Source organism: Streptomyces sp. NPDC020731, from assembly GCF_044334705.1.
In the GTDB taxonomy this organism is placed as follows: Bacteria; Actinomycetota; Actinomycetes; order Streptomycetales; family Streptomycetaceae; genus Streptomyces.
In genome coordinates this window covers 1-57,671 of record NZ_JBIRTN010000023.1, presented here as the reverse complement: position 1 = coordinate 57,671, position 57,671 = coordinate 1, and the positions used below count along the sequence as shown (strand labels likewise).

Genomic DNA, 57,671 nt, shown 5'->3' with positions numbered 1-57,671 from the left:
CACCGGAACCACGGCGCGGGACGTCCCGGCCCACAGCGCACCGGGCACGGCCCACAGCGCGCCCGGCACCGCCCACAGCGCGCCCGGCACCGCCGACGCCGCACAGGGCCGGCCCGGCACCGGAGTGGAGGCGCGACCGCCCGCCCGGATCCCCGGCCTCGGTCCCCGGACCCGGGCGTGGATTCCCGCGAACGCCCGCCAGGTGGTCGTCGTCACCGGCCGCGACAAGGACGCCAACCGCTCCCGGGCCGTGCTGTACGAGCACACCGGCTCCGGATGGGAGGGCGGTCCGGTATGGCCCGCACACAACGCCCTCAAGGGCTGGACCGACGACCACTGGGCGGGCGACCTCCGCTCACCCATCGGCGTGTTCACCCTCACCGACGCCGGAGGGCTGCTGCCCGATCCCGGCACCCGGCTGCCGTACGACCGGTCGGAAGGGTTCGCCGTCGGCGGCACCGGCTTCGAGGGCGAACCGCTGGAAGGCTCCTTCGACTACGTCATCGCCATCGACTACAACCGTGAGCCGGGCACGTCCCCGCTGGACCGGACCCGTCCGCTCGGTGCCGACCGGGGCGGCGGCATCTGGCTGCACGTCGACCACCAGGGACCCACCCAGGGCTGTGTCAGCCTCTCGGAGCGCCACATGGAGGAACTCCTGCGCACCCTCGACCCGGACCGGCACCCGGTGATCGTCATGGGCGACGCCGACTCCCTGCGCGAGTGAGAGGCGCCGCCCGGTCGTGCGGGTCAGGGCGTGATGCCGACTCCTTCGACACGGCTCCAGGACTTCTCCCGCGCGGCCGTCATGGCCGGCCATGACGTACCACCCGGGCGCGGCTCGACGCGTGAGGCGTACGACGCCGGCCGGTACGCCGGCTCGTAGAAGCATCCGGTGGCATACGTCCGGTCGCCGGTGCGCACCCAACGGTCCAGGGCCGCGATGGAGTTGGCGTACTCGGAGGTGCTCAGCGCGCTGTGCTCGTGCTCGACGAACGCGGTGGGTCGTCGACGGCGGCAGCGGCGAGAGCCGGGCTCACCGCGGGACGGGATCTGTTCATGGGCCGGGATGCCAGGAAAACCCGGCCCGGGAGGACCATGGCCTCGCCCTTTGCGTTCACACTGTTCGCCCCCACGAGGAGAATCAGCCCTCGTCCCGCGGCCGGTCGCCCTCGTCCCGCGGAGGGCGGCCGGCCGCGGATTCACCCGCCGTCAGATGCTCCAGCACCTCCACCAACTCCTGACACGCCCGCTCCACGGAGCGCCGCGTATTGCGCTGCTCCGTGATCACCGCCGACAGCAGCAGCGCGGTCAGTGCCAACGCCCCGTTGAAGGCCTGCAGGTTGGCCATGACCTCGATCTCGCTCAGGTATCTGAACGGTCCCGCACGGTCGGTCGCCGAGATGGTCGCCATGACGGACGCGAACAGCGCGCACACCATGCTGCCCGCGAGCTGGAACCGCAGGGCCGTCCAGATCAGCAGCGGGTAGATGACGAACAGCAGACTGGCCCGGTTGTGCGTCGCCAGCGGTACGAGACCACCCGCGATCACCGCCAGCACCACCGCCTCCCTCCACCTCGACCAGCGCACCGGCGCGCGCAGGCGGTACAGCATGAGCAGCACCGGGGCGACGAGCAGTACACCCATCGCGTCGCCCACCCACCACGCCAGCCACACCACCCAGACGTTCCGCGCCGGGAGGTCGCCCGTGGCCACGAGGAGGGCGGCGCCGGTGGTCGAGCTGATCAGCATGGCCGCGAAGGCGCCGAGGAACACCAGGTAGAGGCAGTCCCGTAGTCGGGTGAGATCCATGCGGAAGCCCACCCTGCGCAGCAGCAGATACCCGCACACCGGCGCGGCGGTGCTGCCGACGAGGACGCCCAGCGAGGACAGTCGCAGCGAGGTGAGGTGCATGAGGATCAACAGGGCGCCGAGCGTGATGCCCACCCAGCAGCGCAGCCCGAAGACCAGCAGACAGACGACGGCCACTCCCGTCGGCGACCAGATGGGCGAGACCACCGCACCGCTGATGTGGAGCTCGCGCAGCAGCCCCAGCCGTCCCCCCGCGTAATAGCAGGCGGCGACGGTCAGCGTCTCCAGCACGAAGACGGCCGGTGCACGAAGATCCTGGCGAGCCACCACACAAGCCATCAGACACCGAGGCCGCCGCGTCGGCGAGGTGAGAGGCGCGGGCCTGCGGCCCTATGGCTGAGCGGCCGGTCCGTCGTGTCCGAGCACCATGACGGCCGCGTCGTCGTCGTGCCCCACCCGTTCGGCCTGCTTGATCACGGCGGCGGCGAGCGCGTCCGTGTCCAGGCGTGCGACCGCGGCGATGCCCGCGAGCCGCACCACCTGGTCCAGTCCTTCGTCGAGGTGCATGGACGGGCCCTCCACGACCCCGTCGGTGAGCATCACGAAGACACCGCCGGTGTCGAGCCGGTAGCGGGTGACGGGGTAGACCGCCCCGTGCTGGATGCCCAGCGGAGGACCTCCCTCGTCCTCGGTCACCCCTGACCGGCCGTCCGCGGTGGCCCACACACACGGCAGATGCCCCGCCCGTGCGCTCTCCAGCAGCCGGGCGGCCGGATCGAGCCGCATGAAGGTGCAGGTGGCGAAGAGGTCCGAGCTCAGGGACAGCAGCAGTTCATTGGTCCGGGCGAGGAGCTCGCCCGGTTCGCCGTCGACGGAGGCGAGCGCCCGGAGCCCGACCCGGACCTGCCCCATGAAGGCGGCCGCCTCGATGTTGTGCCCCTGGACGTCGCCGATCGACAGACCGATCCGGCCGTCGGGCATGGTGAAGGCGTCGTACCAGTCACCACCGACATTGAGACCCTGGTACGCGGGCGCGTACCGTACGGACAGCCGCACCCCGGCGGCGACCGGCAGTCCCCTCGGCAGCATGCCGCGCTGCAGCGCGACGGCCAGTTCGACCCGGGAGCGCTGCACCTCCGCCTGCGCACGCGCCTGTGCCGTCAGCGTCCCGAGCCTGACCAGAAGCTCGTCGCCGTCGTCCGTGGAGCCGGTGCGGGACATGGATCACTCACTCGGGCGAGGGCATCCGCACGTCGGCAGGCGCCTTCGATGGACAAAGCTCTCATTCATATATGTAAAGGATGATAGTCAGAAGCGGTTCGGCCGGGCCAGTCCATGTCTACGCTGTGCCCATGGAGCAGCGGGAGATCATGCAGCGGGGTGTGGGGATCCTGACCGAGGCCCTCGAGATGCGGCGGCGGCTCCGGGCGGACCCGGACGCCGGGATGACGGGGAGCGGGGCCGTCGCCCAGCTCCTGGAGGAGATGCTGCCGCGGATCCAGCTGCCGGCCGACGCGAGCGCGCGCGAGATGGCGGAGATCGTCACCGAGAAGCTGGGCCCCGCCATCGTGCAGATCACCTCCGCCCTCACCTTCGCCTTCGTCCAGCTCGCCGAGATCCACGACGAGGGCCGCACCGACGTGTCGTCCGCCGACGTCCTGCGCTCCATCTCCCTGCACTACGAGACGGGCGGCAAGGAGTAGTCCCGGCCGGCCGTCCCGTGCCAGGAGGCACCGCTCGGGCGGGCGCCCCGCCGAAGCCGAACCCGTTCCCGCCGAGGTCCCGGTACGGGGCCTTGCGGGCGTCGTTCGCGTAGGTCTCCCGCCGTACGGGTCCGGGTCCTCGTGCGCGGATCCGGGCGACCCGGTCGTCGAGGTCGTCGACGAAGACGGTGTGCGGGGCGTGTCCCGCGTGCTCGGGGCGGTGCTCCACGGCGACCGGCCGGTGTTCCGCGAGCTCCCGCACGGCCTCGGTGTCACTCGCCACATGGGCCGGGGGAGAGCCGGGAAGTCGTTCGTACCACGCCAGGGCCCCGGGGTGGTCGTCGACCGGAATGCCGGCGAAGAGGCCGGGAGCCATGGGGTGATGCCCCGGTCCGCGACTTCCCGTGAGGGGCACAAAGCGGACGGGTGGCGCGCGAGCACTTGACGTCGTACGCGTCAGTAGCGATTCTCACCCCATGCCTTTGCTCCGGTCATGACAACTCTGCGACGGAGGGACGTGCGTAATGACCACGTATCGCACCCGACGACACCTCGGGGTCCTCACGCTGCTCCTCCTCGTGCTGGCCGCGGCCCTCGTGCCCACGCCCAGTTCCGCCGCCGGCGGCGACTGGTGGGATCCGGTCGCCCGGCCCGCGCCCGACTCCGGGATCGGCGTCACCGGGGAGCCGTTCAAGGGCACGAACACCGCGGGCGAGGTGCGCGGGTTCGTCGACGCACACAACCACATCATGGCCAACGAGGCCTTCGGCGGCCGGCTCATCTGCGGCAAGGCCTTCTCCACGAAGGGGATCGCCGACGCGCTCAAGGACTGCCCCGAGCACTACCCCGACGGCTCGCTCGCCCTCTTCGACTTCATCACCAACGGCGGTGACGGCAAGCACGATCCGGTCGGCTGGCCCACCTTCCGGGACTGGCCCGCGCACGACTCCCTGACCCACCAGCAGAACTACTACGCCTGGATCGAACGCGCCTGGCGCGGCGGCCAGCGGGTGCTGGTCAACGACCTCGTCACCAACGGCGTGATCTGCTCCGTGTACTTCTTCAAGGACCGCGGCTGCGACGAGATGACGTCCATCCGGCTCCAGGCGAAGCTGACGTACGACATGCAGGCATACATCGACGGCATGTACGGCGGACCGGGCAAGGGCTGGTTCCGGATCGTCACCGACAGCGCGCAGGCCCGCGACGTCATCGCGCAGGGCAAGCTCGCGGTCGTCCTCGGCGTCGAGACCTCCGAACCGTTCGGGTGCAAGCAGGTCCTGGACATCGCGCAGTGCGACAGGGCCGACATCGACGCCGGACTGGACGAGCTGTACGCACTCGGCGTGCGCAGCATGTTCCTGTGCCACAAGTTCGACAACGCGCTGTGCGGGGTGCGCTTCGACGAGGGCGCCCTCGGTACCGCCATCAACGTCGGGCAGTTCCTGTCCACCGGCACCTTCTGGCAGACCGAGCGGTGCACCGGCCCGCAGGCCGACAACCCCATCGGGCTCGCCTCCGCGCCCGGCGCCGAGAAGGAGCTCCCCGCGGGCGTCGAGGTCCCGTCGTACGACGAGGACGCGCGGTGCAACGTCCGCGGGCTCACCGAACTCGGCGAGTACGCCGTGCGCGGCATGATGAAGCGCAACATGATGCTCGAGATCGACCACATGAGCGTCAAGGCCACCGGCCGGGTGCTCGACGTCTTCGAGTCCGCGTCCTACCCCGGTGTGATCTCGTCGCACAGCTGGATGGACCTGGACTGGACCGAGCGGGTCTACGGCCTCGGCGGGTTCGTCGCCCAGTACATGCACGGCTCGGAGGGCTTCGTCGCGGAGGCGGACCGCACCGAGGCGCTGCGCGACGAGTACGGCGTCGGCTACGGCTACGGCACGGACATGAACGGCGTCGGCGGCTGGCCGGCCCCGCGCGGCGCGGACGCGCCCGACGCCGTCACCTATCCCTTCCGCAGCGTCGACGGCGGCTCCGTCCTCGACCGGCAGACCACCGGCGAACGCACCTGGGACCTGAACACCGACGGGGCCGCGCACTACGGCCTTGTCCCCGACTGGATCGAGGACATCCGGCGCGTCGGCGGACAGCACGTGGTGGACGACCTCTTCAAGGGCGCCGAGTCCTACCTCGACACCTGGGGCGCCTCCGAACAGCACCGGGCCGGGGTGAACCTCGCCGACGGCGCACCGGCCACGGCCAGTTCGGCGGAATGGAACCCGTTCACCAGTTACGCGCCCGGCCGGGCCGTGGACGGCGACCGGGGCACCCGCTGGGCCAGCGACTGGAGCGACGACCAGTGGCTCCGCGTCGACCTCGGCGCCACCCACCAGGTCGGGCGCGTCACCCTGGACTGGGAACGCGCGTACGGCACGTCGTACCGCATCGAGCTGTCCGCCGACGGCACCAACTGGCGCACCGCCTGGTCCACCACCTCCGGCGACGGCGGCCTGGACACGGCCGTGTTCACCCCCGCACCGGCCCGTCACCTGCGCGTGCAGTTCCTGGACCGGGGGACCGAGTGGGGGTACTCGCTCCGTGAGGTCGGTGTCCACGGCCGCTGACCTCCTGCTCAACCGCCCTGTGAAAACGCCCCGTTCATGAGCGCGCGCACCGCGTCGAGCGCCGTGGCCCGGTCGGCGGGGACGAGCCCGATGCGGGTACGGCGGTCGAGCACGTCCTCCTCGTCGAGCGCTCCCTCGTGGCGCAGGGACCACAGCAGCTCGGCACCGGTGACCGGGTACCCGGGCAGCACCGGCTCGCCCAGCCGGGGGTCCCGCGCGCCGAGCGCGTGCACGGCCGGTGCCTCGGTGCCGTACCGCCGGACGAGGCGGCGGGGCACGGGCAGTTCGGCGAGGACGTGCGGCGGGGCGGCGCCCACCAGGGGCAGGGACGCGGTGGGCGACGGGCCGGCCGGCAGCCCTCGGACGCGGACGGCGGTGTCGACGGCGTCCTCGGCCATGCGCCGGTAGGTGGTGAGCTTGCCGCCGACGACGGTGATCACGCCCTCGGAGGAGGTGAGCACCGCATGCCGCCGGGAGAGGTCGGCGGTCCTCGGTGCCGGGTCCGAGTGCTCCGCCGTGGTGTCCAGCAGGGGACGCAGCCCGGCGAACGCGCCGACCACATCGGCACGGTGGACCGGGACGTGCAGAACCGAGCAGAGGACGTCGAGCAGGAAGCCGATGTCCGTCTCCGGTGCCTGGGGGACGTCGGGGATGTCGCCCTCCACGGGTTCGTCGGTGAGGCCGACGTAGACCCGGCCGTCGTCCTGGGGCAGCACGAGGACGAAGCGGTTGCCCTCCCCGGGGATCGGGATGTGCAGGCCCGTGGTCAGGGGGCCGAGGCTCTCGGGGCGCAGGACGAGGTGGGTGCCCCGGGAGGGCCGTATCCGGACGCCGTCGACGAGACCGCCCGCCCAGACACCGGACGCGTTGATCACCGCGCGGGCGCGGATCCCGCCCTCCTCGCCGGTGAGTTCGTCACGGACGCGGGCGCCCGTCGAGGTCAGCTCCAGGGCCCGGACCCGGGTCAGGATCCGCGCCCCGCGCGCCGCGGCCGTACGGGCGAGGGCGGTCACCAGACGGGCGTCGTCGGTGAGCCGGCCGTCCCAGGACAGCAGGCCGCCGCGCAGACCGTCGCGCCGCAGCGCGGGGACGAGATGACGGGTCTCCACCGCGCCGATCCGGCGCGGCGGGGGCAGGGTGGCCCGGGCCGTGCGGGCGGCCAGGCGCAGCGTGTCGCCGGCCCGGAACCCGGCCCGCGCCAGGGCGGCCCGACCGCGCGAGACCAGCGGGGTGAGGGGCAGCACGAACGGCTGGGCCCCTACGAGGTGGGGTGCGGTGCGCTCCATCAGCACCCCGCGTTCGAGCGCGCTCTCGTGGGCGACGTCGAGCCGTCCGGAGGCGAGATAGCGCAGTCCGCCGTGGATGAGCTTGCTGCTGAACCGGGACGTGCCGAAGGCCAGGTCGTGGGCGTCGACGGCGACCACGTCCAGCCCGCGCGCCGCGGCGTCCAGCGCCACCCCGGCGCCCGTGGCACCGAGACCGACGACCAGCACGTCGACGACGGGGCCGCCGACGGAATCGGCCAGTTCGCGCGCACGCCGGCCGGCGGACAGGGACGAGGCGGAGGCGGGGCCACCGGGGGGGTTCATGGCGTGAGGGTCCTCTCCAGGATGTCGCGCAGCTCGCCGAGGAACGCCTCGGAGGCGAGTTCGGGGTCGTCCTCGTCGGTCATGGTCCGCAGGGACAGGGTGAAGGACTGCACGATCAGCAGCACCGACCGCGCCTGCCGCTCGGGATGGGCGGCGCGCACCGAGCCGTCGGCGTGCCCCTCGCGCAGGGAGCCGGCCAGCAGTTCCAGCAGGGCCTCCTGGCTCGCCCCGCGGCGGTCCAGCACATAGGGGAGGAGCAGTTCGGGGTCCACGTCGAGGATCTTCCGGAAGAGCGGATGGACGCCGAAGGCGCGCACCGCCGCCACCAGCCCCTCGGTGATCACGTCGCGCGTGGGCACCCCGGGCTCGCGCGCGGGGATCGCCCCGGTGGCCACCGCGATCCACTCCCGGGTCATCAGGTCGCCGACCAGCGACCGCACATCGGGCCACCGCCGGTACAGCGTCATCCGGGAGACCCCGGCGCGGCGGGCCACGTCGGTGAGCGTGGTGCGACGGACCCCGACGGCCAGGACGCAGTCCCGCACCGCGTCGAGCACCGCGTCGTTGTCCGAACCACCGGAACTGTTGTGACGAATAGGCGTCATGTGTCACAGTGTAACGCCACGGCGGCCGTCGGGCGACCTCGGCGGCCCCGCTCATTCCGAACGACCGGTGAGGACGACAGCCATGGACATGCTGTGGAGCGGCTGGGGGGACCCGGCCGAGGCGACGCCGCTGCCCGACACGGTGATCGGGCTGTTGCACGACCTGCTCGGCGTCAAGCCGCGCGAGGCAGGGCCCCTCGCCATCGAGGACCTGACCGTCCCGGACAGCCCGCTGCGGCCGGCCGCGCACCGCGCCCTGGTCGCCGCCCTGGGCGGTGAGGCCCATGTGCGCACCGACGCGGAGACCCGCATCCGGCACACGCGCGGCAAGTCCACCCCCGACCTGCTGCGCATCCGCGAGGGCGACATCACCGCCGTCCCGGCCGCCGTACTCCTGCCCGGCGGTCACGAGGAGGTGCTCGCCGTCCTGCGGGTGTGCGCCGGACACGGCCTGCCGCTGGTGCCGTTCGGCGGCGGCACCTCCGTCGTCGGCGGCCTCGCCCCCGAACGGCGCGGCCCCTTCGTCGCCCTCGACCTGCGGCGCATGGACGGCCTGCTCGACCTCGACCCGGTCTCCCGCACCGCCACCCTGCAACCCGGCCTGCGCGCCCCGCAGGCCGAGGCGCTGCTCGCCGAACGGGGTTTCACCCTCGGCCACTTCCCCCAGTCCTACGAGTGGGCCACCATCGGCGGCTTCGCCGCCACCCGCTCCAGCGGCCAGGCGTCCGCCGGCTACGGCCGCTTCGACGAGATGGTGCTCTCCCTCACCCTCGCCACCCCCGAGGGCACCCTCGACACCGGCCGCGCCCCCCGCTCGGCCGCCGGACCCGACCTGCGCCAGCTGGTCCTCGGATCGGAGGGCGCGTTCGGCGTCATCACGTCGGTGACCGTACGCATCCGCCCCGTCCCGCAGACCCGCGTCCACGAAGGCTGGCATTTCGCCTCCTTCGAGGAGGGGACCACCGCCCTGCGCCGGCTCGCCCAGGACGGACCGCGGCCCACCGTGCTGCGCCTGTCCGACGAGACCGAGACGCTGATCGGCCTGGCGAACCCCGCCGCGATCGGCTCAGGCGCACAGCAGGCCGCCGGCTGCACGGCCGTCGCCGGTTACGAGGGCACGGCCGAGGACACCGCCCACCGCAGGGAGCGCGCGGCGGCCGTCCTGCGCGAGTGCGGCGGCACGCCCCTGGGCGAGGAGCCGGGCCGGCGCTGGGCACACGGCCGTTACTCGGCCCCGTACCTGCGCGACGCGCTCCTCGACGCCGGGGCCTTCGCGGAGACGCTGGAGACCGCGACGTTCTGGTCCCGGGTCCCCGGGCTGTACGCCTCCGTGCGCGACGCGCTCACCGCCACCCTCACCGGGGCCGGCACCCCGCCTCTGGTCATGTGCCACATCTCGCACGTCTACGAGAACGGCGCCTCGCTCTACTTCACCGTGGTCTCCGCCCAGGGCGAGGACCCCGTGGCGCACTGGACGCGTGCCAAACACGCCGCCAACGAGGCGATCCTCGCCGCCGGCGGCACGATCAGCCACCACCACGGGGTGGGCACCGACCACCGGGACTGGTACGTCCGCGAGGCGGGCCCGCTGGGCATCGACGCCCTGCGCGCCGTGAAGCGGCGACTGGACCCGGCGGGGTTGCTCAACCCCGGCGTCCTGCTGCCCGCCGACTGACCCGGAACCCCGTTGGTCCCCCTGCCCGTCCCCATCCCGTCGGCCCGCCCCGAAAGGCACCCCGATGCGACAGTTCACCGCCGTCGTCAACCCCACCGCGGGCGCGGCCACCGGAGCGGCCGCGCTGCTCACCCTGGCCCGGCATCTCCGCGAGGAGGGCGCCGACCTGCGGACCGAGTACAGCCGCAGCCTGGCCCACGCGCGCGAACTGGCCCGCGAGGCCGGGCAGCGGGGGCGCGTGGTCCTCGCCGTCGGCGGGGACGGCATCGCGGGCGGGATCGGCGGCGCGCTCAGCGGGACCGGCGCGACACTCGGCCTGGTCCCCGCGGGCCGCGGCAACGACTTCGCCCGCGCGCTCGGGCTGCCCGAGGACCCGGCGGCCCTGGCCCGCACCCTGCTCCACGCCGAACCGCGGCCGGTCGACACCATCGAGGTCAGCTCGGCGGTCCACGACCGCACCGTCGTCCTCGGCAGCGTGTACGCCGGGGTGGACGCGCTCGCCAACCGCCACGCCAACCGGTCCAGGCTGCTGCGGGGCTCCGCGTCCTACTACGCGGGCGGCCTGCGGGCCGTCACGACCTGGCGGCCGGCCCGCTACCGGGTCACCGTCGACGGCGAGGAGCACCCGCACACCGGGTACACGGTGGTGGCCGCCAACTCCGGCTTCTACGGCTCCGGCCGCGTCATCGCCCCCGACGCCCGCGTGGACGACGGCCTGCTGGACGTCGTCATGATCCGTCAGGCGCCCCGGCGGCTGTTCTTCGCCCTGATGAACGAGCTCAGGACCGGCGCCCACGTCCGCCGGCCCCAGGTGCGGATCCTGCGGGGCAGCGAGATCCGTATCGAGGCCGACCGGGACCTCCCCTACGGCACCGACGGGGAGGTCGACGCCACCCTCCCCGTCACGGTCAGGGTCCTGCCCGGAGCACTGCGCGTCCTGTACTGACCGTCCGTCAGGACCGGGTGCCGTGGTAGCGCCGGGCCAGCCGCGCGAGCGCCACCGCGCCCAGCAGCAGTCCGAAGTCGCGCAGCGCGACGTCGTAGTAGCCGGACAGCGTGAGCAGGTTGACGATGATCCCCGCGAGCCAGCCGGCGACCAGCCAGCCCCCGAAGCGCGGCGCGATGCCCACGACGACACCGGCCACGATCTCGATCACCCCCACCGCGTACATCACCGCCTGCGCGCTGCCCGGGACGATGTCGTCGATCCACGGTGCGAGGTAGGCGGGCCAGTCGACGAGGAGGTTCGTGAACTTGTCCAGTCCGAACAGGACCGGCGCCACGGTGAAGCCGGTGCGCAGGATGACGTACGCCTGGTAGCCGGGGTCGGTGAGTGCGGCCCGCCGGGACGTGGCCGACGTGCCGCTCGTGGTTGTGGAGGCCATGGCCTGCACCTTTCTTCTATTGACAACTCTCATTAACGATAGAAGCGCGGTTCCGCTCTTTAGTCAATGGGTATTGCTTTTACACTGGTGTTCGTGGACGACACGGAAGAAGTACGCGACAGGGACAGCGCGGCGATCTCGGCCATTGCCGCGCTCGACGAGCCCACCCGTCGGCGGCTGTACGACTATGTGGTGGGCCGAAGTCACCCGGTCGGCCGGGACGAGGCGGCCGAGGCGCTCGGGCTGGCCCGGCAGACCGCGGCCTTCCACCTGGACCGTCTGGCCGCGGAGAACCTGCTCGACGTGCTCCACGTCCGGCGCAGCGGACGCAGCGGACCGGGCGCGGGCCGCCCGGCCAAGCTCTACCGCCGCTCGGCCGCGCAGATCGCCGTCAGCCTCCCGGACCGGCGCTACGAACTCGCCGGCCGGCTGCTCGCCAGGGCCGTGGAGGAATCCGCGGCCGGCGGGGAACCCGTGCGCGAGGTGCTGCACCGCAGGGCGCGGGAACTGGGCGTACAACTGGGGGCGGACGGCGACGAAACGGAGGTTTTCGGTGTACTGGAGCGGTACGGTTTCGAGCCGCGGCGCGACGGCGGGTCCGTCGTCCTGGGCAACTGCCCCTTCCACGCGCTGGCCCGCGCGCACACGCGGACGGTGTGCGGCATGAACCTGCACCTGATGCGCGGAGTCCTCGAAGGGCTCGGCGAAACCGGGTTCGAGGCCTGTCCGGCACCGGAACCGGGCCGGTGCTGCGTCCGCCTGGAGCCCGTCGTCTGACCCGGCCGCGAGGAGGTGCGCCATGACCCCGCGAGAGCTGTCGACCTTCGGCCACGGCACCGCGGACCGGGAAGCGCTGACCGCACTGCTGCACGACGCGGGGATCGCCGCCGTCGTGGACGTCCGGATCGGCCCCGGCAGCCGCCGCGATCCCGACCTGGCGCGAACCCGGCTGGCCGAATGGCTGCCCGAGGCGGGCATCGCCTACCGCTGGGAACGGGACCTGGGCGGCTTCCGCAGACCGCCGCCCGACTCGCCCGACATCGTCTGGCGCAACGACTCCTTCCGCGGCTACGCCGCCCACACCCGTACCCCCGAGTTCGTCACCGCGATGGACACCCTGCTGGAACAGGTGGCCCGCGAGCCGACCGCGGTGATGTGCGCGGAGGCCGTGTGGTGGCGGTGCCACCGGCGGCTCATCGCCGACTTCGTCGTGCTGGCCCGCGACGTCCCCGTACGTCACCTGATGCACGACGGACGCCACACACCGCACGGCCCCACACCGGGCGCACGCCTGCGCGACGACGGGCTGCTGGTCTACGACGACACCGAAGCCGCGTCACGCTGAACGGCGGAGGGACGCAACCCGGGAGCCACCCGCCGTTACCGGACGCGACCCAAGGCTGGACCTGTTCGTTCTCTGGAATTATTCGTGTCTTGGGCGATAGGTTCGGCGCATGACCGCACCCCGGCCGCCGACCACCGCCGAGGAGCTCCGCGGGGCGGGCCTGCGCGCGACGGCCGCCCGCGTCGCCCTCCTCGACACCGTCCGCGAGGGCGGCCACCTCGGAGTCGAGGCGATCGCCTCCGAAGTGCGCCGGCGCATAGGGCAGGTCTCCCTGCAGGCGGTGTACGAGGCGCTGAACGCGCTCGCCGGGGCGGGCCTCGTGCGCCGTGTCGAGCCGGCCGGCAGCCCCGCCCGCTACGAGGGCCGGGTCGGGGACAACCACCACCATGTGGTGTGCCGTTCCTGTGGCGTTGTCGCCGACGTCGACTGCGCGGTCGGTGACGCGCCCTGTCTGACCGCGTCCGACGGCCACGGTTTCGCGATCGACGAGGCCGAGATCGTCTTCTGGGGCCTGTGCCCCGGCTGTTCCACCTCCCGCAGTAACTGAACTGCGCGAACCTTTTCGTCCGGAGGGACCCCCATGACCGAGAACCATGACGCGATCGTCACCGAACCCAAGACGGAGGGGACGGGTGGCTGCCCGGTCGCGCACGGGCGCGCCCCGCACCCCACCCAGGGCGGCGGAAACCACCGGTGGTGGCCCGAGCGCCTCAACCTGAAGATCCTCGCCAAGAACCCGGCCGTGGCGAACCCGCTCGGCGGGGACTTCGACTACGCCGAGGCGTTCCAGGCCCTCGACCTCCCGGCGGTGAAGCGGGACATCGCCGAGGTGCTGACCACCTCGCAGGACTGGTGGCCGGCCGACTTCGGCCACTACGGCCCGCTCATCGTCCGGATGGCGTGGCACAGCGCGGGCACCTACCGCATCAGTGACGGCCGCGGCGGTGCCGGGGCCGGCCAGCAGCGCTTCGCCCCGCTCAACAGCTGGCCGGACAACGCCAACCTCGACAAGGCCCGCCGCCTGCTGTGGCCCGTGAAGAAGAAGTACGGCAAGAGCCTGTCCTGGGCCGACCTGCTGATCCTCTCCGGCAATGTCGCCCTGGAGTCGATGGGCTTCACGACCTTCGGCTTCGCCGGCGGCCGCGCCGACGTCTGGGAGCCGGAGGAGGACGTCTACTGGGGCCCCGAGTCCACCTGGCTCGGCGACGAGCGCTACACCGGCGACCGGGAGCTGGAGAACCCGCTCGGCGCGGTCCAGATGGGCCTCATCTACGTCAACCCGGAGGGCCCGAACGGCAACCCGGACCCGATCGCCTCGGCCCGCGACATCCGCGAGACGTTCCGCCGCATGGCGATGAACGACGAGGAGACCGTCGCCCTGATCGCCGGTGGCCACACCTTCGGCAAGACCCACGGCGCGGGCCCGGCCGACCACGTCGGCGACGATCCGGAGGCCGCCGGCTTCGAGGAGCAGGGCCTGGGCTGGAAGAGCACCTTCGGCACCGGCAAGGGCGGTGACACGATCACCAGCGGTCTCGAGGTGACGTGGACCAACACGCCGACCACCTGGGACAACAGCTTCTTCGAGATCCTCTTCGGCTACGAGTGGGAGCTGTTCGAGAGCCCCGCAGGCGCCCACCAGTGGCGGCCGAAGGACGGCGCGGGGGCGGGCACCGTGCCCGACGCCCACGACCCGTCGAAGAGCCACCAGCCGACGATGCTGACGACGGACCTCGCGCTCCGCTTCGACCCGGTCTACGGTCCGATCTCGCGGCGCTTCCTGGAGAACCCGGACGAGTTCGCGGACGCCTTCGCCCGCGCCTGGTTCAAGCTCACCCACCGCGACATGGGTCCCAAGTCGCTGTACCTCGGCCCGGAGGTGCCCTCCGAGACCCTGGTGTGGCAGGACCCGCTGCCGGAGCGCACGTACGAGCTGATCGACGCCGCGGACATCGCCGCCCTCAAGGAGCGGATCCTCGCCTCGGGCCTGTCGGTGTCGGAGCTGGTGTCGACGGCGTGGGCGTCGGCCTCGTCCTTCCGCGGCAGCGACAAGCGCGGCGGCGCCAACGGAGCGCGCATCCGCCTGGAGCCGCAGCGCGGCTGGGAGGCCAACGACCCCGACCGGCTGGCGACGGTGCTGCGCACCCTGGAGGGTGTCCAGGAGTCCTTCGGCTCCGCGCAGACCGGCGGCAAGCGGGTCTCGCTCGCCGACCTGATCGTGCTGGCCGGCGCCGTGGGCGTCGAGAAGGCCGCCAAGGACGCCGGCTTCGACATCGAGGTCCCGTTCACGCCGGGCCGCGTGGACGCCTCGCAGGAGGAGACGGACACGGAGTCGTTCGCCGCGCTCGACCCGGCCGCCGACGGTTTCCGCAACTACCTGGGCAAGGGCAACCGCCTGCCGGCCGAGTTCCTGCTGTTGGACAAGGCCAACCTGCTGACGCTGAGCGCCCCCGAGACGACCGTCCTCGTCGGCGGCCTGCGGGTGCTGGGCGCGACCTACCAGCAGTCCTCGCTCGGCGTGTTCACCACGGCCCCCGGGACCCTGACCAACGACTTCTTCGTCAACCTGCTCGACCTGGGCACGACGTGGAAGTCGACGTCCGAGGACCAGACCACGTTCGAGGGCCGCGACGCGGCCACCGGCGAGGTCAAGTGGACCGGCACCCGCGCCGACCTCGTGTTCGGATCGAACTCCGAGCTGCGCGCGCTCGCGGAGGTCTACGCGAGCGACGACGCCAAGGAGAAGTTCGTGCAGGACTTCGTCAAGGCGTGGGACAAGGTCATGAACCTCGACCGGTTCGACCTCGTCTGAGCCGTCCGTTCCGCCGATCCGCACCGTCCGGGCTGGCCCGCAGGGGCCGGCCCGCACGGTCGCCGCCTCCGAGGAGGAACCGCGGTACGGGGTGCGCGGCGACACGTCGGGCGGACCGGCGGTCCACAAGCCCCCCGCGCCCGGGAGGACACGACCCGCTCGGCGACCCGTGCACGACGGACACCGTGGCACCGAGGGGGACGCGTGAGCGCACAGGCACAGGAACAGGCGACGGAGCGGGCGTGGAACCGCGTCAGGGACGCGATCTCCCGTACTCCGGACGCGTACCCGCCGCTGCGGCCCCCGGCTCCGGAAACGGCGCTCCGTGCCTTCGAGGAGGACGTGGAGGTACGGGTGCCGGAGGCGCTGCGGACGCTGTGGGGACTGCACGAAGACGCCTACGACGTCCGTGCCGAGGGCATGCGGTGGGACTTCATGGACGGTCACGGCTTCATCGGCCTGGACGAGGCCCGGCAGATGTGCACCATGTCCACCGAGCCCGTCCACCACGGTCTTCCCGCCGGCAGATGGGGGCGCGCCTGGGACCCGGCGTGGATACCCGTCACCTCCCGCGACGGCAGCACGATGTACACGTCCGGGTACTTCGTGGACCCCGGGGGCCGGGTGGGGTCGTGGAACGACGACACCCTCACGGAATCGGTGCACCCGTCCCTCGCCCACTGCCTGCGCCACATCGCCGACCGCATGTGAACCAGAGGTGTGACCGGGGAGAAACGGGCCATCAATGAGTGGTGCAGAGCCACTCGATGTGAGGAGCGTCCGCGTATGGGAACCGTCGTCCACGTCCCGCAGACCCGGGACATGATGGGAGAGGAACTCTCCGGAGACGAGGCGTTCGCCGCGCTGCGGCACTACGGGGGCCTGCGGTTGCTGACCGACTCCTTCGCCCGCTTCCGCTACGCGGACGGCTTCTCCAACGCGCGGGCGCTCGCCTTCCAAGTCGTCCTCGGCCTGGTGCCGTTCACCGTGGCACTGGTCGGCCTGGCGACCTCCGTGCACACCGACAGCGTGGGCCGCGTCATCGAACTCACCCTCGGCCGGATCGTGCCCGGTGCCAGTGCCGACATCGTCGCGGACGCCTTCGAGGGGACCCGGCGCAGCGCCCACGACGACTTCGGGAGCGCGCTGGCGCTCTGGCTCGGCCTGGGCTTCGCCCTGCTGAACCTCGCCTCCGCGATGGGCCAGATCGAGCGGGGCGCCAACCGTATCTACGGGATCGAACGCGACCGTCCCTTCCCCCGCAAGTACGGCAGGGCCGTCCTCCTCGCGCTCACCGCGGGCCTGCCGCTGGTCCTCGGGTTCGTCGTGCTCGTCGCCGGCGACGCGGTGAGCGACGCGGTGGTCCGGGCGGCCGGCGGATCCGGCGGCGCGGGGTGGTGGACCGTGCTGGAGCTGCCGGTGGGGCTGGCGCTGGCGTGGGTCGCCTCGGCGGTGATCTTCCGCTGGTCGCCCCGGCGTGCCCAGCCCGGCTACACCTGGCTGGCCTTCGGCTCGGCCGTGCATCTGCTGCTGTGGGTCGCGGCGACCTGGCTGCTCGCGCTGTACGTCGAGGGCAGCGGCGCGTTCGGCGCCCTGTACGGGCCGCTCACCGCCTTCATCGCGCTGCTGCTGTGGGCCTACCTCACCGCCGTCGCGCTCTTCCTCGGCATCGCGTTCGCGGCCCAACTCGAAGCGGCGCGCGCCGGTGTCGACGCGGCGGTCCGCCCGGATCCGGGACCGGGCGCCTGACCGGCCGAGGCGAACATGTCCGTCCGGAACCGGGCGTGGCGCCTGCGCGTTGTCAGTGTGAGGTTGCACAATGATCGGAAAAGGAGATCAACTCCGGCGCCGTGCTGGGTAGACGGTCTCGTGTCCCGGCTCCGGAAAGGTTCTGCTGATGCTCGCCACCGTCGACCGTCCGAACACCCTCGTCGCCCTGCCGACCGCGCGCCGCCGACCGGATCACCGTCGCGGCGGACCGATAACGACCGAGTTCCCGGCCGTCCCTTCCCGGCCGCGCACCCCGGTCGACACCACCCGCACCGACGTACTGCGCATCATCTCCGACCCCCGCACTCCCACGTACGTCACCGAGTACGCCAACGGCCGCCGCAGGTACAGCTACTGGCGCCCGCTCGACTCGACCACCGGCGCAGGGGGCTGTTACGCCGCCCTGCCCACCGCCGAATGCGACGCGTTGCACGCGGCCGGGCGGATCACCCTCGGCGAGCCCGTAGTGGACCCCAACCGCACGACGTACCGCGTCCGCCCCGCCACCCGCGCCCAGTCGGCCACCCGCCCCGAGCCGGCCACCCGCGCCCGGCCCGAGCCGGTGCGTCCGGTACGGGAACGCGCCCGGGTGGCCTGACCGGGGCGGGGCGGCGGTGCCGTGGTTCGGCTGTGCCGCGGGTGTGCGCCCGTGACCGAATTCGTGTCCTGCTGCCGACCGGGGCGGCAGCACGGTCGCAAGACGCGCGAAAGTTTCGCTCACGGCACCCTGGGCGGACATGGTGTTTTGGGGTGATCTCTTCGGCATCAGGGCAGATCACATGCGGCTTCCGACTTTCGACAGGGGTCCGAAAGAGTCAATCTCGAACAGTCCTGTCGGTGTTGTTGTCATGCCCCTGAAGGAGTTTCTAGCCTGGGAGCGCTCCCACCCCTCTGGAGGTACTGATGCGCTTCCCCCGACGCCGGGCCTGGGCCTGGGCAGCCGCGGTTTTCGCGGTGGTCGTGAGCCTGGCCGTCACCGCTCTCCTTCCGCGGCCGGACACCGCCGACACCCTCGTCCCCGTCGCGGCGGAGCCCGGCGTCGAAGACGACGGCGTCGACTGCGCCGTCCCCGACACCGGGCCCCTCACCTCCCGCTCCAGGCTCCCCGACCCCTTCCGGAAGCTGGACGGCACGCGTGTCTCCACCCGGTCCGACTGGCGCTGCCGGCGTGCGGAGATCCGGGAGCTGGCGGAGAGACACCTCTACGGGCAGAAGCCCGCCAGGCCCGAGAGCGTCACGGGAACGGTGTCGCGCACCGGCATCACGGTGCGGGTGACGCACCAGGGCAGGAGCGCGAGCTTCTCCGCGAGCGTCGATCCGCCGAGCGGTACCGGTCCGTTCCCCGCCGTCGTGGTGCTCGGAGGACTGGGCGCGGACACCGCCACCATCAAGAGCTCCGGTGCGGCCGTCATCTCCCTCGATCCCTACACGTTGGGGAAGGAGGGCACACCCCGTGACAACAAACAGGGCGCGTTCTACGGCCTCTACGGCTCCTCCAGCAGCACCGGTCTGCTCATGGCCTGGTCATGGGGGGTGAGCCGGGTCATCGACGTCATCGAGCAGTCCGACGGCAGCGTGCTCCGCGCGGACGCCACCGGCGTCACCGGTTGCTCGCGGTTCGGCAAGGGCGCCTTCGTGGCCGGCGCGTTCGACCAGCGCATCGCGCTCACCATGCCGATCGAGTCGGGCAGCGCCGGGACCGGCATCCTCCGCGGCATCCCCGGTGAGAGCGGCGCACAGCCGCTGAGCAGCGCCTACTCCGAACAGCCCTGGCTGGGAGACGCCTTCGGATCCTTCACCGGCAGCCCCGCCACCCTCCCCGTGGACACCCACGAGATCGTGGGCCTGGTCGCGCCGCGGGGACTGCTCGTCATGGAGAACCCGCACGTCGACTGGCTGGGCGCCCGGTCGGGCAGCGTGGCGGCGCTGGGCGGCGCCGAGGTCTACAAGGCGCTGGGCGCGGGCGGGAACGTCAGCTACTGGTCCGACGTACAGGACGGCACCCACTGCGCGGCCCGGCCGGAATGGCGCACGCCGCTGCGGCAGAACATCCAGAAGTTCCTGCTGGGGTCCGGCAGTTCCCCGGGGGTGTTCAGGATCTCCCCGGCCAGGTCCGGTGACCTCTCCGCCTGGCGGGACTGGCAGACCCCGAACCTCGCCGACGGCGGCTCGAGCGGAGGCGGCACCGGCGGCGACACGGGGGGAGACAACGGCGGCGGAAACGGTGGTGACACGGGCGGTGGTCCCGGCACACCGGGCGACACCTGCACCGCCACCTACCGCACGGTCAACAGCTGGTCCGGCGGCTTCCAGGGCGAGGTGACCGTGCGCAACGACGGCAACGGCGCCCTCGACGGCTGGACCGTCGGCATGACGCTCTCGCCCGGCCAGTCCCTCAGCAGCCTCTGGAACGGCCGGAACACCGGGACCGGCGGAGCGGTCACGGTGCGCAACACCGACTGGAACGGCTCCGTCGCACCGGGCTCCACGACCACCTTCGGTTTCACGGTGACCGGCAGCTCCTCGGCGGCGCCGAACACGCTCACCTGCGCCCGCTCCTGAACCGGCACCACCCGGCTTCCGCGTCCCAGGACGCGCAAGCCGGGCGGTACGAAGGCACCCGCGTCAGGCGATGGACGCGGAAATGACGGCGGACACCGCGAGGTTGCAGGACGCCGTCACCCAGACCGCCGGGTGGGGTTCGGGCTCGACCAGCGTGGCACCCAGCCGCCCCGGGGTGATGAGATCCACCACCAGGAACGCCACGGCCATCATCACCAGGCCCAGCACGCCGAACGTCGCGGTTGACACCAGCCCCTTGCCGAAGTCCTCGTACGTGGTCCAGATCGACGTGAACACGATCCCGCCGATGCCGAGCAGCGCGGAACTCAGCACCACCGCGGCGTTGCGGTTGCGCTCCTGCCAGATCTGCCGGCCGAGCTTTCCGGGCGTCAGCACGTCGACCAGGACGATGCCGAGGACCAGCAGGGCCAGGCCGAGTGCGCCGTAGGCGGTGGCCCGGCCGAGTCCGTTGACGATGTCGCTCATGGGTGTGCCGGCTCCGTAGCGTGAGAGATCGTGAATGATCGCGGTCAAGGGCGTGCAAAATGTAGCGCACCCGTTCGGCCACCCGGCCTCGTGCCCCGTCACGCCCGGCGGCCGATGTCGTCCGCGCGGGCGACGAAGCGGGCGGCGCCGTGGGTGACCCGGTAGAGGAAGCCGCCGCCGTCCCGGTCGGTGTCGTAGAAGGGACCGCCCGGGTTGTAGGCGATTCTGCGGGTGATGCCCTGCCAGGGGCGGCGCAGCAGTTCCGAGCGCAGGGCGGCGGGACCGTCGTCGCCTGCGGCGGTCAGGCCGTGGGCGGCGAACCGGACGGCGTCGTAGGCCTCGGCCGCCCAGGGGGCGGGGGAGCGGCCGTGACGGTCCCGGTGGGCGGTGGCGAAGGCCCGGGTGCGCGGGTCCGCCTCGGCGTCGGCATGGGCGGTGCCGACCATCCAGCCCTCCGCCTCGGCGAGGAACGGCCGGCCTACCACGTGCTCGCCCGCCACCCGCGCACCGCGGTGACCCGTGTCCCGCAGGGCGCGGGCGAAGGCGGCGGCGCGCTCGGACCGCAGCCCGACGAACATGACCGCGTCCTGCGGGCGTTCGGCGACACGGCGGGCGGCGGTGGAGAAGCTCTCGCCCGCCTCGACCTCCTCCACCGCGGTCTCGCCCTCGAGCTTGCCGTACACCGTGACGGTCCGCACCGACGCACTGGTCTCCGCCGCGTCGGTGAGGCCGGCCAGTACGTGGTCCGGCAGCGGTTCGCGCCGCCAGGGACAGTCCTCGCCCAGCACGGCCCACCGGGACGGATCGCTCTCGTACGGTCGGTGTTTGCGGAATCCGACGCCGAAGCAGTCGGGCCGTATGTCGAGTCCGCGCACGAAGGCGACCGCCTCGGCCCGCGTCCGGGGGCCCGGTCCTCCGGCCGTGCTCTTCTGTCCCCCGGACGGCTTCGCGGCGCCGGCCCCCTCCTCCGTTCCGCCGGTGCACCCCGCCAACAGCAGCGTCCCCGCCACCGCGGCCACGACCGGTCTGTGCGCGACCGTGCTCCGCCCCAGCTCCCCAACGGTCGGTCTCCTCGTGAGCAGTGTGGCGCACGGTGAGGCGGTCGGACAGCAACTCGACTGCATCCAAAGGGACTTGCTCGATGTCGTCGACAAGGAGTCATGCCCGCGCACATCCGGGGCATCAGAAGTCCATGGGACGGACCGAGAAGGAGAACCAGCCATGAGCAGGGGCAGCCGCACTCTCACCGTCATGTACGTCGCCGTCGCCCTCTGGCTCTCCTTCTGCACCGTACGCACCTGGGGCACCGTCCCCCTCTGGACCACCCTCGCGATGGTGGTCGCCTCGCTCGCTCCCGTGATCGGTGTCGTGCGGGAGACCGTCATCGCCGACGAGCGGCGCGTCGTCGCCGTCCTGCGGGAACGGGAGGGGCGCCGGGCGGCGTGGCGCGACGCGGCGGCCGCCGCGCTCGCACAGGCCGAGGTGGAGGCCGCGTGCTGCGAACGCTGGTGGACGTCGTGCGCGACCGAGCACGACCCCGGCTGCGCACACCGGACCTCGTGGGGCACAACGGCGTGAACAGGGCCCGGGGAACGGCCCGGGTGCCGCACCGCCGGATCCTGGTCCGTACCAGGGGCTTGACGCCCTCTTATCTCACTTCTTAAATCAAGTAGTTGCACATTCACCCCCACAACCTCGGTCGGCGCACCCGTACATCCGGGTCGCCGTACGGAAAGGGAGAGCCATGTCCTCTCCGCGCAGACTCCGCAGATGGCTGATCACCGCCGTGTCCGCCGCGCTGGTCGCGTCCGGTGCGGCAGGGACCGCGAAGGCGGAACCGGCCGATGTCACCGCCGCGGCGGCCGTGACGTTCTCGGACACCTTCGACGGGCCCGCCGGTGCGGCGGTCGACTCCTCGAAGTGGCAGATCGAGACCGGCGACAACGTCAACAACCACGAGCGGCAGTACTACACGTCCGGCAACAAGAACGCCGCCCTGGACGGCCAGGGCCATCTGGTGATCACGGCCCGCAAGGAGAACCCGGCCAACTACCAGTGCTGGTACGGCACCTGCCAGTACACCTCGGCCCGGCTCAACACCTCCGGGAAGTTCACCGCGCAGTACGGGCACGTAGAGGCGCGGATGAAGGTCCCGCGCGGGCAGGGCATGTGGCCCGCGTTCTGGATGCTGGGCACGCCGGTCAACTGGCCGGACTCGGGCGAGATCGACATCATGGAGAACGTCGGCTTCGAACCCTCCACCGTGCACGGCACGATCCACGGCCCCGGCTACTCCGGCTCCGGCGGCATCGGCGCCGGCTACACGCTGCCGGGCGGCCAGGCCTTCGCGGACGCCTTCCACACCTTCGCCGTCGACTGGGCGCCCGACTCGATCACCTGGTCCGTCGACGGGAACGTCTACCAGCGGCGCACCCCCGCCGACCTCGGCGGGAAGCAGTGGGTGTTCAACAAGCCGTACTTCCTGATCCTGAACCTGGCGGTGGGCGGCTACTGGCCCGGGGACCCGGACGGCTCCACCGCCTTCCCGCAGCAACTCCTGGTGGACCACGTGTCGGTGACGACCGGTGACTCCTCGGCCGGCGGCGCGATCCGCGGCCTGGCCGGCAAGTGCGTCGACGTGGCCGGGGCCGGCACCGCCAACGGCACCCCCGTACAGCTCTACGACTGCAACGGCACCTCCGCGCAGAACTGGACCGTGGGATCCGACGGCACGATCCGCGCCCTCGGCAAGTGCCTGGACGTCACCTCGGGCGGCACGGCCGACGGTACGCCGGTCCAGCTGTGGGACTGCAACGGCTCCGCCGCCCAGAAATGGGTCGTCACCGCCGCCCGCGACATCGTCAACCCGCAGGCCGACAAGTGCCTGGACGTGACCGGCAACAACTCCGCCAACACCACCCGCCTGCAGATCTGGACCTGCACCGGCGCCGCCAACCAGAAATGGACGGTCGGCTGAGCCGGCACCCGTACGAACGGACAGGCACGCCGCCCCGGACCGGCCGGTCCGGGGCGGCGGTGTCACTGCCGGCGGATGCCCGACGGTCCGCGGTGGACGTGAACCACGGGTGGACGGGTACGCCGGGACCCAGGCGCCGGGACGGCCGCCCGCGTCCTTGGTCACGAACGTGAACGATCGGCGGAAGGAGGCGCCCGACCCGGTCAGCGCCTGAACGCCCAGGCGGGCCTCGGCTCCACCGCCCACCGGAAGACCCGTCGCACCGGCGGTGTGCACAGGGCCGTCACGACCACTGCGGCGACCAGGGTGACCGCGATCCCGCCGAGCGGGCGGTACAGCCAGTCCGGGTCGTACCAGCCCCAGTACTTGCTGACCTGCGCGACGAAACCGTGCAGGAGATAGCCGTACAGCGTGGCCGCGCCCAGCGCCGTGAACCAGGTCCGCCGTCCCGGCACCCAGGCGAGGAAGCAGGCGACGAGGAGCAGCGAGCAGCCGAACAGGACCAGGGTCACCGCGGGGCCGTACCAGGCGGGGGCGGACAGCTCCTGCGCGCTGTCACGGTGGTGGAGCCAGGCGGACGTCACCCGCGGGACCGCCCAGTACGCCCCGGCCAGTGCCCCCGCGAACACCGGTACGGACAGCATCCGCACCCGGCGGCGGCGCACCGTCCGGAAGTGCTCGGCACGGAGGCGGAGACCGAGCACGAAGTACGGCAGGAACTGCAGCACGCGCTGCACGTCGAGGTCTTCGCCGAGCGACGGGGACACCGTCGCCAGCATGGCGATGACGAGCGCGACGGGAACCGGCCACCGCACGAGCTTCCACAGCGGCGTGGTGAGCCGCCACACGAACAGCGCGGCCAGGAACCACGTCAGGTACAGCGGCTCCAGAAGGGTGACCGGCCGGTCGGGGGCGCCGTCCGTCCACCGGGTGAAGAAGGTGTACGCCGTCTCGAACACGAGGTACGGCAGGACGACACCGGTGATCAGGCGCTTGACGCGCTCCGGGCTGCCGTCGAAACCGCGCGAGTGGTAGCCCGCGAGGACGATGAACGCGGGCATGTGGAACGCGTAGACGAGCATGTACAGCGCGCTGACGGCCCGGCTGCCGTCGCGCAGCGGTTCCCAGGCGTGCCCCACCGCGACCAGCACGATCGCCAGATACTTGGCGTTGTCGAAGAACGCGTCACGCTGTGGCGCCCGCCGGGGCGTGTCGTCCTGTCCGGTACGGGGTGCGGCGGCGGGGATGTGGAGCGACGGCATCCCAGCCGCCTCACCCGTCCTGCGGGTGGCCAAACCTGCGATCCGTTCAGCCGCTGACCGAGATGTTCGAGTTCCCGCTGCTCCGGTAGCCCTCGGTCGCGAGGATCATGTAGTAGTTGAAGCTGCCCATCCGCATCCCCGCGCGGGACCAGGCGTCGAAGTGGTTGCCGGTGGTGATGGTGCCGCCCGTCCGCCTCGACTGCCGGACGCTCCAGTACTGGTCGAAGGTCTTGGTGCCCTCGACCGAGGGGGCGTTGTACCGGGTCGTCCGGTAGATGTCGTACGTACCGCCGTCGCTGGTGACCGTGCCCTTGTGCGTTCCCGTGGGCCGGTAGGTGCCCCAGTTGTCGACGATGTAGTACTCCACGAGCGGGTTGGACGTCCAGCCGTAGAGGGTCAGATAGCCGTTGCCGGACGGGTTGAAGCTGCCGGAGTACCGCACTGTCCGTCGTCCGCCGTTGCTCCAGCCCTTGCCGCAGACGAAGTTGCCGGTGTTGCTCCACCGGGTGCTGTAACTGCCGCCGGAGGACAGCGTCATGGAGACCGAGCCGCCGCCGTCGGTCCAGAACGAGTAGTAGAAGCCGTTGTCGGTGCCGGTCCGGTTGGTGGTGATGGTCGTGTCCGCGTGCGCCGTGCCGGGCAGGACCAGCCCGGACGCGGCGCCCAGCGCTAATGCCCCGGCGCCGCCGAGCACGCTCCTGCGGCTGAACCGCGGGCTGTTCTTCTCCTGCATGAGGGCTCCCTCGGGTCGGGGTTCTTGGTGTCGTCAGTGTTGAGTTGGGCCACTGGGGTGTCAATGGTTTCGACGCTCATCTCGAAAAGTTCTGCCATGCCCATGGCTGTTGGCCGCTCGATATTGGCAGGTCAAATGCCTTCTACGGTGACGGTCTTCGAAATTACGAGCGGAACTCTTGATTCCAAGATCAGTCGTGGAGTCATTAGATTACGAAACTTTCGAACTCCTTCCGGATCAGCTTTGCTTTTCTTTTGCCGTCCGGGAACATGGTCGCGGCCGCGTCCGTTTGACCGGACGGACCGTGACAGCGACAGAAGAGGTGGCACCCAGTGGCGATGTTCGACCGGCTCAAGGAACAGGCCAAGGCTCTCCAGCAGTCCCAGGGCGCACGGGCGGGGGGCGGACAGCGGCACGGGCACGGCTCCTCCTCGGCCGGCGGCGGCTCCAAGGCCCAGCTGATGGGGTTGTTCAAGTCCCAGCTCGCGTCGGCCAAGGCGGAGCTCAAGAGCGGCGCCTACCGGGACGCCAGCATGGCGATGTGCGCGCTGGTCGCCGCGGCCGACGGACGCGTCGACCCGGCCGAGCGGCAGCGCGTGGAGGAACTGATCGTCTCCAACGAGGTGCTGCAGAACTTCCCGGCGGACCAGCTCCGCAAGCGGTTCAACGAGCACGTGGACCGGCTCACGGCCAACTTCGAGCTGGGCAAGGCCCGGGCGCTGGAGGACATCGCCAAGGCGGCGAAGAAGCCGGTCGAGGCCCGGGCCGTCGTCCAGACCGGCCTCGTCGTCGCCGGGGCCGACGGCAGCTTCGAGCCGGCCGAGCAGTACGCCGTGCGCGACGCCTGCTCGGCCCTCGGCCTGTCACCGGCGGAGTTCGGTATCTGACGGCGGTTCGGGGAGACCGGCGCCCGATGCCGGGTCGACGGCGTGACCGAGCAGGTGCAGCGGTCCCGCCGTGACCCCGGCTTCCTCCACGGCGTCCCAGTGGGCCCGCGCCACGGCCGCGTCCACCAGGCCGTGCACCAGTGGCAGCCGGTCGTCCGAGGCGCGCAACAGGGACTCGGTGCGGCAGGAGGCCAGGGTTCCCTCGATCCAGGGCTGGGCGAGGTAGCCGGCCGCCACCGCGGCCGGGAGGTCGTCGGCGACCTCCCGGCCGGTGCGGCCGACGTGCAGCAGCCCGCCGCCCAGGACCAGGACGTCGCTCCGTTCCCGCATACGGGCGAGGGCCCGTCCGGTGTCGAAACAGTGCGGGAAGGAATCGTCGACCACGACGGCACCGGGCCGGAGCCGGTCGACGTCGAGCACCGCCGTCGTCCCGCTCACCGCCGTCACCAGCAGATCCGCGGCGTGCACGGCGTCCGGCAGCATCCGCTGTGCCTCGATGACCTCCACCTCGCCGGCCAGCCCGCGCTCCCTCAGCCGGCGGCCGAGTTCCCTCAGCCGTGGCCCGCTGCCGCGCACGTCGCACAGCAGCAGACGCCGGGGCGGGCGGGCGGCCAGCGACAGCAGCAGCTCGAGCGAGGACGCGCCGATCGAACCCAGCCCGGCGAACGCCACCTCCAGGTCCGCGAGATCCCGGCCGGTCGCGTCCAGCGCCGCGTGCACGGTCTTGACCACCGACACCACCGTCGCCGCGTGCCCCGTCGTCACAGCCGACGGGTACTGCCGGTGCCGCAGCACGTCGAAGCCGTATCCGGTCAGCGACGGGATCATTCCGGCGAGGGACACACAACGCGCGCCCAGGGAGGCGGCCAGCGACACCGCGCGAGCGGTGTGGTCCACCAGACCGGGCCCCCGCCCGAGTTCGTCGGCGAACAGCGGTACGCACACGAACCCCGACCGGCCCAGCGGTGTGCGCACCGTCTCCAGCAGCCTCGGGCCGCCCCCGGGGAACAACAGGTCGCGCACCTCGGCCCGGGGCAGCGCCGCCTCGGGCAGGCCGGCCAGCCGTGCGAGATGCCCCGGTGCCGGCAGATAGCCGACGAGGGCCGCGTCCATCGTCCCCCGCCGCTTCCTCGGCGGGGGCACCACGACCCGGCGGTTCCCGGCCGCCCGCACCAGACGGTCGCGCACCGCGCGGACGAAACCGTCGAGCGCGGCCGGCGAGAACGCGGCGGCGGCACCCCGGACCGTGACCCGCAGCCCGTCACCGTCCGGCCGTACCGCCATGAACAGGTCCGTCGCCGACGACGGCGGCAGGAACATGCTGTCCCCCGCCTCCCACGACACCCGCAACACGCCGTCGCCCCGCGGGGCCAGCGCGGCGAAGTCGAGGTGGGTGAAGAAGAACTGCGACGTCACGGGCAGACCGTCGGAGTGCCGGGGAACCACGTCCTCATGGGCCCGCGCCTCCTCCGCCTCCGCCACGATCCGGCGCAGCGCGTCACCGAACTCCCCGTCCGTGAGGGGCGCGTCGGCCGCACCGGCCGGCCGCACGGGTACGGCGGTGGCGAACGGCCCGAACACCCGGTGCGCGTCGGGCAGCGCACCGTCCCGGCCGCTCACCGCCAGGCCCACGACCAGATCCGGCCGGCCCGTCAGCGCCGTCAACTCCTGGTAGTAGGCGGTCAGCAGAGGGGCGTACAGCGTGGTCCGCGCGGCCGAGGCGACCTTGCGCAGGGCGGTCGTCAGTGCCGCGTCGAGCGTGAACTCGGCCGACTCGAAACGGTGGTCGCCGTTCACGGCGGCGGTACGCAGCACCGGCGGCCGGTACGGGGCGTTCAGCCGGCCGGCCCGCTCCCGGTGTTCCACCGTGGCAGGTGTGCCGGTGCCGGACCCGGCCACCGCCAGGGCGTGGTCGCGGAAGCCGGCCAGCGGCGCGGGCGGTCCGGGCGCGGCGCCCTCGGCCAACCGGTCGTACACCTCGGTGAGTTCCCGTATCAGCAGCGCCGAGCTGTAGCCGTCGCCGATGAGATGGTGCGCGTGCACCAGCAGGACGTGCTCCCGCCGCTCCAGGGTGAGCACCCGAAGCCGCAGCAGCGGCCACGCCCAGGGTTCCAGACGCCGTCCGGCCTCGGCCGCGGCCCGCTCGTCCACCTCGGCGGGGCCGGCGACCGTCTCGAAGTCGACCGGCAGACGCAGTGACCGGGGCAGCTCCTGCTGAACGGGCGGCCGGGCACCGGCGGGAAAGACGGTGCGCAGCATGCCGTGGCGCTCCACCAGCACATCCACCGCCCGCTGGAAGAGGTCCGGATCCAGCGGCCCGGACAGCCGAAGCCGCGCCAGCCATGTTCCGCCGCCCGGCGCGAGCGCCTCGGCGAGGAGGAACCCGCGCTGGCCGGGAGTGACCGGGAACGGGCCCGGACCCTGGTCACCGGCCGGAACGGGCGCGGCGTCCGCGGTCACGCACTCCTCTCCCGCGGCGGCGTCCACGGCCCCCGCCAGCGCGGCGAGGGTGCGGTGCCGGTAGATCACGGTCGGCCGGGGCAGCGGCCCCGCCCGCTCCGCGAGCCGGGCGAACACCTCCAGGACGAGCAGCGAATCGCCGCCCAGCTCGAAGAAGTCGTCCTCCCGGCACACGGCGGTCACCCGCAGCACCGCGCACCAGATCGCCGCCAGCCGGCGCTCGGTCGCCGTGGCCGGGGGAGTCCTCCCGTCACCGGACGACGTGTCCGGACCGTCGAAGGCGAGCCCGGGATCCGTCGTCGGCAGCGCCGACCGGTCGACCTTGCCGGTTCCGGTCAGCGGCAGCGCGTCGACGAACGTGATCCGCGCCGGGACCATGTACGACGGCAGCAGCCCGGCCAGATGCCGGCGCACCTCACCCGCGGCCGGCCGTTCGGCCCCCGTCCGGGGGGTGACGAAGGCGAGCAGCCGCCCCTCGTGCGCGAGCACCACGGCCCGCCCGACACCGGGACAGGTCTGCAGCGCCGCCTCCACCTCTCCCGGCTCCACCCGGTTCCCGCGGATCTTCACCTGGTCGTCCACCCGCCCCAGGAACTCCAGGACGCCGTCCGCCGACCGGCGCACCCGGTCCCCGCTGCGGTACCAGCGCCGCCCCGCGCGCGTCGTGAACGCCCGCGCGGTCAGCTCCGGTTCGCCCAGATAGCCGGGGGTCAGACCGACGCCCGAGATGAGCAGTTCCCCGGTCTCGCCCGCCCCGCACACGGCGCCGTCGGCGTCGACCACCTCCAGCCGGGCACCGGCCGCGGGCCTGCCGATCGGCAGCCGCCGTACCTCGTCGCCGGGGCGTTCCCCGACGATGTGGCAGGTGGCGTTGACGGTGGTCTCGGTCGGCCCGTACAGGTTCGCGATGCGCGTGCCGGTCCCGAACAGGTCGAACCAGCGGCGCACATGTTCCACGGGCAGCGCCTCACCGCCGACGTGCACCCAGCGCAGCGCCGACAGGTCCACCGGCGCCAGGCCCCGCGCCGCCCGCGCCTCGGCGGACGACAGCAGCTGCTCCCACAGCGTCGGGACGGAACTCCACACGGTCACCCGCGCCCGCTCCACATGCGCGAGCAACAGCTCGGGGTCCCGCAGCAGGTGCCCGGGCACGGTCACCACGGTGCCGCCGGCCATCAGCGGCGCGAGCAACTGGCGCACCGAGGCGTCGAAACACGGTGACGCGGTCTGCGCGAGCCGGTCGTCGGGGCCGTAGCCGAAGGTGTCGACGGCCCAGTCGAGGTAGTTCTCCATCGCCCGGTGGGTGACCGGCACCGCCTTCGGGCGCCCCGTCGACCCGGAGGTGAAGATGACGTACGCGATCGCCCCGGGATCCGGCGCGACGGCGACGGTGCGGCCGTCGTCGGCCGACGGGTCGTCGGCCGCCACCGCCCGCACACCGGTCAGGGTGCCGGCCAGACGCAGGGTGGGGGAGTGGCACACCACCGTCGAAACGCCCGTACGGCTCAACTGGTCGGCGAGCCGCGCCCGGGGATGCTCCGGATCCAGCGGGACCCAGCCGGCCCCGGCCCGCAGGATGCCCACCACACCCACCACCGTGTCCGCGCCCGGCTCGGTGAGCAGCCCGACCAGGTCGCCCGGACGGACACCGTCAGCACGCAGCCGTGCCGCGAGAGCGGCCGAGGCGCGGTCGAGCGCCCCGTAGGTGAGGGACGCCTCCCCGGCGTCGACGGCGATCGCGCCGGAGCGCGTACGGAACCGGTCGAGCAGCCGGGTGACCAGGGGAACGTGTCCGCCGGCCCGAGGGGACGGTACCGGTCCGGCGGGAGTGCGCGGAACGGCCGCCAGTTCCCCGCGGAACTCCCGGTCCAGACGCGCCACGGTCGCCCGCTCGAACAGCGCCGCCGGGAAGTTCCACGACACGCGCAGCACCGGACCGTCCGCCCAGCACAGCAGGGACAGCCGGGTCGTCGCCGACCCGGTGCCGGCCGCGGTCGCCCCCACCTCCACCGGGCAGCCGGGGGCCGCCGCGGCCGGGAACCGGGCGAAGCTGAAGCCCGCCGGGCTCACCGTGCGGGGACCGGTACCGGCGCCGGGCAGCATCCCGGCCAGGTCCAGGCTGCTCACCCCGGCGTGCCGCTCGCTCTCCAGCCACAGGCGGCGCAACCGCTCCGCCAGCGCCACGACCGGCTCCTCGCCGTCCACCTCGCACAGCAGCGGCAGGGTGTCGGCGAGCGGACCGACGAGCCGGTCCACCCCGTCGAAGCGGTCGTCGCGGCCCGCCCTGGCCACGTTCACGGTGACGTCCCGGCGCCCCGTCCACCGCGCGAGGCAGCGCACGTACGCGGCGAGGAGCAGGTGGAACAGGGACACGCCGTGCGTGGCGGCCAGCCGTTCGAGACCGGCGCTCAGCTCCGCGTCGAACGCGCCGTGGTGCTGCACGATCGGGCCGGTCGCGGGAGCGTCGGGATCACCGTCGTAGGGCAGTCGCAGCGGTGCGCCGCGCGTGGCGAGACGCTCCGCCCAGTAACGCCGGACGGCGTCCGGCACGACGGAGTGCCGCGTGCCCGCCGCGTACCGCGCGAAGTCCGGCGCCGGCGGCACCGGCCGGGGTGCGGGCTCCCCGTGCCACAGCGCGGTGTACGAGGTCCACAGTTCCTCGGCGAGGACGTTGAGGCTGTACCCGTCGACGGCCGCATGGTGCACGACCAGCAGCAGATGGGCGAGTTCCGGCTCCTGGCGGAGCAGCACGGCGCGTACCGGCGGACCGGCCGTCAGATCGAAGGGCCGGTTGCAGACGGCCGACTCGACGCCGGCCAGGTCCTCGGCGGCGCAGTCCAGCACCTCGTACCAGTCCGCCACCGGAACCGGCGCCGCCACCCGCTGCGCCGGCCGTGCGCCCGAGGTGTCCACCCGCAGCCGCAGCATGCCGTGCCGTTCCGCCAGGTGCGCCAGCGCCCGGCCGAGGACGCCGGTGTCGAGCGGGCCGCGGACCGTCAGCCGCAGATGACCGCGGGCCGGGACGTCCGGGTGGAGCAGGCTGCTGGTGTGCAGCGCGAGCTGGACGGGCGTCAGCGCGAAGGGCTCGCCGTCCGGACTGTCAAGGGCCCGGTCGTCGAGGTGGGCGGCGAGTTCGCGCACGGTCCGGTGCTCGAAGAAGAGGGTGGTGGGCAGGTCCCGCCCCAGCTTCCGCTCCAGCCGTTTGACGAGATCGACGGCGCCCAGTGAGTCCAGGCCGAGGGTCAGGAACGGCGTGTCGTCGTCGACCGCCGCCGGCGGGATCTCGAGGGACCGCGCCAGCAGCTCCCGCAGTACGGCCGTCGTACCGGAGGAGGCCGGGGTCTGCCCGCTTGTTCCGTCGGCCGTGGGCGGCGGCACCGGGGCGACCGGGGGTGCCGCGGGCGTCAGGTCGGCGAGGACCAGCTGTGCCACGTCCGTGCCGCAGGCCGACCGCAGGGCCGCCAGTGCGGGCGCCGTCGCCAGCGGCCGGCCCGCGGCGGTCGCGAGGCCGCCGACGCGCCCGGCGGCGAGGCCCGTCCCGCCGAACGGCCCGAGGTTCACCGACAGCCACGGGCGGCCTGCCAGCCGCTCGGCGCCGGCGAAGGAGTCGAGGAAGGCGTTCGCCGCCGCGTACGCGCCCAGGGCGCCGGCCAGGCCGGGCAGCACCGACGACACCGACGAGAACGCGACGCACACGCCGGGGCGCCGACCGTGCCGGTCCAGCGCCTCGGCCAGCAGGACGGTGCCGAGTGTCTTCGCCCCCAGCGCGTCCACCGTCTCCCGTACGTCCGTTCCGCGCAGACTGCCGGGCCGGGCGACTCCGGCCGCGTGGAAGACGGCGTCCAGCGGGGGGAGGCCGGCGACGAGCCGTTCGACGTCGTCGGGGGCGGTGAGGTCGGCCATGACGTAGCGGGCGTCGGCGCCGAGTGCGGTGAGCTCCTCCAGCAGACCCCGGGGCGGGCGGGGGGAGCGGCCCGCCAGCACGAGGACGGGGTGGGCCCGGCCCGCGAGTTGCCGGGCCAGTGCGGAGCCGATGCCTCCGGTGCCGCCCGTGACGAGGTACGTGCCGTTGGCGGGGAGCGGGGCCGTGCCGGCCGTCCGTTCCTCGGGGCGTGGCACGACGACCCGCACCGCGCGGTGTCCGGCCCGCCAGGCCACGGCTCCTTCCGCCTGCGGCGCCGACGTCTCGGCGCGCACTGCCCGCAGGTGCTGCTCCTCGTCGTCGTGGGAGGAGAGGTCGATCCAGTTCGCGATCACCCCCGACTCCTCGGGGACGGCCAGGGTCAGTCCGCCGAGGATCGCCTGGGCGGGGTTCGGGTGTTCCGGGCCGTGGCCTGTGACGTGTGCGTCCTGGGTCACCACCAGCAGGCGGTGGGCGCCGGTGCGGTCGAGCAGTGCGAGTGCTTCGCGCAGCGCCGTGACCGCCTCGCGCTGGTGCCGCGCGAGATCCGCCACCGTTTGCGGCCGGGCCGTTCCGGCGAGCAGGATCACGGTTTCCGGGGCGTCGGCGTCATCCGCCCCCTGGGCGGCGAGGCGGTCCGTCAGCCGGCGTACCGCTGCCGGATCCGCACCGGTCACCACGACACCGGAGTGCGTCGGGGCCGGCCGGGGGCGGGGCTGCGCGGCTCGGCGCTCACGAGGCGCCGCCCCGGCGGCACGACCGCCCGCAGCAGGCGGGGGTGCCGGCCGCCACGCCACGTCGTGCAGCAACCCTTGCGAAGCAGGGACCGGCCAGTGGTTCTGCCGGCGGTACGGGTACGGCGGCAGAAGTACCCGTCGGCGGCTCCCGTCGAGTGCCGTGCGGTCCACCGGTACGCCTCGGGCCCACAGACGGGCCACCGTCTCCATCAGTTCCCGTGCCCCGCCCGGCGCTTCGGTGGCGGACACCACGAAGGCGTCGGCGGTGGGCGCGAGCGTCCGGGTCGGACCGAGTTCCACGAACGTGTCGTAACCCTCCTCCACCAGACGCGCCACCGCCCGGTCGAACCGCACCGGTCGCAGGGCGTGTTCACGGAGGTGTTCCGGAGTCATCGGCGGATGCCATGCGGCGGTGAGCGTGCTCATCACCGGCGTGCTGGGCGCCGTCGGCGCCAGCCCGCGTGCCGCGTCCGCCAGGGCCTGCGCGACCGGCTCCATCAGCGGGGAGTGGAAGGCGCGCGACACGCGCAACGGGCGGACGGCCGCGCCCTGTCGGGAGAGCCGTCGCGACGCCTCGCGGACCGCGTCGGGGGCACCGGAGATCACCAGCCGCCCCGGCCCGTTGTAGGCCGCGACCGCCAGTTCGCCCCCGGAGGCGTCCACCAGGGCGGCCACCTCCCGTTCCTCGGCGCCCAGCACGGCCGCCATGGCACCCGGTGCGGTAGACCCGCCCATGAGCCGGCCGCGTTCCGCCGCGAACGTGACCGCCTCGCGCAGGGACAGCGTCCCGCCCACGCAGGCGGCCGCGAGCTCGCCGACGCTGTGCCCGACGACCGCGTCGGGCCGTACGCCCCAGGCGGTCAGCTGCCGGGCGAGGGCGACACCGTGCGCGACCAGCAGCGGCTGCGCCACCTCCGTCACGGCCAGGTCGTCCTCGGTGACGCCGTCGTCGACGCACCAGTCCGTCAGCTCCCGCCCGCGTACCGTGCCGACGAGCGCCGACGCCTCGTCGAGCGTGGCGCGGTACACCGGTGCCGTGGCGTGCAGCGCCCGGCCCCGGCCCGGCAACAGGCCCCCCTGACCGGGCAGGACGAAGACGGTACGGGGCCGGTGCGTCACCGTCCCGGTGAACACCCCTCGAAGCGCCGTGGACGCCGCGGTGAGCCGTTCCCGCAGGTCCCCGTCGGCGACGATCGCGAGGCGGTGGATCCGGTCGTCCCGTGCCGTACCGGCCGTCGCGCAGACGTCGGCCTCGTCGAGCTCCGGGTGCTCGCGCAGATGCTCCGCGAGCCGCGACGCCCACGCCTCCAGCCCCTCCGCGCTGCCCGCCGAAAGGGTCAGCAGACGAGGGCCGTCGTCCGCCCGGCGCGCGGTACGAACCGGTGCGGGCGGGGCCTCCTCCAGGACGGCGTGCGCGTTGGTGCCGCCGAAGCCGAAGGCGTTGACACCCGCCCTGCGGGGCCCGTCCGACTCCCAGTCGGTCTCCCCGGTGACCAGGGCGAACCCGGACCGCTCCACCGCGGGTGAGGGCGGGGTGTGATGCAGCGAGGCGGGCAGCCGGCCGTGGCCGAGGGCCAGGACGACCTTCACCAGCGAGGGCAGCGCGGCCGCGTTCAGCAGATGCCCGATATTGGTCTTCACCGAGCCGAGCAGCCGGGGCCGGCCGTCCGGGCGGGGCGGGAAGGCGTGCGCCAGGGACCGCAGTTCGACCGGATCGCCGACGGCCGTGCCCGTGCCGTGCGCCTCGACGTAGGTCACCGACGCCGGGTCGACGCCGCAGTCCCGGTACGCCCGGGTGATCACCTCCCGCTGGCGCAGCGGATTGGGCGCCATCAGACTCAGCGACGTCCCGTCGTTGTTGACGGCGGTGCCGCGGACGACGGCGAGCACCGTGTCGTCGTCACGGTGGGCCTCCGCCAGACGCCGTACGACGAGTGCCGCCCCGCCCTCGCCCGGTACGAACCCGTCGGCCGCCGAACCGAAGGCGCGGCTGCGCCCGGTCGGCGACAGGGCCTGTGCCGCCTCCAGGGACCGGTGCGCGGCCGGGGTCAGATGCAGGTTGACACCGCCGACGACCGCGATGTCGCACTCGCCGTCCGCGAGGCTGCGCCGGGCCAGATGCAGGGCCACCAGGCCCGAGGAACAGGCGGTGTCCACGGCCAGCGCCGGGCCGTCCAGGTCGAGGCAGTGCGCCACGCGGGCGGCGACGAGGTTGGGGAGGTTGCCGGTCAGGGTGGCCTCGGCCGGCGGTGCGGCACCGGGGGCGGCGTCGGCGAGGATCCGCCGGTAGCCGCTGTCACCGACGGCGGCGAAGACGCCGATCCGCAGGCCGCGGCGGCGCGGTCCGGCGTATCCGGCGCGTTCCAGTGCCTCGTGGGCGAGTTCGAGGAAGATCCGTGCCTGCGGGTCGAGCGCGCGCGCCTCCTCGGCACCGATCCCGAAGTGGCCCGCGTCGAAGGCGGCGGGGTCGTCCAGGAAGGCACCCCACCGCCCCTCCTCCGCCGCCCCGGTCGTGCTCCAGCGGCCCGCGGGCACCGTCGTCACGGCGTCACGGCCGGCGGCGAGCAGGTCCCAGAACTCCTCCGGCGTACCGGCGCCGGGGAACCGGCAGGCCAGCCCCACCACGGCGGTCCCCGAACCCTGCGACGGCGTACCGTCCGCCGTCGCCCGGCGCTCGGACACCTGCCGTCCCGCCGTGCCCGCGACGGCGTCCAGGAGACGGTCGGTGAGCGCGGCCACCGTGTCGTCACGCATCACGGCCGGCCCGAGCGGCACGTCCAGCGCCCGTTCCAGCTCGGCGAGCGCCTCCATCGCCTTGAGCGAGCCGCCGCCCAGCTCGGCGAACCGGTCCCGGTCCCCGAACGACGGCTCCGGTATCCCCAGCACCTTCGCCCAGACCTCCCGCACCACGCCCCGCACCTCCGCGCGGGAGCGGGGCACCGGCGCCGGCTCCCCGGAGGGCCGCGGCGGCTCCTGGCCCGTCGGCGCCGCCGCGGAGGCGGCCGTGGGCCGGTACGCCCCCGCCTCGAACCGTGACCGCATCCGCTGCCGCTGCACCTTGCCGCTGGTCGTGCGCGGGAAGGCGGACGGCGGCAGCGCGAACACCCGCACGTCGTCGTGGCCCAGCGCCGCCCGGACCCGCCCCGCGACCCGGTCCAGCACCCCGGCCGCGGAACGCGGCGGCCCGGCCCAGGCCACGAACACCACCACCCGCTCCCCGCCGGTCACCGGGTCGGTCGACCCGATCACCACCGTCGTCCCTGACGGCACCCCGGGCGTGGCCGCCGCCACCTCCTCCATGTCCGGGGCGTGGAACGTACGGCCGTTGACGAAGAGCACGTCCTTGTGCCGGCCGCTGACACACAGCCGGCCGTCCCGGAGGAAACCGAGGTCGCCGGTGCGCAGCCAGCCGCCGGCGAAGGCGGCCGCCGTCGCCTCCGGCAGACCGTGGTACCCACGGGCGACCTGCGGGCCACGCACCTCGACATGCCCCACCCGCCGGTCGCCCAGCGGACGGCCGCGGTCGTCGGTGATACGCACCGAGCACCCCGGCACCGGCAGCCCCACGTCCATCAACTCCACGGCGTCACCGCCCGGTTCCCGCTCCACCGCCCGTCCTCGGCTGAGCGCGGCACGCTCCAGCGCCACGGGCACGGCCACCTCGCCCGGCGGCGGGAACGTGACGGCCAGGGTCGCCTCGGCCAGTCCGTACACGGGTGTCGCCGCCCGGGGATCGAGCCCGGACGGCCGGGTCCTGGCGGTGAAGTCCCGCCACACCGTCGCCGAGATCGGCTCGGCGCCCACCAGGATCAGCCGTACCGTGCTCAGATCGAGCCCGGCGAACACCTCCTCGGGGACCCGGCGGACGGTCAGCGCCAGGGCGAAGTTGGCGGCGGACAACAAGGTGGCCCGGTGCGCGGCGGCCACGTCGAACCACAGCCGGGGGTTCTTCGCGAACGACAGCGGGCCGATCCGCACCTGCTTGGCCCGCGCGGCGAGCGGCGCCAGATGGGTGCCGATGAGCCCCATGTCGTGGAAGTACGGCATCCAGCCGACCACCACGTCCCGGTCGGTGAGCGCGGCTGCCTCGACCAGCTGGCGCAGGTTGGCCAGCACGGCGGCGTGGGTCAGCTCCACGCCCTTGGGCGCTCCGGTGCTGCCGGAGGAGAACTGCAGGAACGCCGGATCGTCCGGGGCGGCCGTGGCGGGCGACTCGACGGCGGGGGACGTCCGCAGCTCCTCCAGCCGCAGTACGCGGGCTCCGTCCGGGAGCCGGCCGGCCACGTCCGCGCAGGCATCGTCCACCGCGACCGGGGGACGGCCGAGGTGCTCCCACACGGGGCGGACCCGCCGTACGTCGGGCGCCAGCGGCACCGGCACCAGACCGGCCGCGAGCGCGCCCCAGAACAGGGGCTGGAAGTCCTCACCGCGGTCCGCGACCACCGGCACGCAGGTACCCGGTACGACTCCCGCGTCACGGTAACCGCCCGCGACACGCAAGGAGTCCTCCAGCAGCCGCCGGAAGGTGACGGGCGTTTCACCGCCGTCCCCCCGGACATGGACGACCACCTGGTCGGGGGCACGGCGGGCGGCGTCCAGCAGGACGTCCAGCAGCGTTGTGGCGTTCATGTGTCCGTTCGTTCGTGCGCGGGTGACCGGCCGGCGGCGACGGCGACCGACCCCATTGTCAGTGGCTGCGCCTACGGTTTGATCAGTAGGACCCGGCGGAACGGCCGCGGGTTCCGTCCGGGGAGGGCTTTGCCATGTCCGCTGGTTCCATGGTGGCGACGACGTATCTGGAGCTGTCGCAGGAGGACGGCGCCGCGCACAAGTTCTACGAAGTGACGGTCGACGGCCAGACGGTGACGGTGCGCTACGGCAGGATCGGCGCGGCGGGGCAGACCCAGACGACGACGTTCCCCACGGCCGCGAAGGCGCAGGCCGCCGCGGCGAAGAAGGTGGGGGAGAAGGTCCGCAAGGGCTACGCGCCGGCGGTGCGGGGGCAGCGGGCGCCGCGCGCGGTGACCCGCCGCCAGGTGGTCTCCGCCCCGTCCACCGCGCGTGCCGTGGCCCCCGTGCTGTGGCGGTTCGGCACCGGCTCCTCGGCGTTCGGCATCCATGTCGACGACGAGCACTGCTGGGTCGGCAATCAGTCCGGTGACGTCTTCACCCTGGACCACGAGGGCGACGTACTGGCCCGCTTCAGCCTGCCGGACGGGGTGAAGTGCCTGGTCGCCGACGACTTCTGGATCTACGCGGGCTGCGACGACGGCCGGGTCTACGACCTCTCCTCGAAACTGCCGTTCGCCGCCTACGACATCGCCGCGGACGTCGACATCTTCTGGCTGGACATCCACGAGGGCGTGCTGAACGTCTCGGACCGCGCAGGCCGCCTCACTGTCATCGACCACGAGGACGAGCACCAGTGGACCCGCCGCAGCCAGGGGGAGCACGCCTGGATGGTCCGTGCCGACGACCGGGCCGTCTACCACGGCCATCACGGGGGCGTCACGGCCTACGCGCCCGACGGCGGCGGCGAGTTGTGGCACACCCCCACCCGCGGTGGGGTGCTGTTCGGCTGGCAGGAGGACGACACCGTCTACGCCGGTACGGCGCACCGTGTGGTGCAGCGGCTGTCGAAGGCGACCGGCACCATCGAGGCCACCTACGCCTGCGACAGCGCCGTGTACTCCTGCGCCACCTCCCCGGGCGGACGGTTCGTCTTCGCCGGCGACGCCGCGTCGTCCGTCTACTGCTTCGACCGGGACGGCACGCGCCTGTGGAAGCTCGGCACGGGAGGCGGATCGGCGCTGTCGATGCAGTACCGCGACGAGCGGCTCTACCTGGTGACCACCGACGGTTCGCTGGTGTGCGTGGACGCGAGCGAGGCCGCCGTCTCCGCGGCGCAGCAGGGCACGGTGCCGGTCGCGCGGGACGTCAAGCTCGCCGCGGCCCTGCCGACCTACGCGCCGGCCACGGCCGCGACCGCGGTGGCGACCGTCGCACAGGCCCCCTCCGGTGCCGTCGTCGTCGAATGCGTCCAGAACAACGGCCGACTGCGCGTCCACGTCGTCTCCGACGGCTACGACGACTCCTGGAACGTGCAGTTCCCGCGGGCGATACGGGTGCCCGGCGCACGCTATGTCGTGGACGCGCTGCACCCGGCGGCCGGCGGCTTCTACCGGGTGCGGGGCGAGATCCGCCGACTCCGGTGACCGCCGGCGGGCGCACTCGGCGAACCCGTGAGCCCTGTACGCGCCCCCATTGAAATACGGACAATGCAGTGCTCGTGATCACCCCGTGAAAAGCCGTGGTTTTCCGGCCCTGTTCAGGAAAGCAGGTCGACCGTCGTGCTGTTGCGTCTGCCCACCTCCCTGTCCGAAGTCCAGCGGTATCTGGCCGAAGGAGCGGTGCCCATCGGCGGAGCCACCCTCGTGTGGGCCCTCTGGCAACGCGACGGCTTCCCCGAGCAGGCGATGTCCCTGCGCAAGCTCCCCCAGGCCAACCTGATAGAGCGGGAGGCGCTGGGCGCCGCCGTCCTGCTGCACCAGGTGGACGACCGGGTGCCGGACGTGCTGCGCCGCGCGGCCTCCACCGTGGGCACCGGCGCCGTACGCCGGACGGCCACCGTCGGCGGCAACATCGTGGGCAGCACACTGCGCTGTCTGCTGCCCGCGGCGCTGGTCCTGGACGCGCGGGCGACCGTACTGGACCGGGACGGCGCCTACGAGACCGACCTGGCCGAAGCGGTGGCCAAGCGCCCTCTGCTGCTCGGTATCCGCTGGCGCGACCCCGTGGCCAGCGGCTACTACAAGGCGGACGGTGAAGCGGGCGGGCCGCCGCCCCTCGTCGTCGCCACCGCCGTGCACACCGGGAGCGACGGCACCCACCGCCTCTTCGTCGCCGTCCGGGACGGCTACGAGGTGATCAGCGAGAGCACGCCCTGTCCCACCGGAGCCGAGGAGGTGCTCCGGACCCTGGACCGTACGGACCTGGGATCACTCCCCGCCGAGGCACGGGAAGAGGTGCGCCGCGAGGTGACCGCGATCCTGGACCGCACCGTCGGCCGCTGACGCCGGTGCGCCACCCGGACCGCCCGGGTGGCGCACCGGCGCGCACCGCTCAGCAGATCCGCGGGAGCTGTTCACCCATCGGCAGGTCCACCACCCGGGTACCCCCGAGCCCGGTCCGCGCGACGACCATGCCAGGGTGCTCCGCGACCACCTCGCCGATGACGGCGGCATCGGCACCCAGGTGATGCGCCTTCATCGCGGCCAGGACCGCGTCCGCGTGCTCCCGCGGCACGAAGGCGACGAGCTTTCCCTCATTGGCCACGTACATCGGGTCGAGACCCAGCATCGCGCAGGCGCCGGCCACCGGCGGAGGCACCGGGACGGCACGCTCCTGGACGACGACCCCGCACCCTGACGCCACGGCGATCTCGTTGAGCGAGGCCGCCAGACCCCCACGGGTCGGATCGCGCAGCACATGCAGGTCCGCGGTGACCGCCAGCATCGCCTCCACGAGCCCGCCGAGCGGCGCGCAGTCGCTCTCGATCCCGGTCTCGAACCGCAGGTTCTCCCGCTTGCTCATGATGGCCACGCCGTGCACGCCGATGGCGCCGCTCACCAGGACGACATCGCCGGGAACCACCCGCTGCGGACGCAGGTCCACCCCGGCGGGGACCACACCGATGCCCGAGGTGTTGACGTACACGCCGTCACCGTGGCCGGCCTCCACGACCTTGGTGTCACCCGTCACCACCCGCACCCCGGCGTTACGGGCCGCGGCACCGAGCGCCTCGGCGACCCGGCCGACGGTCTCGATCTCGACGCCCTCCTCCAGGATCAGGCCGCACGAGAGGTACGCCGCACGCGCCCCGCTCATCGCGAGGTCGTTGACCGTGCCGTTGACCGCGAGATCACCGATGCTGCCGCCGGGGAAGAACAGCGGCCGCACCACGAAGGAGTCGGTGGAGAAGGCGATCCGGGCACCGTCCAGCTCGACCACGGCCGAGTCGGTCAGCGCGGCCGGTGCCGCTCCGCCGAGCCCCGGCAGGACGACCTGTTCGATGAGCTCGGCGGACAGGGCGCCGCCACCGCCGTGTCCCATGACCACGCGCGGCCGGTCGCGCAGGGGCGCCGGACAGGACCAGGAGAGCATGTCCGGGGCTGCGAGGGCGTCAGACAACGGAGCTCTCCTTCCGCTGCGGGACGGTCACGCCCAGTTCCAGCCGCCGGTACAGGTAGTACGCGGCACAGGCGCCCTCACTGGAGACCATGGTGGCGCCCAGCGGGGTGCGCGGCGTGCAGGCCGTCCCGAAGGCCTCGCACTCGTGCGGCTTCAGCAGCCCCTGCAGCACCTCACCACTGCGGCACTCCGCCGGTTCCAGCGTGGCGATGTCCCCGACCGGGAAGCGGTGCTCGGCGTCATGGTCCCGGTAGCGCGCCGACAGCCGCCAGCCGCTGTCCGGAATCACCCCGATACCGCGCCACGCCCGGTCGGCGACCTCGAACACGTCGTCCAGCATCGCCCGCGCGGCGGGATTGCCCTCGGCCCGTACGGCGCGCGGATAGGCGTTGTCGACCGTGTGCTCGCCCCGCTCCAGCTGCCGCACGGTCCGCCGTACGCCCTCCAGGATGTCCAGCGGCTCGAACCCGGTGACCACGATGGGTACGTGGAACCGCTCGGCGAGCGCCGGGTACTCCTGCGTGCCCATCACGCTGCACACGTGCCCGGCCGCCAGGAACGCCTGCACCCGGCAGTCCGGGGACTGCATGATCGCCTCGATCGCGGGCGGCACCCGGACGTGCGAGACCAGCAGGCTGAAGTTGCGGATGCCGCGCTTGCGGGCCTGATGGACCGTCATCGCGTTGGGCGGCGCGGTGGTCTCGAAGCCGATACCGAAGAACACGACCTCCCGGTCCGGGTTCTCCTCCGCGATCCGCAGCGCGTCCAGCGGGGAGTACACCACGCGCACGTCGCCGCCCTCGCCCCGGACCTGGAACAGGTCACGTCCCGTACCGGGGACCCGGAGCATGTCGCCGAAGGAGCAGAAGATCACCTCGGGCCGGGAGGCGATCGCCAGCGCCTTGTCGATCATCTCCAGCGGTGTCACACAGACCGGACAGCCCGGCCCGTGGATCAACTCCACCTCGTCGGGCAGCAGTTGGTCGACACCGTGCCGGATGATGCTGTGCGTCTGGCCGCCGCACACCTCCATCAGCGCCCACGGCCTGGTCACCGTGGCCCGGATGTCGTCGAGCAGGCGTGCCGCCAGCTCCGGATCCTGGAACTCCTCGATGTACTTCATCGCCGTACCTCCCGGGCCGGTTCCTCGCCGCCGAGCCGGGCGGCCGACGCGGCCTGCGCGGCCTGTTCCCAGGGATCGCCGAACTCCTCCTGGAGCATGCCGAGGTTCTCGAACAGCTCCAGGGTCCGGCGGGCCGACTCCTCGTCCAGCCGCTGCAGGGCGAAGCCGACGTGCACGATGGCGTACTCACCGACCTCCAGATCGGGCAGGTACTCCAGGCACACCTCCTTGACCACACCGCCGAAATCGACGGTGGCCATGCGGGTACCGTCCCGTTCCTCGACGCCCAGCACTCTGCCGGGTACCGCCAGACACATGCGGATCTCCTCACTTCTCGCGCGCGGGGACGCCCGCGTCCGTCATCGGCTTCCGGCTCCCGCCCGGGCGGCCACCACCAGCTGGCCGAGGGCCAGCCCGCCGTCGTTCGGCGGGATCCCGCGGTGGCGCAGTACGGTGAAACCGGCGGTACGCAGCTCACGGGCGCATGCCGAGGAGAGCAGCGCGTTGGAGAACACGCCCCCGGTCAGCGCCACCGTCCGCAGCCCCGTCGCCTCGCGGGCCGCCACGCACGTCTCCCGCACCAGCCGGGCGACGGCCAGGTGGAAGCGGGCGGCGATCACGGCCGCGGGAACCCGCCGCCGTACGTCCTCGACGACCGCCGCCAGCAGCGGTTCCGGGGCGGCGGTCGACGAACCGGGGCCGCCTGCCGGCCGGAACGCGTAGCGCGGGTCATGGGGCTGGTCACCGGCCGACACGGCCGCCGCTTCCAGCTCGATCGCGGCCTGCGCCTCGTACCCCGCGTGGTGGCACACCCCCGCCAGGGACGAGACCGCGTCGAACAGCCGGCCCATGCTGGAGGTCGGCACACAGTTCAGTCCCCGGGCCAGCTGCGTGCGCAGGACGTCGAGTTCACCCGGTGGGCAGGCGGCCGTGCACGGCAGGTCCGGTTCGGCGGCGAGGCCCGCCGCGTGCAGATGCGCCAGCGCCATCCGGTAGGGCCGCCGCACCGCCGCGTCACCGCCGGGCAGCGGTGCGTAGGCCAGATGCGCGAACCGCTGGAACCCGTCGTAGTCCGCGAGCAGGAACTCACCGCCCCACACGGCACCGTCGTCCCCGTGCCCGGTGCCGTCGAAGGCGACCCCGATCACCCGGCTGCCCTCCGCGACCCCGTGCTCGGCCAGGACGGAGGCGATGTGCGCGTGGTGGTGCTGGACGCGGGCCACGGGACGGCCCCCGGCGTGCCGCCGAGCCCACGCCCCCGACCGGTAGCCGGGATGCGTGTCGGCGGCCAGCAGCGTCGGCCGCACACCGGTCACGGACTCCAGATGCCGCTCGGCACGGCCGAACGCCTCCTGGGTGGCGAGGTCGTCCATGTCCCCGACATGGGCGGACAGCCAGGCCCGGTCGCCCCGCCCGAGACAGAACACGTTCTTCAGATCCCCGCCGACCGCGAGCGCCGGGACCACCGGAACCGGCAGCCTGACCGGCAGCGGCGCGTAGCCGCGGGAGCGGCGCAGCACCAGCGGCTCGCCGTCGCAGACGCGCACGACGGAGTCGTCGCACGGCACCCGGACGGGACGGTCGTGCGTCAGCCACGCGTCGGCCAGCCCCGCCAGCCGCACCAGGGCCTCGTCGTCGTCCGTCACGATGGGTTCCCCGGACACGTTGCCGCTCGTCATCACCAGCAGCCGGGGCGCCCCCGCCGCCGCGAGCAGCAGGTGGTGCACCGGTGTGTACGGCAGCACGACGCCCAGGTCGGGGCTGCCCGGCGCGACGGCGTCGGCGGGGACGAGCGCTCCAGGGGCCGGCCGGACCACGGAGCGGCGCCGCATCAGGACCACCGGCCGCACCCGCCCCGTGAGCAGCTCCCGCTCCACCGGACCGATGTGCACCAGATGCTCGATGTCGCCGGCATCCCGCGCCATGAGCGCGAACGGCTTGTCCCCGCGGGCCTTGCGGCGCCGCAGCCCGGCCACCGCCTCCGGCCGGGTGGCGTCGCACGCCAGGTGGTAGCCGCCGATGCCCTTGACCGCCAGCACGGCGCCCGCGGCGAGCAGCGCGCCCGCCGCGCCGACCGGGTCGTCCTCGGCGGAGGGCGACACACCGGCGCACGAGGGGCCGGTGACCAGCCGCAACCGCGGACCGCAGGCGGGACAGGCGACCGGCTGCGCGTGGAAACGCCGGTCGCTGGGATCGTGGTACTCCCGGGCGCAGTCCGGGCACAGGGGGAAGCCCGCCATCGTCGTGTGCGCACGGTCGTACGGCAGACCGGTGACGATGGTGAAACGCGGCCCGCAGTGCGTACAGGTGATGAACGGATGACCGTGGCGCCGGTCGCCGGGATCGCCGAGCTCGGCCAGACAGTCGCGGCAGGTCGCGGTGTCGGGCGCCACGAGCGTCCGCACGGGACCACCCGCGCGGGACGCGACGATGCCGAAGCCGCTCTCCCGCGTCACGGGCAGCCCGGTGGTCTCCACCGACTCCACCACCGCGAGCGGTGGCGCGTCGGGCGCGAGCCGCGCACAGAACCGGTCGACGGCCGACAGCGCGCCCTCGACCTCGACCACCACGCCGTCACCGGTGTTCGTCACGTGCCCCGCCAGCCCGAGACCGGTGGCCAGCCCGTACACGAACGGCCGGAATCCCACGCCCTGCACCACACCCCGTACGACGACACGGACGCGCCGTACGGGACCGCCGTCCGGTGCCGGTGCGGGACGGACACCGGGAACGGTGCTCACGCCTCGGCCCGTGCCATCACCGGCGCGTGGACCGCGTCCCCGTCGGCCGCCGCGAGCGCCCGGTCCACCAGGACACCGGCGCCCTCGCCGGTCCGTACGGAGGTCAGCACCACCTCGACACCCGGATTGACCTGCTCCACGTGGGCGCGGAAGGCGGCCTCGTCGAACGCGGCCGGACCGGCGAGGTCGGACTTGGTGACGAGCACCAGCTGGGCCAGGCCGAACGCGGTGGGGTACTTGAGCGGCTTGTCCTCGCCCTCGGTGACGGACGCCAGGACGACCCGCAGGGACTCGCCCAGGTCATAGGAGGCCGGGCACACCAGGTTGCCCACGTTCTCCACGAAGAGCAGCCGGGTGGCGTCGGGCAGCCAGTCGTGCAGATGCCCGGCGAGCATGTCCGCCTCCAGATGGCACAGCCCGTCGGTGAGCACCTGCTTGACCGGGACTCCCGAACGGGCCAGCCGCCTCGCGTCGTTCTCGGTGGCGAGGTCCGCGGTGAGGGCCGCGGTCGCGACGCCGCGTTCCCGCGCCAGCAGCAGCTCACGCTCCAGCAGGGCCGTCTTGCCGCTGCCGGGGCTCGACAGGAGGTTGACGACGGTGGTGCCCCGGGCCGTGAGCTCGGTGCGCAGGATGCCCGCCGCCATGGTGTTCTTGGCGAGCACGGCCTGCCGGAGGTCGACTGTGCGGCACATCGTCAGCTCTCCTCGGGTTGCGGTACCGGTGTGAGGCCGGGTGCGGTGGGACGCGCGGACCAGTGCACTTCGGCGATCCGCAGTTCACGGCCCGAGAGCAGTTCACCGGCGCCCCCGCGGCAGGCCGCGCAGATCATGTCCGGCGGTATCCCCGTGTCCCAGGTGCGCCCGCACGGTGCGCAGGAGGCCCGGCCGGGCACGAACCGGGTGACGAGCTCGGCACCCTCCAGCAGCGTTCCGGCGCAGGCGAGTCCGAAGCAGAAGGCGAGGGCGTCGGGGACGACGCCGGCCAGTTCGCCGATCTCGACGGCGACCCGGCGCACCCCGTGCGCGCCGCCGGAGCGCGCCGCCTGCTCGACCTGGTCCACGACGGACAGGGCGACGGACATCTCGTGCATCGCCGCTCCGTCCTGGGCCGGGGGTGGGGTTCGCTGCCCATTAGAGGCACGGCCGGTGCGGCCGGCGGCCCGGCGCGCCGGGACCGTAGCCCGTTCGGCGGGCGTCACATACTGCGGATGCGCAGGTAACGCCGCACGTCCGGCCAGAGGTTCACGGTGATCGCCGCCAGTGCGGACAGGGTGAGGACGGCGGCGGCACCGCCGACGAAGCGTTTGCTCATGGTGTTCTCCGAAGGGGTGGGAATGGGGTGTCACCGACCGGTTCGCCGACCGGTTCGCCGAGCAGTCCGACGACCAGACGCGCCGCCTCGGGCACCGCGGCGGCGACGCGCGGGCTCAGGCCGATGCCCTCCTCGACGGTGGCGGGTTCGCAGCCCACGACCAGCGTGCGCCGGGGCGGCACCGCGCCGGTGCCCGCGCACAGGGTGTCGAGCAGGGCGAGCACGGCGTCGGGTGACATGCGATGGCCGTCCAGGGGGACACCGTCCGGTGACGGCCGCCCGCCGGACTCCGCCGCGTCGATCACGTACAGGGTGCCCGGCTCCCCGCCCCGCGCCGTCGCGTCGAGCACGACGAGCGTGTCGTACCCGTCGAGGAGCCGGTAGGCCAGGTGGACGCCGCGGATGCCGATGTCGGCGACCTCGACGTCCTCCGGCAGCGGCCGTCCGGCCAGCGCACGGGCGGCCTCGACGCCGAAGCCGTCGTCGCCGAGGAAGATGTTGCCGACCCCGGCGACCAGGGTGCGCGGGCGTGCGGCGGTGGTGGTCACGGCGCCTCCACGTCGATCTCGTCGGGCTGGAAGTAGAGGTACCGGCCCTGTTCACGGCGGATGTCGGCGCCCGGATCGTCCTCGACGGTGACCGCGATGTGCACGCCCCCGTCGACATCGTGGAGGACCGCCTCGACCAGGGCGCGCCGACCGGTGAGGAACAGGTCCTGGGCGTCGGTGTGCCGCAGCCGGGGCCGCAGCACGACACGGCTGCCCGCCCGCACCTCCCGCCCGTCGACCAGCACATGGTCGTGGGCCGGGTCCACCGAGGCGTCCGCACCCGGATCCCACCAGGGGGTGTCCGGCCGGACGAAGCCGTCCCCCGCGTCACCGGACACCGGCGGCGCGGGCGCGGTGACCTCGCGCAGGCCGCGGACCGCGCCGTGCAGCCGCTCCAGCACCTCCGCGGGCATCGAGTCGGTGAGCTCGATCACCGCCGCCGCCCGGTCGTCCGTACCCCTCGCCTCACGCTTCTCCTCGTCCGTGAGGGCCGCGGTGCGCAGGGCGAGGATCTCGTCGATCTCCGTGGCGTCGTACAGGGCGCCCGGGCTCTCCGGGGCGATGGCCGGGTGGTCCTCCAGGATGATCGGGGACGACAGCACCAGGTCGCAGGAGCCCGGTTCACCGGCCGACACGGGCCAGGTGTGCAGATTGCGGCAGGCGGCGGCGGCACCCCTGGCCCACTCCGGGGGATCCGTCAGCGACAGGAACCGCCCGGCGTCCAGGTGCAGCAGCGTGTGCGTGGCGACCAGGGAACGGGAGAGCGCCGCGTCACGGTCGGCGCCCTCCTCGGGCAGCCACTCGCCGGTGTTCTCGACGACCACACTGAGCCGCTGGGTGGTGTACGGGCCGTCCAGCGGGCTCGCCGACAGGCGCAGTACGCCGTCGACCGCCTCCCGGCGCCGGACCAGCCGTCCCACGACCGTCCCGCCGGCGTCCGTGACCGGCTCGGTCTCCTCGCCCGCCGGCCGGCCGAAGGGGACGACGGTACCGGAGCCCGCCAGCTCCTCGACGGGAACACGGAGACGGACCCGCTCCTCCCGGCCCTCGTCCCACGGGACGATCACCCGGTCCTCCAGGCGCAGTTCGCCGACGGTCTCGAAACCGCCGCCCGGCAGCACCCGCTGCACCGTGCGCCGCCGGGCGTGCAGGAAGCGCACCTCGACGGAGAGGGTGGCGCCCCGGCGGGGCTCCATCAGCAGCTCGGTGTGCTGGAAGTCGTGCTCGGCGGCCGTCGCCGTCCAGGACGGGGGCACCAGCACCCCGAACTGCCAGCGCAGCCTGTTCTTGGCGGCCGACGCACGGTACGGGTAGAGCACGTACCCCTCGAACAGCACGGCGTCGGCGACCTGCCGGGCCACCGCGAGGCGGGCCTCGGCGGAGGCGGTGAACGTCGTCGTGGTCATCGTGTCCTCTCACCCGCCGCGTCCAGCAGCCGGTCGACGGTCGCCTGCCACGAGGGCAGCGCCTCCCGGGACCGGTAGGCGAGCAGCGCGTCCATCGCGTCCCGCGGCAGCCGGATCCAGCCCGCGCCGGGGAAGTGCTGCTCGACCATCTCCCGCCAGGTCTTCACCGGCATCCGGAACACGGCCTCCCTGTCCCAGGGGACGGGCTCGACCCGGAACCCGCCGGCTCCGGTGAAGGCGGTGCCGGAGAACAGCATCCGCAGCGGCACCTCCCCTTCGTCCAGGGCGTGGAAGTAGCGGGAGGAGGCGATGTCCATGTCGTAGGTGCAGGGCACCACCAGGTCGGTCTCGGTCTCGCCGGTGAACCCCCGCACCATCACCGGGACCTGGGCGAACTCCATGGGGTTGAGGGTGCTGCCCCAGCGGGACCGTTCCCCGAACAGGTCGGTCAGGGCGGCGGCCTCGGTGTCGTCGTAACCCCGGCGGGCGGGCTCGATCCGGATCTGGCAGCGCAACGCCAGCGCGTGCACCCGGGCGCCCGGGGACGCGGTGATCCGCAGCCGGAAGACCAGCGCCGGACCCGCGGCGTACGGGTCGGCGCGCACCCCGGCGCACGTGAAGCCGAACCCGGTCACGACGGGCTCCCCGTGAAGTCGCGGGCCCGCTCGCGGACATGGGCGAAGAACTCCTCCAGATCGGCACGCGCCTGCGCGCCCCCGTCGAAACCCTGCCACCGCAGCCGCATACGGCCCACCAGTTCGTAGCAGATGTCGACCGGCACCAGATGGCACTCCACGCGCCCCTGGTGGCGGCGCAGCAGCAGCGCCTCCACGTCGGGTTCGAGGAGCCCGGCCAGGGGGGAGGCGTCCAGGACGGACTGCCAGGACTCCGGCTCCAGTTCGCTCTCGGTCGCGCCGGCCGGGCTCGGATAGAGCGCGACCGGCCGGTCGAGCGCGGAGTTGCGGAAGAAGAACGCGACGCCGACGGGGATGCGCAGCCGTTCCCAGGCCGCCTCGTCGAGACCGTGCGCGGGGTCGCTCAGGTAGCGGCCGGGAACCGTACGGAACCGGCCCGCCGACGCGCCCGAGGCGTCCAGGAGTTGGGCGCAGGGGTCGCAGGCGCAGGCCAGGGCCCGCTTCTCGGTGTCGACGAGATGCCGGTGGCCGGGGTCCGGCAGAGCGGCGGCACACAGCTCGCAGCGCTCCTCGCGGGGCGGCCGGGGCGCGGTGAACCGGAACAGGCCCCCGCGCGCCGGACGTTGCCGCGTGCTCACGGTGCCGCGGTGGCCGGCGGACGGCCGCTCGGCCCGGACGAGGACGAGCCCGGCGGGCCCGCGCCGATCTGGAGCAGCACCGGCTCGGACGCCGGGTCCGCCTCCAGCGTCACCGCCGTCACCTCGGGTGCGAAACACGCGAGCGTGTCCCGGGCCGCCTGTTCGACGGCGTCCCGGGAGCCGCCGCAGCCGCAGCCGCCCGAGCCGAGGAGCCGCAGCCGCAACTCGCCCGTGGCCGGGTCGAATCCGGTGCTCTCCACGTCCTGCGGGAGGGCGTCGAGGGCGTGGGCGACACGGGTCGGAGCGTCGTGGGGATGCAGCCCGTGCAGCACCAGCAGGCCCGCGACGAGCTCGTCGCGGAGCAGCGCGTCCACGGCCTCGCGGGCCGGCCGCTCCGGGCGTCGGCCGAGCAGGTCCAGGGCCCGCGCGAACCCGGCGCCGTAGAACTCCATGAGGACGCGCACGAGTTCCTCGGCGGCCTCGCACGCCGCGCGGTCGCCCGAGGAGGCGAGCCGGTCGAGGACCTCCTCGACCATCCGCCCGGCCGTCTCCGCGTTCGGCGTGCCCTGCGCGCCGCTCATCCGGCCAGACCGCTCAGGCCGGTGGGCACGTGCATCGACTTCACCGTCCGGCCGTCGCCGACGTACATGTGGACGCCGCACGGCAGACACGGGTCGAAGCTGCGCACGGCGCGCATGATGTCGATGCCCTTGAAGTTCTCCGGGGAGTTCTCCTCGAAGATCGGCGTGTTCTGCACCGCGTCCTCGTACGGGCCCGGGGTGCCGTAGGTGTCACGGGTGGAGGCGTTCCACGGGGTCGGCGGGTACGGGTGGTAGTTGGCGATCTTCCCGTCCCGGATGACCATGTGGTGCGACAGGACACCGCGCACCGCCTCGGTGAAGCCGACGCCGATCGACTCGTCCGGCACCTCGAACTTCTCCCATGTCTGGGTGCGTCCGGCGCGCACCTCCTCGAGGCCCTTCTCCGCGCTGTGCAGGGCCACGGCGGCGGCGTAGGCCTGGAAGTAGGTGCGGGCGCGGTTGCGCTCCAGCGCGTTGGACCACTGCGGGATCTTCCACTCGAAGGTGGTCTCCGGCTTGGTGAGCGTGCGCGGCAGGTTGATGACGACGCTGTGCCCGGTCGCCTTGACGTACCCGATGTCCACGAGCCCGGACAGTGCGGTGGACCACAGCCGGGCGAGGGGACCACCGCCGGTGTCGAGCGGCAGGTGGTCCCTGCCGTCGAACCAGCGCGGGGACATCACCCAGCTGTACTTGTCGTCGAAGTTGCGCTTCTGCGGGGCGGGGACGGTGTGCTGGTTCCACGGGTGGCGCGGATCCACCGGGTTGCCCAGCGGGTCGTGCGTGACGAACCGTTCCTTCCCCTCCCAGTCCTCGTAGTACGAGCTGCCCAGCAGGATGCGGATGCCGAGGTTGATCTCGGTGAGGTCGTTGGTGACCAGCTTGCCGTCCACCACCACACCGGGGGTGACGAGCATGCGCCGTCCCCAGTCCGTCATGTTGGCGTAGGTGAAGTCGCAGTACTCGGGGTCGTTGAACGCGCCCCAGCAGCCCAGCAGTACGCGCCGGCGGCCGACCTCCTCGTAGCCGGGCAGGGCCTCGTAGAAGAAGTCGAACAGGTCGTCGTGGAGCGGCACGACCCGCTTCATGAACTCGCAGTACCGCATGAGCCGGGTCATGTAGTCCGTGAAGAGCTGCACCGAGGCGATGGTGCCGACACCGCCCGGGTACAGCGTGGAGGGGTGCACATGGCGGCCCTCCATCAGACAGAACATCTCCCGCGTGTACCGGCTGACCTGGAGCGCCTCCCGGTAGAACTCGCCCTCCAGCGGGTTGAGCGAGCGCATGATGTCGGCGATGGTGCGGTAGCCGTGGTCGGCGGCGTGCGGCGCCTCGGTGCGCTCGGCGAGTTCGAGGACGCCCGGGTTGGTCTCGCGGACCATCTTCTCGCAGTAGTCGACCCCGACCAGGTTCTCCTGGAAGATGTTGTGGTCGAACATGAACTCCGCGGACTCGCCGCAGTTGATGATCCACTCACCGAGGTGCGGCGGCTTCACGCCGTACGCCATGTTCTGCGTGTACACCGAGCAGGTGGCGTGGTTGTCACCGCAGATGCCGCAGATGCGGCTGGTGATGAAGTGGGCGTCGCGCGGGTCCTTGCCCCGCATGAAGAGGCTGTAGCCGCGGAAGACCGACGAGGTGCTGTAGCACTCGGCGACCCGCTTCTGCTTGAAGTCGATCTTCGTGTGGATGCCGAGGCTGCCCACGATCCGGGTGATCGGGTCCCATGCCATCTCCACCAGGCCGGTGCCGTCACCGGTCGTCGTCGAGGTCGCCATTGTGTCTGTGCTGCCCTTCGGTCGTTCGGGTCGGTGAGCGGATCGCGGGCCGACGTCAGGTGGTGATCACCAGGGCGGCCGGTAGCCGGTGGTGAGTTTCCGGCCGGTGTGCCGCCACTTGGGTTCCTTGTCCACCGTCCGCGTCGTGATGGTCCGCAGCTTGCGCACCACGCCTCCGTAGGCGCCGCTGGCGGCGGAGGAGAGCTTCGCGCCGGGAGGCTCGTCCATGAACGGCATGAACTTGTCGGGGAAGCCGGGCATGGTGCAGGCGATGCAGATGCCGCCGACGTTCGGACAGCCGCCGATGCCGTTCATCCAGCCGCGCTTGGGCACGTTGCACTTCACCACGGGCCCCCAGCAGCCGATCTTCACCAGGCACTGCGGGGAGTCGTACGACAGGGCGAACTGGCCCTGCTCGTAGTAGCCGGCCCGGTCGCACCCCTCGTGCACGGTGGCCCCGAACAGCCAGGTGGGGCGCAGCTTGTCGTCCAGCGGGATCATCGGCGCGGAGCCCGCGGCCTGGTAGAGCAGATAGGTGAGGGTCTCGGCGAAGTTGTCCGGCTGGATGGGACAGCCCGGGACGCAGACGATCGGGATGCCGGCTGCCGACTTCCAGTCCCAGCCCAGGTAGTCGGGTACGCCCATCGCGCCGGTCGGGTTCCCGGCCATGGCGTGGATGCCGCCGTAGGTCGCACAGGTGCCGATGGCCACGACGGCGAGGGCCTTGGGTGCCAGCCGGTCGATCCACTCGCTGGTGGTGATGGGCTGACCGGTCTCCGGGTTGTCGCCGAAGCCGCACCAGTACCCTTCCTTCTTGATCGCCTCGTTCGGCACGGACCCCTCGATCACCAGGACGAACGGATCGATCTCCCCGCGCTCGCCCTTGAAGAACCACTCGATGAACGTGTCCGCGCCGCCGATCGGCCCGCACTCGAAGTCGATGAGCGGCCAGTGCACGGCGATCTTCGGCAGACCCGGCAGAGCGCCCAGGGCGATCTCCTCGATGCTGGGCTGCATGGCGGCCGTCAGGGCGACCGAGTCGCCGTCGCAACTCAGCCCGGCGTTGATCCAGAGGATGTGGATCGGCTTCTCGTCCGTGCCGATACCGCCGGACGTCTCCGCCTCGGCGTCCGTGGCCGGGGGGCTTGCGTTCATCAACGCCTCCTGGGGAGGAATGCGACCATGCCGATGTCTCGGCCGTGTCCTTGGCTCAAGCGTCGGCCACACCGGCCGGCACCGCAGGCGGAGCCGGCGACGGCTGTTTGCGTACGAACGCCCGGCGCAGCGCGTGGTACGGAGCACCGGCGTCGAAGAAGATCCTGTGCATGCGGGCGAGTTCCCGCTCGCGCACCGCGGCCAGTGGTGTGACGGCCTCACGGCGCTCGCTCTCGGCCTTCTTCGCGACGAGCCGCGACTGCGCGCCGGAAGAACCCGCCCAGCCCTGCGCCAGCCGGGTGACCTCGGCGGAGAAACCGGCGGGAGGGCACTCGATCACCCGGTCGGCCAGGCCGATGTCCCGCGCCTGCTCGGCACCGACCGGGAGCGCCTCCCGGGTGAGCCGCCGCGCCGTCGCGGCGCCCACCCGCCGCGGCAGGCTGTACGTCCAGTACTCGGAGCCGTACAGGCCCATGAGGCGGTAGTGCGGGTTGAGCACGGAGCCGGAGCGGCACCACACCTCGTCGGCGGCCAGCGCCAGCATGACGCCGCCGGCCGCCGCGTTTCCGCCGATCGCGGCGACGACGAGCCGGTCGGTGGTGGTCAGGACGGCCTCCACGAGGTCGTTCATGGCGTTGATGTTGGACCAGGACTCCGCCGCCGGGTCCGGTGCCGCCTCGATGACGCCGAGGTGGATGCCGTTGGAGAAGAAGTCACGGGCGCCGCCGAGCACCAGCACGGACGTGGGCCGCTCGCAGGCCGCCCGGTACGCGTCCAGCAGCCGCCGGCAGTGGCCGGTGGACATCGCGCCGCCGGGGAAGGAGAACGACAGCGTCCCCACCGGGCCCTCCTCCTGGTACGTGATGTCCGACCAGGGCGCGCCGTCACCGGCGGGGCACAGCGCAGGCACGGACAGTTCCGGCAGCCGCGGCCCCCGCCCGGCCAGGGCGTACGCGGCGGGCAGCTTGCAGGCACGCGGGGCGCCGGGGGCGGTACGGGCCCGCAGTTCGGGAATCCACACCGCGCCGTCGACGGTGGCCCGGCAGACGGCGCCCGCCCGGGTCGCCAGCAGTTCGCCGGGACGTCCGCGCAGCCGGGTCTCGGGACGGCCGCCGTGCAGGAACCATTCCTCACCGAGCAGTTCGTCCAGGACGCCGGGCTGGGAGTCGGCGGCGCGCAGCTTGCGCAGCACCGTCGCGGCCGGATCGTCCGCCCACGCGATACGGCGGGTCTCCTGGCGCATCGGGGGCCGGGTCCGGGCGCCCGGCGCGGCGGGCGTCCCGTCCTGGGCGGCGGGGGAGTGGCGGCCGGAGGCGAACCGTTCGACGGCCGTCAGCACGGCCTCGAGGGCGGCGTCGGACAGCTCGCCCCGGTACAGGTCGCTCTTGGCGACCCGGGGCACGGAGAACGCCGCCGTGGCCCACACGGGCCCCGCGTCCATCTCCTCCTCGGCCTGGAGCACCGTGACGCCCCATTCGGCCGCGTCCTCGTGGATCGCCCAGTCCAGGGAGGACGGCCCCCGGTCGCCGACGGGTCCCGGGTGCACGATCAGACACGTCCGGGCCGTCCACACCTCGCGGGGGACGACCGTCCTCAGCAGGGGAGCCACGATCAGCTCGGGATCGTGCCGGTGCACGGCCGCGACCACGTCCCGGCCGGCCGGCGTCACCTCGACGGAGACGGCGTGCCCGCGGTCCCGCAGCTCGGCGTGGACCCGCTGCGTGAGGCTGTTGTAGGCGCTGGCGATGAGCAGGATGCGCATGGCGACGGCCCTTCCGGCAGGGACGACGGGACCTGGGACGGCCCGGCTGACTGCGATGGTCGGACATACCGGCCCGTCGGCGTCGACATGAATCCCGTTCCTCACCCTCGCGGGTGACGCTTCCGTCCGTATGGCAGGCGGCCCGACCGACCATGAACCACTCGATATGCCCTGGATTGTGATGAGTGGGAGGCTTTTACTGCCGGGGCACTGAGGGATGTGCCCCTATGAGAGTGGACAGGTGGGCCGACACATGCCCGAGGATCGCAAGTCGCCGCAGCCGTCGCAGGGCCGCGGGGCCGGCCGTCACCAGGGGAGCGAGCACCACGGCTGGTCCCCGGACGTCGACGAGACACGGCAGGAGGAGAACCCGAGCGCCCGCCGCTCCTTCCACGCGGAGGAACACGCGCCGTCGCGCGGAGCGGGCCGCAAGCACGCCGAGGAGGAGCGCACCTCCGTCCCGGGTGACGTCGCGCGCAGTGACTCGCGGCGGGGCGAGGAGTACGCGGACCAGGGGGAGGAGGGCAAGCGGGACACGGGCCGCCGGGGCCGCTCCGCACGCCCCAGCGGCACGAAGGACGAGTCCGCCTTCACCGGGGTCGACCCCGACGACCCCGACACCGGACGCCGGCCGGGCTGACGGACGGGCGGCTGTACGGGCCCGGCCCGTACAGCCGCCCGGGTCAGTCGACGGGCCAGGTGTGGACCGGGGCGTTGAGGTGCATGTAGTCGATGTACTGCTGCGTCATGCGCCGCAGCGCCTCGTGGCGGCCGCAGTGCGCCAAGGCCTCGATGTGATGGAACATCTCCTTCTGCCACACCGCTCCGTTGCGGCCGGTGACACAGCGCTGCTCGATGACGCCGAGCAGCGGCTCGCGCCAGGCGTCGTCCATGCCGGAGCGTTCCAGCCCGCGGTGCGCCAGCGGCAGCAGCCGCCGCAGGACCAGTTCGGACGCGGGCACCTCGCCCATCCCGGGCCAGTACAGCCGGGCGTCGATGCCGTACCGCGCCGCCGTCCGCAGATTGTCCTCGGCGGCCGAGAAGGACATCCGTGACCACACCGGACGGTCCTCCTCCACCAGGGCGCGGGTCAGCCCGTAGTAGAAGGCCCCGTTGGCGAGCGTGTCGGCGACGGTCGGTCCTGCGGGCAGTACCCGGTTCTCCACCCGCACGTGCGGTTTGTCGTGGGCGACGGCGTAGACCGGGCGGTTCCAGCGGTAGATGGTGCCGTTGTGCAGGGTCAGCTCGGCGAGCTCGGGGATGTCGCCCCGCTCCAGCGTCTCCCCGGGGTTCTGGTCGTCGCACAGGGGGAGCAGGGCCGGGAAGTAGCGCAGGTTCTCCTCGAAGAGGTCGAAGACGCTGGTGATCCAGCGCTCCCCGAACCACACCCGGGGCCGTACGCCCTGCTCCTTGATCTCCTGCGGGCGGGTGTCGGTGGCCTGCTCGAACAGCGGGACACGGGTCTCGTGCCACAGCTCCTTGCCGAACAGAAAGGGCGAGTTGGCGGCGAGCGCGACCTGGACCCCGGCGATCGCCTGTGCCGCGTTCCAGTAGTCGGCGAACTGCTCCGGGGACACCTGGAGGTGGAACTGCGTGCTGGTGCAGGCGGCCTCCGGAGTGATCGTGTCCGCGTAGGTGCGCAACCGGTCGATGCCGGTCACCTCGATGTGCAGGTCCTCCCCGCGCGCCGCGAAGATCTGGTCGTTGAGCAGCCGGTAGCGCGGGTTCTCCGACAGCGCTCCCTCTCCGGCGTCCTCCTGACGCAGGGTGGGGAGGATGCCCGTCATGATCAGGCGGGCGCCGATCGACCTGGCGCGCTGCTCCGCGTGGTTCAGCGCGGCGCGGATCTCGGACTCCCAGGAGTCGGGGCCGCCCGCCGTGAGCCGCCGCGGCGGAATGTTGATCTCGAGGTTGAACCGGCCCAGCTCCGTCGCCCAGGCCGGGTCCGCGATCGCCTGCAGCACATCGGTGTTGCGCATCGCGGGCTCGGCCCGGTCGTCGACCAGGTTCAGCTCGATCTCCAGCCCCACCTGGGGCCGCTCGGCCTCGAACCGTGACTCGCGCAGCATCCGCGCGAACGTCTCGAGGCACTCCTGCATCTTGATCCGGTAGCGGCGGCGGTCCTCGCGGGTGAAGGTGAGCGCCGGGACGTCCCGTCCCATCGGTCTCCCTCCAGGGCTCTCGTCCTCGGAACCTGTCCACCCCAGCGTCGCACCAGCGGGCGGCTCCGACCACGCGAGCCCGTCCGTCCGCCGGGCCCTGTCGTCGGATTCCCGCCCGCCCCGCGACGCCGTGCACGCCCTCTCGCCGCACCGGGTCCCGGCCTGGGTACGTCCGGTACGAGGACCGGGGCCCGGCACGCCGGGAGCACGCACCTGACGCCACGGGGCCCGGTCCTCCGGGCGAACGGCGGGAACTTGACGACAGGGCCTAGGGTCTGTTGCGAAAGCGCTGGTCACAGCCATTCGTTGATGGCCGCGACCAGCACGGTCGCTTCGTAGCGGACGGCGAGTTTGTCGTACCTG

At 72.9% G+C, this 57,671-nt stretch carries 45 protein-coding genes and 1 pseudogene (1 of these 46 running past the window's edge); 19 read left to right on the top strand and 27 right to left on the bottom strand.

The features are described from left to right. A protein-coding gene (locus tag ACH4VX_RS30225; protein ID WP_398371820.1) for a L,D-transpeptidase family protein crosses the window boundary here: on the top strand, window positions 1–727 show its 3' portion. The gene continues 155 nt to the left of window position 1, outside the view; the window shows 727 of its 882 coding nt (coding positions 156–882); its start codon lies off the left edge, out of view; its stop codon occupies window positions 725–727. Between the two features lie 23 nt (window positions 728–750). On the opposite strand, the pseudogene ACH4VX_RS30220 reads toward ACH4VX_RS30225, so the two are convergent. The 3 genes and pseudogenes from ACH4VX_RS30220 to ACH4VX_RS30210 form a co-directional block, all read right to left on the bottom strand. Beyond that, window positions 751–990 (bottom strand): annotated as a pseudogene (locus ACH4VX_RS30220) (hypothetical protein); the annotation flags it as partial. Between the two features lie 154 nt (window positions 991–1,144). Beyond that, a complete protein-coding gene (locus ACH4VX_RS30215) occupies window positions 1,145–2,152 on the bottom strand; it encodes an MASE1 domain-containing protein (RefSeq protein WP_398371818.1) in 1,008 nt (335 codons plus the stop codon). A 51-nt stretch (window positions 2,153–2,203) separates the two neighbouring features. After that, window positions 2,204–3,034, bottom strand: a complete 831-nt coding sequence (locus tag ACH4VX_RS30210; RefSeq protein ID WP_398371817.1) for a PP2C family protein-serine/threonine phosphatase — start codon at window positions 3,032–3,034, stop codon at window positions 2,204–2,206. A gap of 131 nt (window positions 3,035–3,165) precedes the next feature. Here ACH4VX_RS30210 and ACH4VX_RS30205 point away from each other — a divergent pair, with 131 nt between their 5' ends. Together ACH4VX_RS30205 and ACH4VX_RS30200 are read left to right on the top strand one after the other, a co-directional pair. Beyond that, window positions 3,166–3,516: a hypothetical protein gene (locus ACH4VX_RS30205; protein ID WP_398371815.1), complete on the top strand. Its 351-nt coding sequence runs from the start codon at window positions 3,166–3,168 to the stop codon at window positions 3,514–3,516. A gap of 524 nt (window positions 3,517–4,040) precedes the next feature. Continuing rightward, window positions 4,041–6,092, top strand: a complete 2,052-nt coding sequence (locus ACH4VX_RS30200) for a discoidin domain-containing protein (RefSeq protein WP_398371813.1) — start codon at window positions 4,041–4,043, stop codon at window positions 6,090–6,092. Window positions 6,093–6,100: 8 nt separating this feature from the next. On the opposite strand, the gene ACH4VX_RS30195 is transcribed toward ACH4VX_RS30200, so the two are convergent. Together ACH4VX_RS30195 and ACH4VX_RS30190 are read right to left on the bottom strand one after the other, a co-directional pair. Beyond that, window positions 6,101–7,681 (bottom strand): glycerol-3-phosphate dehydrogenase/oxidase, encoded by a 1,581-nt coding sequence (locus ACH4VX_RS30195; protein ID WP_398371812.1) that lies wholly within the window; start codon window positions 7,679–7,681, stop codon window positions 6,101–6,103. Next, a complete protein-coding gene (locus ACH4VX_RS30190; protein WP_398371810.1) occupies window positions 7,678–8,286 on the bottom strand; it encodes a TetR/AcrR family transcriptional regulator in 609 nt (202 codons plus the stop codon). Before ACH4VX_RS30190 ends, ACH4VX_RS30195 begins: the two co-directional genes overlap by 4 nt. Before the next feature lie 82 nt (window positions 8,287–8,368). On the opposite strand from ACH4VX_RS30190, the gene ACH4VX_RS30185 reads away from it, so the two are divergent. Next, the gene (locus tag ACH4VX_RS30185; protein WP_398371809.1) at window positions 8,369–9,961 is read left to right on the top strand and encodes an FAD-binding oxidoreductase; all 1,593 of its coding nucleotides are present in this window, start codon (window positions 8,369–8,371) and stop codon (window positions 9,959–9,961) included. A 64-nt stretch (window positions 9,962–10,025) separates the two neighbouring features. Next, window positions 10,026–10,907: a YegS/Rv2252/BmrU family lipid kinase gene (locus ACH4VX_RS30180; protein WP_398371807.1), complete on the top strand. Its 882-nt coding sequence runs from the start codon at window positions 10,026–10,028 to the stop codon at window positions 10,905–10,907. Between the two features lie 7 nt (window positions 10,908–10,914). Here ACH4VX_RS30180 and ACH4VX_RS30175 read toward each other — a convergent pair whose 3' ends face one another. Continuing rightward, window positions 10,915–11,346, bottom strand: coding sequence for a hypothetical protein (locus tag ACH4VX_RS30175; RefSeq protein ID WP_398371805.1), 432 nt, complete (start codon window positions 11,344–11,346; stop codon window positions 10,915–10,917). A gap of 87 nt (window positions 11,347–11,433) precedes the next feature. Here ACH4VX_RS30175 and ACH4VX_RS30170 point away from each other — a divergent pair, with 87 nt between their 5' ends. The 8 genes from ACH4VX_RS30170 to ACH4VX_RS30135 all read left to right on the top strand — a co-directional run bounded on the left by ACH4VX_RS30170 (window position 11,434) and on the right by ACH4VX_RS30135 (window position 19,835). Then, complete coding sequence (locus ACH4VX_RS30170) at window positions 11,434–12,123, top strand: helix-turn-helix transcriptional regulator (RefSeq protein ID WP_398371952.1); 690 nt, start codon at window positions 11,434–11,436, stop codon at window positions 12,121–12,123. Between the two features lie 22 nt (window positions 12,124–12,145). Then, window positions 12,146–12,691, top strand: coding sequence for a DUF488 family protein (locus ACH4VX_RS30165; protein ID WP_398371803.1), 546 nt, complete (start codon window positions 12,146–12,148; stop codon window positions 12,689–12,691). Between the two features lie 109 nt (window positions 12,692–12,800). After that, window positions 12,801–13,238, top strand: coding sequence for a Fur family transcriptional regulator (locus ACH4VX_RS30160; RefSeq protein WP_398371802.1), 438 nt, complete (start codon window positions 12,801–12,803; stop codon window positions 13,236–13,238). A gap of 33 nt (window positions 13,239–13,271) precedes the next feature. Then, a complete protein-coding gene (gene katG / locus ACH4VX_RS30155) occupies window positions 13,272–15,503 on the top strand; it encodes a catalase/peroxidase HPI (RefSeq protein ID WP_398371800.1) in 2,232 nt (743 codons plus the stop codon). A 204-nt stretch (window positions 15,504–15,707) separates the two neighbouring features. After that, window positions 15,708–16,214 carry an SMI1/KNR4 family protein gene (locus ACH4VX_RS30150; RefSeq protein WP_398371798.1) on the top strand — a complete coding sequence of 169 codons (507 nt, stop codon included), beginning with the start codon at window positions 15,708–15,710 and terminating at the stop codon, window positions 16,212–16,214. Between the two features lie 75 nt (window positions 16,215–16,289). Next, the gene (locus ACH4VX_RS30145) at window positions 16,290–17,252 is read left to right on the top strand and encodes a YihY/virulence factor BrkB family protein (RefSeq protein WP_398371797.1); all 963 of its coding nucleotides are present in this window, start codon (window positions 16,290–16,292) and stop codon (window positions 17,250–17,252) included. 148 nt (window positions 17,253–17,400) lie between these two features. Beyond that, window positions 17,401–17,871 (top strand): hypothetical protein, encoded by a 471-nt coding sequence (locus ACH4VX_RS30140; RefSeq protein WP_398371795.1) that lies wholly within the window; start codon window positions 17,401–17,403, stop codon window positions 17,869–17,871. Between the two features lie 305 nt (window positions 17,872–18,176). Beyond that, complete coding sequence (locus ACH4VX_RS30135) at window positions 18,177–19,835, top strand: cellulose binding domain-containing protein (protein WP_398371793.1); 1,659 nt, start codon at window positions 18,177–18,179, stop codon at window positions 19,833–19,835. A gap of 63 nt (window positions 19,836–19,898) precedes the next feature. Here the strand turns inward: ACH4VX_RS30135 and ACH4VX_RS30130 are convergent, their stop codons facing one another. Together ACH4VX_RS30130 and ACH4VX_RS30125 are read right to left on the bottom strand one after the other, a co-directional pair. Then, window positions 19,899–20,321 carry a DUF350 domain-containing protein gene (locus ACH4VX_RS30130; protein WP_398371792.1) on the bottom strand — a complete coding sequence of 141 codons (423 nt, stop codon included), beginning with the start codon at window positions 20,319–20,321 and terminating at the stop codon, window positions 19,899–19,901. A 98-nt stretch (window positions 20,322–20,419) separates the two neighbouring features. Next, entirely contained in the window at window positions 20,420–21,340 is a 921-nt protein-coding gene (locus ACH4VX_RS30125; RefSeq protein ID WP_398371790.1) for an ABC transporter substrate-binding protein, read from the bottom strand. A 202-nt stretch (window positions 21,341–21,542) separates the two neighbouring features. Between ACH4VX_RS30125 and ACH4VX_RS30120 the strand changes: the two genes are divergently transcribed. After that, on the top strand, window positions 21,543–21,899 hold the full coding sequence (locus tag ACH4VX_RS30120) for a hypothetical protein (protein ID WP_398371788.1): 357 nt from the start codon (window positions 21,543–21,545) through the stop codon (window positions 21,897–21,899). Between the two features lie 166 nt (window positions 21,900–22,065). Further along, the gene (locus ACH4VX_RS30115; protein ID WP_398371786.1) at window positions 22,066–23,298 is read left to right on the top strand and encodes a ricin-type beta-trefoil lectin domain protein; all 1,233 of its coding nucleotides are present in this window, start codon (window positions 22,066–22,068) and stop codon (window positions 23,296–23,298) included. A 203-nt stretch (window positions 23,299–23,501) separates the two neighbouring features. On the opposite strand, the gene ACH4VX_RS30110 is transcribed toward ACH4VX_RS30115, so the two are convergent. Continuing rightward, window positions 23,502–24,560 carry an acyltransferase family protein gene (locus ACH4VX_RS30110; protein WP_398371784.1) on the bottom strand — a complete coding sequence of 353 codons (1,059 nt, stop codon included), beginning with the start codon at window positions 24,558–24,560 and terminating at the stop codon, window positions 23,502–23,504. A gap of 46 nt (window positions 24,561–24,606) precedes the next feature. Further along, a complete protein-coding gene (locus ACH4VX_RS30105; protein ID WP_398371783.1) occupies window positions 24,607–25,293 on the bottom strand; it encodes a glycoside hydrolase family 11 protein in 687 nt (228 codons plus the stop codon). Window positions 25,294–25,625: 332 nt separating this feature from the next. On the opposite strand from ACH4VX_RS30105, the gene ACH4VX_RS30100 reads away from it, so the two are divergent. Next, a complete protein-coding gene (locus tag ACH4VX_RS30100) occupies window positions 25,626–26,180 on the top strand; it encodes a tellurite resistance TerB family protein (RefSeq protein WP_398371782.1) in 555 nt (184 codons plus the stop codon). Here the strand turns inward: ACH4VX_RS30100 and ACH4VX_RS30095 are convergent. Further along, window positions 26,157–37,907 carry an amino acid adenylation domain-containing protein gene (locus ACH4VX_RS30095; RefSeq protein WP_398371781.1) on the bottom strand — a complete coding sequence of 3,917 codons (11,751 nt, stop codon included), beginning with the start codon at window positions 37,905–37,907 and terminating at the stop codon, window positions 26,157–26,159. The genes ACH4VX_RS30100 and ACH4VX_RS30095 overlap by 24 nt on opposite strands. Window positions 37,908–38,041: 134 nt before the next feature. Between ACH4VX_RS30095 and ACH4VX_RS30090 the strand changes: the two genes are divergently transcribed. Beyond that, on the top strand, window positions 38,042–39,493 hold the full coding sequence (locus tag ACH4VX_RS30090; protein ID WP_398371779.1) for a WGR domain-containing protein: 1,452 nt from the start codon (window positions 38,042–38,044) through the stop codon (window positions 39,491–39,493). Window positions 39,494–39,628: 135 nt separating this feature from the next. Continuing rightward, on the top strand, window positions 39,629–40,351 hold the full coding sequence (locus tag ACH4VX_RS30085) for an FAD binding domain-containing protein (RefSeq protein ID WP_398371778.1): 723 nt from the start codon (window positions 39,629–39,631) through the stop codon (window positions 40,349–40,351). A 49-nt stretch (window positions 40,352–40,400) separates the two neighbouring features. Here ACH4VX_RS30085 and hypE read toward each other — a convergent pair whose 3' ends face one another. The 15 genes from hypE to ACH4VX_RS30010 all read right to left on the bottom strand — a co-directional run bounded on the left by hypE (window position 40,401) and on the right by ACH4VX_RS30010 (window position 55,146). Beyond that, window positions 40,401–41,441, bottom strand: coding sequence for a hydrogenase expression/formation protein HypE (hypE, locus tag ACH4VX_RS30080; protein WP_398371950.1), 1,041 nt, complete (start codon window positions 41,439–41,441; stop codon window positions 40,401–40,403). Between the two features lie 19 nt (window positions 41,442–41,460). Continuing rightward, complete coding sequence (hypD, locus tag ACH4VX_RS30075; protein ID WP_398371776.1) at window positions 41,461–42,591, bottom strand: hydrogenase formation protein HypD; 1,131 nt, start codon at window positions 42,589–42,591, stop codon at window positions 41,461–41,463. Next, on the bottom strand, window positions 42,588–42,908 hold the full coding sequence (locus ACH4VX_RS30070; RefSeq protein WP_398371774.1) for a HypC/HybG/HupF family hydrogenase formation chaperone: 321 nt from the start codon (window positions 42,906–42,908) through the stop codon (window positions 42,588–42,590). Before ACH4VX_RS30070 ends, hypD begins: the two co-directional genes overlap by 4 nt. Window positions 42,909–42,950: 42 nt before the next feature. Continuing rightward, on the bottom strand, window positions 42,951–45,332 hold the full coding sequence (gene hypF, locus ACH4VX_RS30065) for a carbamoyltransferase HypF (RefSeq protein ID WP_398371772.1): 2,382 nt from the start codon (window positions 45,330–45,332) through the stop codon (window positions 42,951–42,953). Further along, window positions 45,329–46,024: a hydrogenase nickel incorporation protein HypB gene (gene hypB / locus ACH4VX_RS30060; protein WP_398371770.1), complete on the bottom strand. Its 696-nt coding sequence runs from the start codon at window positions 46,022–46,024 to the stop codon at window positions 45,329–45,331. The genes hypF and hypB overlap by 4 nt, the downstream gene beginning before the upstream one ends. 2 nt (window positions 46,025–46,026) lie before the next feature. After that, complete coding sequence (locus tag ACH4VX_RS30055; RefSeq protein ID WP_398371768.1) at window positions 46,027–46,422, bottom strand: hydrogenase maturation nickel metallochaperone HypA; 396 nt, start codon at window positions 46,420–46,422, stop codon at window positions 46,027–46,029. A 104-nt stretch (window positions 46,423–46,526) separates the two neighbouring features. Then, a complete protein-coding gene (locus ACH4VX_RS30050) occupies window positions 46,527–46,643 on the bottom strand; it encodes a DUF6893 family small protein (RefSeq protein WP_398371767.1) in 117 nt (38 codons plus the stop codon). Beyond that, window positions 46,640–47,191 carry a hydrogenase maturation protease gene (locus ACH4VX_RS30045; RefSeq protein ID WP_398371766.1) on the bottom strand — a complete coding sequence of 184 codons (552 nt, stop codon included), beginning with the start codon at window positions 47,189–47,191 and terminating at the stop codon, window positions 46,640–46,642. The genes ACH4VX_RS30050 and ACH4VX_RS30045 overlap by 4 nt, the downstream gene beginning before the upstream one ends. Then, on the bottom strand, window positions 47,188–48,597 hold the full coding sequence (locus ACH4VX_RS30040; RefSeq protein WP_398371764.1) for a hypothetical protein: 1,410 nt from the start codon (window positions 48,595–48,597) through the stop codon (window positions 47,188–47,190). The genes ACH4VX_RS30045 and ACH4VX_RS30040 overlap by 4 nt, the downstream gene beginning before the upstream one ends. Continuing rightward, entirely contained in the window at window positions 48,594–49,232 is a 639-nt protein-coding gene (locus ACH4VX_RS30035) for a DUF6084 family protein (protein WP_398371763.1), read from the bottom strand. Before ACH4VX_RS30035 ends, ACH4VX_RS30040 begins: the two co-directional genes overlap by 4 nt. Next, a complete protein-coding gene (locus tag ACH4VX_RS30030; RefSeq protein ID WP_398371762.1) occupies window positions 49,229–49,870 on the bottom strand; it encodes a DUF5947 family protein in 642 nt (213 codons plus the stop codon). The genes ACH4VX_RS30035 and ACH4VX_RS30030 overlap by 4 nt, the downstream gene beginning before the upstream one ends. Continuing rightward, the gene (locus tag ACH4VX_RS30025; RefSeq protein ID WP_398371761.1) at window positions 49,867–50,451 is read right to left on the bottom strand and encodes a hypothetical protein; all 585 of its coding nucleotides are present in this window, start codon (window positions 50,449–50,451) and stop codon (window positions 49,867–49,869) included. The genes ACH4VX_RS30030 and ACH4VX_RS30025 overlap by 4 nt, the downstream gene beginning before the upstream one ends. After that, window positions 50,448–52,229, bottom strand: coding sequence for a nickel-dependent hydrogenase large subunit (locus ACH4VX_RS30020; protein ID WP_398371759.1), 1,782 nt, complete (start codon window positions 52,227–52,229; stop codon window positions 50,448–50,450). The genes ACH4VX_RS30025 and ACH4VX_RS30020 overlap by 4 nt, the downstream gene beginning before the upstream one ends. Window positions 52,230–52,295: 66 nt before the next feature. Further along, window positions 52,296–53,384, bottom strand: coding sequence for a hydrogenase expression protein HypE (locus ACH4VX_RS30015; RefSeq protein ID WP_398371758.1), 1,089 nt, complete (start codon window positions 53,382–53,384; stop codon window positions 52,296–52,298). 55 nt (window positions 53,385–53,439) lie between these two features. Further along, entirely contained in the window at window positions 53,440–55,146 is a 1,707-nt protein-coding gene (locus ACH4VX_RS30010) for a hydrogenase maturation protein (RefSeq protein ID WP_398371757.1), read from the bottom strand. A gap of 253 nt (window positions 55,147–55,399) precedes the next feature. Here ACH4VX_RS30010 and ACH4VX_RS30005 point away from each other — a divergent pair, with 253 nt between their 5' ends. Next, complete coding sequence (locus ACH4VX_RS30005; RefSeq protein WP_398371755.1) at window positions 55,400–55,786, top strand: hypothetical protein; 387 nt, start codon at window positions 55,400–55,402, stop codon at window positions 55,784–55,786. A gap of 43 nt (window positions 55,787–55,829) precedes the next feature. Here the strand turns inward: ACH4VX_RS30005 and ACH4VX_RS30000 are convergent, their stop codons facing one another. Beyond that, window positions 55,830–57,308 carry a glutamate-cysteine ligase family protein gene (locus ACH4VX_RS30000; protein ID WP_398371753.1) on the bottom strand — a complete coding sequence of 493 codons (1,479 nt, stop codon included), beginning with the start codon at window positions 57,306–57,308 and terminating at the stop codon, window positions 55,830–55,832. Between the last annotated feature and the right edge of the window lie 363 nt (window positions 57,309–57,671).

Bases quoted from the DNA above. Each gene is read 5' to 3' on its own strand.
- hypE (WP_398371950.1), bottom strand. From the start codon at position 41,441: ATGCTCTCCTGGTCCTGTCCGGCGCCCCTGCGCGACCGGCCGCGCGTG.
- ACH4VX_RS30145 (WP_398371797.1), top strand. From the start codon at position 16,290: ATGGGAACCGTCGTCCACGTCCCGCAGACCCGGGACATGATGGGAGAG.
- ACH4VX_RS30175 (WP_398371805.1), bottom strand. From the start codon at position 11,346: ATGGCCTCCACAACCACGAGCGGCACGTCGGCCACGTCCCGGCGGGCC.
- ACH4VX_RS30000 (WP_398371753.1), bottom strand. From the start codon at position 57,308: ATGGGACGGGACGTCCCGGCGCTCACCTTCACCCGCGAGGACCGCCGC.
- ACH4VX_RS30190 (WP_398371810.1), bottom strand. From the start codon at position 8,286: ATGACGCCTATTCGTCACAACAGTTCCGGTGGTTCGGACAACGACGCG.
- ACH4VX_RS30005 (WP_398371755.1), top strand. From the start codon at position 55,400: ATGCCCGAGGATCGCAAGTCGCCGCAGCCGTCGCAGGGCCGCGGGGCC.
- ACH4VX_RS30200 (WP_398371813.1), top strand. From the start codon at position 4,041: ATGACCACGTATCGCACCCGACGACACCTCGGGGTCCTCACGCTGCTC.
- ACH4VX_RS30015 (WP_398371758.1), bottom strand. From the start codon at position 53,384: ATGAACGCAAGCCCCCCGGCCACGGACGCCGAGGCGGAGACGTCCGGC.
- katG (WP_398371800.1), top strand. From the start codon at position 13,272: ATGACCGAGAACCATGACGCGATCGTCACCGAACCCAAGACGGAGGGG.
- ACH4VX_RS30130 (WP_398371792.1), bottom strand. From the start codon at position 20,321: ATGAGCGACATCGTCAACGGACTCGGCCGGGCCACCGCCTACGGCGCA.
- ACH4VX_RS30020 (WP_398371759.1), bottom strand. From the start codon at position 52,229: ATGGCGACCTCGACGACGACCGGTGACGGCACCGGCCTGGTGGAGATG.
- ACH4VX_RS30040 (WP_398371764.1), bottom strand. From the start codon at position 48,597: ATGACCACGACGACGTTCACCGCCTCCGCCGAGGCCCGCCTCGCGGTG.
- ACH4VX_RS30135 (WP_398371793.1), top strand. From the start codon at position 18,177: ATGCGCTTCCCCCGACGCCGGGCCTGGGCCTGGGCAGCCGCGGTTTTC.
- ACH4VX_RS30180 (WP_398371807.1), top strand. From the start codon at position 10,026: ATGCGACAGTTCACCGCCGTCGTCAACCCCACCGCGGGCGCGGCCACC.
- ACH4VX_RS30025 (WP_398371761.1), bottom strand. From the start codon at position 50,451: ATGAGCGGCGCGCAGGGCACGCCGAACGCGGAGACGGCCGGGCGGATG.
- ACH4VX_RS30095 (WP_398371781.1), bottom strand. From the start codon at position 37,907: ATGAACGCCACAACGCTGCTGGACGTCCTGCTGGACGCCGCCCGCCGT.
- ACH4VX_RS30215 (WP_398371818.1), bottom strand. From the start codon at position 2,152: ATGGCTTGTGTGGTGGCTCGCCAGGATCTTCGTGCACCGGCCGTCTTC.
- ACH4VX_RS30205 (WP_398371815.1), top strand. From the start codon at position 3,166: ATGGAGCAGCGGGAGATCATGCAGCGGGGTGTGGGGATCCTGACCGAG.
- ACH4VX_RS30165 (WP_398371803.1), top strand. From the start codon at position 12,146: ATGACCCCGCGAGAGCTGTCGACCTTCGGCCACGGCACCGCGGACCGG.
- ACH4VX_RS30115 (WP_398371786.1), top strand. From the start codon at position 22,066: ATGTCCTCTCCGCGCAGACTCCGCAGATGGCTGATCACCGCCGTGTCC.
- ACH4VX_RS30010 (WP_398371757.1), bottom strand. From the start codon at position 55,146: ATGCGCATCCTGCTCATCGCCAGCGCCTACAACAGCCTCACGCAGCGG.
- ACH4VX_RS30140 (WP_398371795.1), top strand. From the start codon at position 17,401: ATGCTCGCCACCGTCGACCGTCCGAACACCCTCGTCGCCCTGCCGACC.
- ACH4VX_RS30055 (WP_398371768.1), bottom strand. From the start codon at position 46,422: ATGCACGAGATGTCCGTCGCCCTGTCCGTCGTGGACCAGGTCGAGCAG.
- hypD (WP_398371776.1), bottom strand. From the start codon at position 42,591: ATGAAGTACATCGAGGAGTTCCAGGATCCGGAGCTGGCGGCACGCCTG.
- ACH4VX_RS30050 (WP_398371767.1), bottom strand. From the start codon at position 46,643: ATGAGCAAACGCTTCGTCGGCGGTGCCGCCGCCGTCCTCACCCTGTCC.
- ACH4VX_RS30210 (WP_398371817.1), bottom strand. From the start codon at position 3,034: ATGTCCCGCACCGGCTCCACGGACGACGGCGACGAGCTTCTGGTCAGG.
- ACH4VX_RS30195 (WP_398371812.1), bottom strand. From the start codon at position 7,681: ATGAACCCCCCCGGTGGCCCCGCCTCCGCCTCGTCCCTGTCCGCCGGC.
- ACH4VX_RS30070 (WP_398371774.1), bottom strand. From the start codon at position 42,908: ATGTGTCTGGCGGTACCCGGCAGAGTGCTGGGCGTCGAGGAACGGGAC.
- ACH4VX_RS30185 (WP_398371809.1), top strand. From the start codon at position 8,369: ATGGACATGCTGTGGAGCGGCTGGGGGGACCCGGCCGAGGCGACGCCG.
- ACH4VX_RS30160 (WP_398371802.1), top strand. From the start codon at position 12,801: ATGACCGCACCCCGGCCGCCGACCACCGCCGAGGAGCTCCGCGGGGCG.
- hypB (WP_398371770.1), bottom strand. From the start codon at position 46,024: ATGTGCCGCACAGTCGACCTCCGGCAGGCCGTGCTCGCCAAGAACACC.
- ACH4VX_RS30090 (WP_398371779.1), top strand. From the start codon at position 38,042: ATGTCCGCTGGTTCCATGGTGGCGACGACGTATCTGGAGCTGTCGCAG.
- ACH4VX_RS30110 (WP_398371784.1), bottom strand. From the start codon at position 24,560: ATGCCGTCGCTCCACATCCCCGCCGCCGCACCCCGTACCGGACAGGAC.
- ACH4VX_RS30120 (WP_398371788.1), top strand. From the start codon at position 21,543: ATGAGCAGGGGCAGCCGCACTCTCACCGTCATGTACGTCGCCGTCGCC.
- ACH4VX_RS30105 (WP_398371783.1), bottom strand. From the start codon at position 25,293: ATGCAGGAGAAGAACAGCCCGCGGTTCAGCCGCAGGAGCGTGCTCGGC.